Annotated in this window: 52 protein-coding genes and 1 tRNA gene (2 of these 53 running past the window's edge); 31 read left to right on the forward strand and 22 right to left on the reverse strand. The window is 40.6% G+C overall.

The genetic code is table 11. The features are described from left to right. Both rlmB and H8B06_RS00415 read left to right on the forward strand, forming a co-directional pair. On the forward strand, positions 1-595 hold the 3' portion of the coding sequence (gene rlmB, locus H8B06_RS00410; RefSeq protein ID WP_190992311.1) for a 23S rRNA (guanosine(2251)-2'-O)-methyltransferase RlmB. 179 nt of this gene lie to the left of the window's left edge; the window shows 595 of its 774 coding nt (coding positions 180-774); the start codon falls outside the window, past its left edge; it ends in the stop codon at positions 593-595. A gap of 10 nt (positions 596-605) precedes the next feature. Further along, a complete protein-coding gene (locus tag H8B06_RS00415; RefSeq protein ID WP_190992312.1) occupies positions 606-1,214 on the forward strand; it encodes an HPP family protein in 609 nt (202 codons plus the stop codon). Between the two features lie 76 nt (positions 1,215-1,290). Here H8B06_RS00415 and H8B06_RS00420 read toward each other — a convergent pair whose 3' ends face one another. The 4 genes from H8B06_RS00420 to H8B06_RS00435 all read right to left on the reverse strand — a co-directional run bounded on the left by H8B06_RS00420 (position 1,291) and on the right by H8B06_RS00435 (position 6,507). Further along, the gene (locus H8B06_RS00420) at positions 1,291-3,105 is read right to left on the reverse strand and encodes a DEAD/DEAH box helicase (protein WP_190992313.1); all 1,815 of its coding nucleotides are present in this window, start codon (positions 3,103-3,105) and stop codon (positions 1,291-1,293) included. Between the two features lie 165 nt (positions 3,106-3,270). Next, on the reverse strand, positions 3,271-4,617 hold the full coding sequence (locus H8B06_RS00425; protein WP_190992314.1) for an OmpA family protein: 1,347 nt from the start codon (positions 4,615-4,617) through the stop codon (positions 3,271-3,273). A gap of 163 nt (positions 4,618-4,780) precedes the next feature. Next, positions 4,781-5,641 (reverse strand): universal stress protein, encoded by an 861-nt coding sequence (locus tag H8B06_RS00430; protein ID WP_190992315.1) that lies wholly within the window; start codon positions 5,639-5,641, stop codon positions 4,781-4,783. Positions 5,642-5,652: 11 nt separating this feature from the next. Next, positions 5,653-6,507, reverse strand: coding sequence for a universal stress protein (locus H8B06_RS00435; RefSeq protein WP_190992316.1), 855 nt, complete (start codon positions 6,505-6,507; stop codon positions 5,653-5,655). A 151-nt stretch (positions 6,508-6,658) separates the two neighbouring features. On the opposite strand from H8B06_RS00435, the gene alaS reads away from it, so the two are divergent. From alaS to H8B06_RS00450, 3 genes are all read left to right on the forward strand, one after another. Further along, a complete protein-coding gene (gene alaS / locus H8B06_RS00440) occupies positions 6,659-9,271 on the forward strand; it encodes an alanine--tRNA ligase (protein ID WP_190992317.1) in 2,613 nt (870 codons plus the stop codon). Between the two features lie 5 nt (positions 9,272-9,276). Next, positions 9,277-10,371: a TlpA disulfide reductase family protein gene (locus tag H8B06_RS00445; protein ID WP_190992318.1), complete on the forward strand. Its 1,095-nt coding sequence runs from the start codon at positions 9,277-9,279 to the stop codon at positions 10,369-10,371. Positions 10,372-10,466: 95 nt separating this feature from the next. After that, positions 10,467-11,156, forward strand: coding sequence for a response regulator transcription factor (locus tag H8B06_RS00450; RefSeq protein ID WP_190992319.1), 690 nt, complete (start codon positions 10,467-10,469; stop codon positions 11,154-11,156). A gap of 8 nt (positions 11,157-11,164) precedes the next feature. Here the strand turns inward: H8B06_RS00450 and H8B06_RS00455 are convergent, their stop codons facing one another. The 3 genes from H8B06_RS00455 to H8B06_RS00465 form a co-directional block, all read right to left on the reverse strand. After that, positions 11,165-12,973, reverse strand: coding sequence for a glycoside hydrolase family 15 protein (locus tag H8B06_RS00455; RefSeq protein WP_190992320.1), 1,809 nt, complete (start codon positions 12,971-12,973; stop codon positions 11,165-11,167). Between the two features lie 11 nt (positions 12,974-12,984). Continuing rightward, positions 12,985-15,207 carry a bifunctional alpha,alpha-trehalose-phosphate synthase (UDP-forming)/trehalose-phosphatase gene (locus tag H8B06_RS00460; protein WP_190992321.1) on the reverse strand — a complete coding sequence of 741 codons (2,223 nt, stop codon included), beginning with the start codon at positions 15,205-15,207 and terminating at the stop codon, positions 12,985-12,987. 372 nt (positions 15,208-15,579) lie between these two features. Then, positions 15,580-15,661, reverse strand: a tRNA-Leu gene (locus H8B06_RS00465). 217 nt (positions 15,662-15,878) lie between these two features. On the opposite strand from H8B06_RS00465, the gene H8B06_RS00470 reads away from it, so the two are divergent. Together H8B06_RS00470 and H8B06_RS00475 are read left to right on the forward strand one after the other, a co-directional pair. Then, positions 15,879-16,355 (forward strand): hypothetical protein, encoded by a 477-nt coding sequence (locus H8B06_RS00470; protein ID WP_190992322.1) that lies wholly within the window; start codon positions 15,879-15,881, stop codon positions 16,353-16,355. 136 nt (positions 16,356-16,491) lie between these two features. Continuing rightward, a complete protein-coding gene (locus H8B06_RS00475; protein ID WP_223857391.1) occupies positions 16,492-18,918 on the forward strand; it encodes a glycoside hydrolase family 95 protein in 2,427 nt (808 codons plus the stop codon). Here H8B06_RS00475 and H8B06_RS00480 read toward each other — a convergent pair. Then, entirely contained in the window at positions 18,902-19,486 is a 585-nt protein-coding gene (locus H8B06_RS00480) for an NUDIX hydrolase (RefSeq protein ID WP_223857392.1), read from the reverse strand. The two genes, H8B06_RS00475 and H8B06_RS00480, sit on opposite strands and share 17 nt — an antisense overlap. Positions 19,487-19,508: 22 nt before the next feature. Between H8B06_RS00480 and pyrE the strand changes: the two genes are divergently transcribed. The 4 genes from pyrE (at position 19,509) to trxB (ending at position 22,652) form a co-directional block, all read left to right on the forward strand. Continuing rightward, positions 19,509-20,153 carry an orotate phosphoribosyltransferase gene (gene pyrE / locus H8B06_RS00485; protein ID WP_190992324.1) on the forward strand — a complete coding sequence of 215 codons (645 nt, stop codon included), beginning with the start codon at positions 19,509-19,511 and terminating at the stop codon, positions 20,151-20,153. A gap of 19 nt (positions 20,154-20,172) precedes the next feature. Further along, positions 20,173-20,571 carry an SRPBCC family protein gene (locus H8B06_RS00490; RefSeq protein WP_190992325.1) on the forward strand — a complete coding sequence of 133 codons (399 nt, stop codon included), beginning with the start codon at positions 20,173-20,175 and terminating at the stop codon, positions 20,569-20,571. 153 nt (positions 20,572-20,724) lie between these two features. After that, positions 20,725-21,654: an exonuclease domain-containing protein gene (locus H8B06_RS00495; protein WP_190992326.1), complete on the forward strand. Its 930-nt coding sequence runs from the start codon at positions 20,725-20,727 to the stop codon at positions 21,652-21,654. A 29-nt stretch (positions 21,655-21,683) separates the two neighbouring features. Then, positions 21,684-22,652, forward strand: a complete 969-nt coding sequence (gene trxB / locus H8B06_RS00500) for a thioredoxin-disulfide reductase (RefSeq protein ID WP_190992327.1) — start codon at positions 21,684-21,686, stop codon at positions 22,650-22,652. A 38-nt stretch (positions 22,653-22,690) separates the two neighbouring features. Here trxB and H8B06_RS00505 read toward each other — a convergent pair whose 3' ends face one another. Then, the gene (locus H8B06_RS00505) at positions 22,691-23,479 is read right to left on the reverse strand and encodes a Cof-type HAD-IIB family hydrolase (RefSeq protein WP_190992328.1); all 789 of its coding nucleotides are present in this window, start codon (positions 23,477-23,479) and stop codon (positions 22,691-22,693) included. A gap of 42 nt (positions 23,480-23,521) precedes the next feature. Here H8B06_RS00505 and H8B06_RS00510 point away from each other — a divergent pair, with 42 nt between their 5' ends. Further along, positions 23,522-24,718: a class I SAM-dependent methyltransferase gene (locus tag H8B06_RS00510; protein ID WP_190992329.1), complete on the forward strand. Its 1,197-nt coding sequence runs from the start codon at positions 23,522-23,524 to the stop codon at positions 24,716-24,718. On the opposite strand, the gene H8B06_RS00515 is transcribed toward H8B06_RS00510, so the two are convergent. From H8B06_RS00515 to H8B06_RS00525, 3 genes are read right to left on the reverse strand one after another with little or no spacing between them, the layout of a single operon-like run. Beyond that, entirely contained in the window at positions 24,713-26,800 is a 2,088-nt protein-coding gene (locus H8B06_RS00515) for a TonB-dependent receptor (protein WP_190992330.1), read from the reverse strand. The two genes, H8B06_RS00510 and H8B06_RS00515, sit on opposite strands and share 6 nt — an antisense overlap. 11 nt (positions 26,801-26,811) lie before the next feature. Continuing rightward, positions 26,812-28,125: a BamA/TamA family outer membrane protein gene (locus H8B06_RS00520; protein ID WP_190992331.1), complete on the reverse strand. Its 1,314-nt coding sequence runs from the start codon at positions 28,123-28,125 to the stop codon at positions 26,812-26,814. Position 28,126: 1 nt separating this feature from the next. After that, entirely contained in the window at positions 28,127-29,902 is a 1,776-nt protein-coding gene (locus H8B06_RS00525; protein WP_190992332.1) for an ABC transporter ATP-binding protein, read from the reverse strand. A 185-nt stretch (positions 29,903-30,087) separates the two neighbouring features. On the opposite strand from H8B06_RS00525, the gene H8B06_RS00530 reads away from it, so the two are divergent. The 7 genes from H8B06_RS00530 (at position 30,088) to H8B06_RS00560 (ending at position 35,544) form a co-directional block, all read left to right on the forward strand. Then, positions 30,088-31,158, forward strand: a complete 1,071-nt coding sequence (locus tag H8B06_RS00530; protein ID WP_190992333.1) for a Leu/Phe/Val dehydrogenase — start codon at positions 30,088-30,090, stop codon at positions 31,156-31,158. A 59-nt stretch (positions 31,159-31,217) separates the two neighbouring features. Next, positions 31,218-32,165 carry a transcription antitermination factor NusB gene (gene nusB, locus H8B06_RS00535; RefSeq protein ID WP_190992334.1) on the forward strand — a complete coding sequence of 316 codons (948 nt, stop codon included), beginning with the start codon at positions 31,218-31,220 and terminating at the stop codon, positions 32,163-32,165. Between the two features lie 4 nt (positions 32,166-32,169). Beyond that, positions 32,170-32,601, forward strand: coding sequence for a DUF1573 domain-containing protein (locus H8B06_RS00540; protein WP_190992335.1), 432 nt, complete (start codon positions 32,170-32,172; stop codon positions 32,599-32,601). A gap of 54 nt (positions 32,602-32,655) precedes the next feature. Beyond that, on the forward strand, positions 32,656-32,976 hold the full coding sequence (gene yajC / locus H8B06_RS00545; protein ID WP_190992336.1) for a preprotein translocase subunit YajC: 321 nt from the start codon (positions 32,656-32,658) through the stop codon (positions 32,974-32,976). A 121-nt stretch (positions 32,977-33,097) separates the two neighbouring features. Then, the gene (locus tag H8B06_RS00550) at positions 33,098-33,994 is read left to right on the forward strand and encodes a CdaR family protein (RefSeq protein WP_223857393.1); all 897 of its coding nucleotides are present in this window, start codon (positions 33,098-33,100) and stop codon (positions 33,992-33,994) included. Between the two features lie 3 nt (positions 33,995-33,997). Further along, complete coding sequence (coaE, locus tag H8B06_RS00555; protein WP_190992338.1) at positions 33,998-34,594, forward strand: dephospho-CoA kinase; 597 nt, start codon at positions 33,998-34,000, stop codon at positions 34,592-34,594. Further along, the gene (locus tag H8B06_RS00560; RefSeq protein ID WP_190992339.1) at positions 34,591-35,544 is read left to right on the forward strand and encodes an MBL fold metallo-hydrolase; all 954 of its coding nucleotides are present in this window, start codon (positions 34,591-34,593) and stop codon (positions 35,542-35,544) included. Before coaE ends, H8B06_RS00560 begins: the two co-directional genes overlap by 4 nt. Positions 35,545-35,753: 209 nt before the next feature. Here H8B06_RS00560 and purH read toward each other — a convergent pair whose 3' ends face one another. Next, positions 35,754-37,280: a bifunctional phosphoribosylaminoimidazolecarboxamide formyltransferase/IMP cyclohydrolase gene (purH, locus tag H8B06_RS00565; RefSeq protein ID WP_190992340.1), complete on the reverse strand. Its 1,527-nt coding sequence runs from the start codon at positions 37,278-37,280 to the stop codon at positions 35,754-35,756. 337 nt (positions 37,281-37,617) lie between these two features. On the opposite strand from purH, the gene H8B06_RS00570 reads away from it, so the two are divergent. Together H8B06_RS00570 and H8B06_RS00575 are read left to right on the forward strand one after the other, a co-directional pair. Continuing rightward, positions 37,618-38,271 carry a 3-keto-disaccharide hydrolase gene (locus H8B06_RS00570; protein WP_190992341.1) on the forward strand — a complete coding sequence of 218 codons (654 nt, stop codon included), beginning with the start codon at positions 37,618-37,620 and terminating at the stop codon, positions 38,269-38,271. 7 nt (positions 38,272-38,278) lie between these two features. Then, positions 38,279-38,950 (forward strand): class I SAM-dependent methyltransferase, encoded by a 672-nt coding sequence (locus tag H8B06_RS00575; protein WP_223857394.1) that lies wholly within the window; start codon positions 38,279-38,281, stop codon positions 38,948-38,950. Positions 38,951-38,976: 26 nt separating this feature from the next. Here H8B06_RS00575 and purN read toward each other — a convergent pair whose 3' ends face one another. The 5 genes from purN to H8B06_RS00600 are packed head-to-tail and all read right to left on the reverse strand — an operon-like array spanning position 38,977 to position 43,744. Further along, complete coding sequence (purN, locus tag H8B06_RS00580) at positions 38,977-39,552, reverse strand: phosphoribosylglycinamide formyltransferase (protein WP_130141033.1); 576 nt, start codon at positions 39,550-39,552, stop codon at positions 38,977-38,979. A gap of 56 nt (positions 39,553-39,608) precedes the next feature. Further along, positions 39,609-41,051: a serine hydrolase domain-containing protein gene (locus H8B06_RS00585; RefSeq protein ID WP_190992342.1), complete on the reverse strand. Its 1,443-nt coding sequence runs from the start codon at positions 41,049-41,051 to the stop codon at positions 39,609-39,611. Positions 41,052-41,076: 25 nt separating this feature from the next. Continuing rightward, positions 41,077-41,814, reverse strand: a complete 738-nt coding sequence (locus H8B06_RS00590) for a LytR/AlgR family response regulator transcription factor (protein ID WP_190992343.1) — start codon at positions 41,812-41,814, stop codon at positions 41,077-41,079. After that, a complete protein-coding gene (locus H8B06_RS00595; protein WP_190992344.1) occupies positions 41,807-42,844 on the reverse strand; it encodes a sensor histidine kinase in 1,038 nt (345 codons plus the stop codon). Before H8B06_RS00595 ends, H8B06_RS00590 begins: the two co-directional genes overlap by 8 nt. Positions 42,845-42,850: 6 nt before the next feature. Beyond that, on the reverse strand, positions 42,851-43,744 hold the full coding sequence (locus H8B06_RS00600; RefSeq protein ID WP_190992345.1) for a LiaF transmembrane domain-containing protein: 894 nt from the start codon (positions 43,742-43,744) through the stop codon (positions 42,851-42,853). 242 nt (positions 43,745-43,986) lie between these two features. On the opposite strand from H8B06_RS00600, the gene H8B06_RS00605 reads away from it, so the two are divergent. The 9 genes from H8B06_RS00605 (at position 43,987) to H8B06_RS00645 (ending at position 53,596) form a co-directional block, all read left to right on the forward strand. After that, positions 43,987-44,310: a DUF3276 family protein gene (locus tag H8B06_RS00605; protein ID WP_130141028.1), complete on the forward strand. Its 324-nt coding sequence runs from the start codon at positions 43,987-43,989 to the stop codon at positions 44,308-44,310. Between the two features lie 90 nt (positions 44,311-44,400). Further along, the gene (locus H8B06_RS00610) at positions 44,401-46,527 is read left to right on the forward strand and encodes a S9 family peptidase (protein WP_190992346.1); all 2,127 of its coding nucleotides are present in this window, start codon (positions 44,401-44,403) and stop codon (positions 46,525-46,527) included. A gap of 132 nt (positions 46,528-46,659) precedes the next feature. Further along, positions 46,660-47,451 carry a beta-carotene 15,15'-monooxygenase gene (locus H8B06_RS00615; protein WP_190992347.1) on the forward strand — a complete coding sequence of 264 codons (792 nt, stop codon included), beginning with the start codon at positions 46,660-46,662 and terminating at the stop codon, positions 47,449-47,451. 9 nt (positions 47,452-47,460) lie between these two features. Then, entirely contained in the window at positions 47,461-48,615 is a 1,155-nt protein-coding gene (gene dxr, locus H8B06_RS00620; protein ID WP_190992348.1) for a 1-deoxy-D-xylulose-5-phosphate reductoisomerase, read from the forward strand. Between the two features lie 24 nt (positions 48,616-48,639). Then, entirely contained in the window at positions 48,640-49,959 is a 1,320-nt protein-coding gene (gene rseP, locus H8B06_RS00625) for an RIP metalloprotease RseP (protein WP_190992349.1), read from the forward strand. 107 nt (positions 49,960-50,066) lie between these two features. After that, on the forward strand, positions 50,067-50,267 hold the full coding sequence (locus H8B06_RS00630; RefSeq protein WP_190992350.1) for a YwbE family protein: 201 nt from the start codon (positions 50,067-50,069) through the stop codon (positions 50,265-50,267). A 213-nt stretch (positions 50,268-50,480) separates the two neighbouring features. After that, positions 50,481-51,581, forward strand: coding sequence for a glutamine-hydrolyzing carbamoyl-phosphate synthase small subunit (carA, locus tag H8B06_RS00635; RefSeq protein ID WP_130141022.1), 1,101 nt, complete (start codon positions 50,481-50,483; stop codon positions 51,579-51,581). Positions 51,582-51,743: 162 nt separating this feature from the next. After that, the gene (gene eno, locus H8B06_RS00640) at positions 51,744-53,039 is read left to right on the forward strand and encodes a phosphopyruvate hydratase (protein ID WP_190992351.1); all 1,296 of its coding nucleotides are present in this window, start codon (positions 51,744-51,746) and stop codon (positions 53,037-53,039) included. Positions 53,040-53,269: 230 nt separating this feature from the next. Beyond that, positions 53,270-53,596, forward strand: coding sequence for an FtsB family cell division protein (locus H8B06_RS00645; RefSeq protein ID WP_223857395.1), 327 nt, complete (start codon positions 53,270-53,272; stop codon positions 53,594-53,596). Positions 53,597-53,604: 8 nt separating this feature from the next. Here H8B06_RS00645 and H8B06_RS00650 read toward each other — a convergent pair whose 3' ends face one another. The 4 genes from H8B06_RS00650 to H8B06_RS00665 form a co-directional block, all read right to left on the reverse strand. Beyond that, positions 53,605-54,423 carry an AMP nucleosidase gene (locus H8B06_RS00650; protein WP_190992352.1) on the reverse strand — a complete coding sequence of 273 codons (819 nt, stop codon included), beginning with the start codon at positions 54,421-54,423 and terminating at the stop codon, positions 53,605-53,607. Positions 54,424-54,534: 111 nt separating this feature from the next. Further along, complete coding sequence (gene clpX / locus H8B06_RS00655) at positions 54,535-55,785, reverse strand: ATP-dependent Clp protease ATP-binding subunit ClpX (RefSeq protein ID WP_190992353.1); 1,251 nt, start codon at positions 55,783-55,785, stop codon at positions 54,535-54,537. 10 nt (positions 55,786-55,795) lie between these two features. Beyond that, positions 55,796-56,494 (reverse strand): ATP-dependent Clp endopeptidase proteolytic subunit ClpP, encoded by a 699-nt coding sequence (clpP, locus tag H8B06_RS00660; RefSeq protein ID WP_190992354.1) that lies wholly within the window; start codon positions 56,492-56,494, stop codon positions 55,796-55,798. A gap of 58 nt (positions 56,495-56,552) precedes the next feature. After that, positions 56,553-57,020 carry a type I restriction enzyme HsdR N-terminal domain-containing protein gene (locus tag H8B06_RS00665; protein WP_130141016.1) on the reverse strand — a complete coding sequence of 156 codons (468 nt, stop codon included), beginning with the start codon at positions 57,018-57,020 and terminating at the stop codon, positions 56,553-56,555. A 39-nt stretch (positions 57,021-57,059) separates the two neighbouring features. Between H8B06_RS00665 and holA the strand changes: the two genes are divergently transcribed. After that, positions 57,060-57,671, forward strand: the 5' portion of a protein-coding gene (gene holA / locus H8B06_RS00670; protein ID WP_190992355.1) for a DNA polymerase III subunit delta. It continues 399 nt past the right edge of the window; only the first 612 of its 1,011 coding nucleotides appear in the window; it begins with the start codon at positions 57,060-57,062; its stop codon lies beyond the right edge, outside the window.

The following is a 57,671-nucleotide window of genomic DNA, read 5'->3' on the forward strand; positions in this document are numbered from 1 at the left end:
TATAGGCTATCAGCAGGTACCTATTGAGAAGCTAAACCGTATTACTCGTAAAAATCATCAAGGCGTTATAGCGGTCATCTCACCTATTACTTATCAGCATATCGAAGACTTATTGCCGGCGATATATGAGAAAGGCGAAACACCGCTTTTATTGATGTTAGATGGTGTGACCGATGTACGCAATATGGGGGCTATTGCACGGACGGCGGAATGTGCCGGAGTCCATGCGATTATTGTACCCAAAAAAGGGTCGGCAGAAATCAATCCTGATGCGATTAAAACTTCCGCAGGTGCATTATATAAGATTCCAGTATGTCGTGAGGATGCTTTGGGACGTACCGCACGTTTTCTTATCGAATCGGGCGTACAACTGGTCGTGGGTACGGAGAAAACACAAGATTCCGTGTATGATGTGGATTACACGGTTCCTACTTGTATTGTTTTAGGTGCCGAAGATGTCGGTGTATCAGACGACCTGATTCGTGTTTCAGATAAACTGGCGAAGATACCGATGTTTGGAGAAATAAAATCACTCAATGTATCCGTTTCCGCGGGTATTGTTATCTATGAAGCTATACGTCAACGTCATAAATAGTTCGCAATAGTTGAAAAAGCAAATTTACAGACAGCTTCGAGTATATCGATATGTCTTCTATCGAGAAACACTTGTTGACCCTCGTGAACATTTTTGGTCTTTTGTCGGCGCTTTCGTCGGCATTTTTATTATCGCGTTTATTCAATCGCTACATTTGCCCATATTGGAGAATGTGTTTTTAATTGGCTCGTTTGGTGCTTCTTCCGTATTAGTATATGGTGCAATACAAAGCCCGTTGGCACAGCCCCGAAATCTAGTTGGGGGACATGTGGTATCGGCATTTGTCGGGGTGACTGTTGCATACTTATTGCCACCTGTTATCTGGCTTACAGCTCCGCTAGCGGTTGCGCTCTCCATTGTGTTTATGCAGATTACCCGTACACTCCATCCTCCGGGTGGTGCGACGGCATTGATCGCTGTGGCCAGCAGCACGAAAGTAGCTTCGATGGGATATTGGTATGTATTAAGTCCAGTTTTATCGGGGGCATTGATTTTACTCTTTACCGCACTTATATTTAATAATATTACGGATAAACGTCATTATCCGGTTAAATATTCGCGATTGCGTCGTTCTCGAAGAAGGCATTTAAAAGCCAGACGACTTGGAGTAAGACGTTAAGATTTTCTGAAGAACAGAAAAAAGCCGGATTTTCATGCAGAAAACCCGGCTTTTAAATAATGATAAATCGTAATGATTAATATCTAGAGCGAGAAGAAGAAGACTGACGTCTTCCGGAGCGCTCTCCACCACCGAAGCCACCAGAACTACGTCTGTCGCCTCTGAAAGAACCTCCTTTTCTGTCTCTATCTCCACCTCCACTTCTGCGTCTTCCGCCGCCGTCGCCGCCTCTAGAGCGACCACCGCTGTGACTTTCGTCGCCAGATACTTCAACGCGAACTGCGCGGCCATTGTACTCTGTACCTTGGAAGCCTTCGAATACTTTGTTTACCTCTGCATCTTGTACCTCGAAGAAAGTGAATACACCTTTCATATCGATTTTTCCGACTGATTTTCCAGATATATTTGCGGCATCGCAAATAAGACCAAGCATATCACCACGTGAAAACTCATCTACAGAACCAAGGTTGATGAACAAGCGTGTGTATCCGTTTGAAGCAGCTCTGCTTCTGCGTTCACCACGTTCTCCGCGATCACCACGTTCTCCACGATCACTTTCACGAGCATCAACGTTCAAGTCTGGTGCATTTTGATAATAATCTAAGAAACGGTTAAACTCTAGCGAAGCGAAACGTGTAATGATGTCTTCTTTTGACAAATCTTGCATGCTTTCCATAATACTTGGAAGGTATGGAGCGATTCTTTCTTCGTTGATCTCCGCGTTACGTATTTTATCCGTCATAGCAAGAAGTTGTTTTTCAACGACTTCGCCAGCTTGAGGTACTTGTTTCTTTTCAAACTGTTTGCCTATGATTTTTTCGATGCGACGGATCTTTCCTAATTCTTTAACGTTAATTAAGGAAAGGGAGACACCGGTCTTTCCGGCGCGGGCCGTACGACCGGAACGGTGTGTGTAATTTTCAACCTCATCCGGTAGGGAGAAGTTAATAACGTGTGTCACATCGTTCACATCAATACCACGAGCCGCTACGTCTGTTGCAATTAATAGTTGCAAACTGCGATCACGGTAGCGTTTCATTACCTTATCACGTTGTTGTTGAGACAAGTCTCCATGCAACGAGTCGGCATTGTAGCCATCTTTTACCAAAGCTTCCGCTATTTCTTGTGTTTCAATCTTTGTACGACAGAACACAATACCGAAAATCTCTGGGTAATAGTCTACAATACGTTTGAACGCCGCATATTTGTCCCTAGCCTTAATGACATAATAATGGTGTTCAATGTTTGCATTACCGGTGTTTTTTGTGCCAACGGTAAGCTCTTGAGGGTTGGTCATGTAGTTTTGTGCTATACGACGTACCTCTTTTGGCATAGTTGCTGAAAACAACCATGTTTTCTTTGTGTCGGGCGTTTCCGAAAGAATGTTGTTGATATCCTCTTGGAATCCCATGTTCAACATTTCATCTGCTTCATCCAATACAACATACTTCACATTGGAGAAGTCGATTGCTTTTCTGCCGATGATGTCTAGCATACGTCCAGGGGTAGCTACGACAATCTGTACACCGCGACGAATCTGGCGTAATTGGTCAGAAATATTTGCGCCACCGTAAACGGCAACAACGTGTACATCGTCAATGTACTTAGCAAATTTCTCTAAATCTTTTGCGATTTGTAAGCATAGCTCACGCGTAGGACATAATACTAAAGCCTGCGGATGCTTTTGAGTAAAGTCGATTAACTCTAAAAGTGGAAGACCAAATGCCGCTGTCTTTCCTGTGCCGGTTTGGGCTAATCCGACAAAATCGTCGTTACCAGTCAATAAAACAGGAATGGCTTTTTCCTGAATAGGAGATGGTTTCTCGAAACCCATCTCAGTGATGGCATTAACAACTTCATGACGGATCCCCAAGTCTAAAAATGGGTTCATGAAATAAATTATACAATAGGCTCTATTGCCTAAGGCGGTGCAAAGATAGGGATAATATTTGAAAACAAAAAATAATATTCTTTTTTTGAGCAAGATTATAATAAAAAATGGCTGCCTATACTATAGCGCAGCCATTTTTATTTTACTGTTTAATGTTTACTAGTTTTAGTATAGCGTAAATTCTACGCGACGGTTTTGTTGACGACCTTCTGCTGTCGCATTGGTAGCAATAGGTTGTGTCGGGCCATAGCCTGTAGCTTCAATGCGGGAAGCGTTCGCTCCTTTGGAAACGAGATAGGATTTGACAGCCTCCGCACGTTCTTTCGATAAACGCATGTTCGTTTGCATAGAACCGGTATTATCAGTGTGGCCAGCAAGTTTTAAGCTGAAGTTTTTCTCGATAAGAAGTGCAGCTACACTATTCAATGAAGGGTAAGAGGTGGAACGGATAGTTGATTTCCCTAAATCAAACTCTAGGTTTTTAATAGCCTCATCCACCACTTTTCTATCTTCTTCTGTCACGACGATCTTTTCGATTACTTTTGTTTCGTGTTTTAATTCCGGAAGAGGACAACCGGATCCATCTACTTTGACGCCTGCAGGTGTTTCCGGACATTTATCAAATTTATTGGCTACACCATCACCATCATCGTCTTGCAAATCGCTGTTTAAACTGGACAGGCGAGAAGACAATGCCTGGTTCTCCTGTTTTAACGCGTCGTTTTGTGCTTTTAGGTCGTCATACTTCATGCTGTAGTCGTTTACCAGTGTCGCAACAGGATTGGAGTTGTTGAGTGCTGGTTTAGAACTATTGCCCAAGGTAATCTCCAGTCCAGCATGTGCATAGGAGAACAAATCATTTTTAAATGTACCGCCTGGTTGTCCATCAAAATGTTGGTTTGCCCAATTTAGCTGATAGCCTAGGTCAATGTTGATGCCCCTAGCAACTGCAAACTTGAACCCGAAATCTGCAGGTACATATAATTTGGTAGTTGCATCATGTGTCGTTGCTGCACCATCTGCATCGGTTACGGTTGTTTCAAAATTCAGTGCGCCAAGACCTACTGCGAAATAAGGTTTGACAAAGCTGTTGAAGAAACGCCAGTTGGTGTTGGCCATTGTCCATTCACCTGACAAGGCGGCCGACCAAGGTGCTTTTGTTTCAAATGCTGCAATAGCTGTTCCGGTCGCATCTTCATTTTTACCAGCAACTTTCCCGCCCATATATTGTGCTTTTAGGCCGAAAGATGGAGAAATTTGTTTTTTAATGTAGGCACTATACCCGAGGTTGTGTTCGAGTTTGTCAAAACCGTCGCGGTTGAAACCAAAGATGTTAGACTGGTTCAATACGCCGGCATTCAGCCCTATTGACCAGGTTCTGTATTGTGTTTCCGCACCTAGGGGAGTCGTACCTTCAATACTTGCTTGTTTTTGTGCTTGCGCAACAGAGACGCTACCCAATAAACTGGCCATCCCTGCAATCGCTACATTTTTTAAGTTAAAATTCCACATATAAGAGCTATTAATAATTATTTGATTATATGAACACGTATGGCTAAGCAATTGTTTTGCCAAAAGTAATGTGAAACGAGTGGGCAGTCCTGAAATCGAATAGAAAAAAATCTCTTGTAGCAACTATGCTACAAGAGGAAGAATGTTTTTACAGAAAAATCGTTTATTTGCTTCGTACAGGAGCGAACAAGGTCGGTATGGTCATATTGTAGGCCATTTTACGCACAATATTTTCCTCTACCAATCGTCGGAAAATACTTTTACGGCTACGGGTAATGAGTAAGAAATCTATCTGTTCGTCAATTAAAACGTTAGAAATCGCATGCGATACATTTTCTGCCGCCCGATTATAAAGTACTTGGGGTTTTATCGTATACGAAATATTCTGAATGCCAGTCCGGTTAATGATTTCTTCGATCCAGCCTTTGAACTGTACATCTATATCGCTGATACGGCGGTCGTCTTTGTTTACGTAAATCAATACCAGTTCGAATTCATTGCCAATAAGCCTAATGGCATGCTGGAGTACCTCTATTTCACCCTCTTTAAAATTACAGAGCAAGCCTACTCGATCTTTCTGGAGTCCTTTCGTATTTTGCGGAACGCCAAGAACGGGAGTTTTGGTGTTGAGTATAACATCATACGTATTGCTGCCTAGAAAGATCGCTTCTAATCCGGAGGAGCCTTTCGTTCCCATGACAACAGCATCGTAGTCAAATCCGGCTGTTATCTTGCTGATTTCTTCAAAAAGGTTACCTTCTTTGAATATACTGTTGAACGTAATATCTGGATGTTCTTTTCGGATATTTGCTAAGAGTTTTTCCATATCCTTTTCCGATATTTTCACCTGCGGATCTTCAATAGGGTAGGCTTGCCGGTTTACATACGAATTAGAATGATGCGTGAAAACATGGACGAAGTCTACTTCTTGTTTTCGTTCATTTTGCGAAATAAGCTGACAAGCATATTGAATAGCAGTTAGCGAATCCTCGGAAAAGTCAACGGGTATTAATATTTTGCTCATGGGTATATTGTTTATATAGTTTTTCCAAAAAAAGCCGGCTTTTGCAGCTTCAATGTCATGGCTTTGGATACCGATGACGTAAACAATCTTTCAAAAAATGTTTTTCGGGTTTTTGAAACTAAAATAATGTCGATGTCCTGGGTATCGATCAAGGTGCTGAGAACTTCTGGTATCGTATCTTGGTTCTTATCCTCTTTTAAAGTAGGCGCTATGAGTTTATTGGTTTGCCGTACCGCTGAAAACTCGTCTACATTAAAAGCCCATGAATCTATCCGGTTGTTGACCGAAGCAACCTTTTCACTTTCTTTGTATACGTGGATAAGAGCAACGTCGATCTCCTGTTTGAAAATATGGACAAACTCTTGAAGCGTTGTCAATTCCTCTTGTTTAAAATTCGTTAATAATCCTGCCTTTTTTATTACTGTCGGAATGTATTCGATATTGGGTATGACAATAACCGGAATAGGTGATTTTGCGACAATTAATGCTGTATTACTTCCCCAGAATATATTTTTGTTTGCTGATGCTCCTGTTGTTCCCATGGCAATAGCGACATAATCTTCCTTTTTTGCTTCTTTAGGGAGTGCCTCCTCCAAAAGTCCGCGATCATTATGATAAGATATCGGTGTGTCAGGGTATTGGTCTTGAAGCCGATGTACCCATTCTTTCATCGTCAGATCGGCCTTTAATACGTCAGATTGCACACGTTCTCCTTCCAATTCGTTTTCGTCAAAACCGGATGAAACTGCTGTGTAGAAATGAATAATATGCAAACTGTATTGGTGCTTTTTAGCCATTTCCGCGGCATATCGGGCAGCCAAAAATGCGTTTTCCGAAAAGTCAGTCGGTACTAAGATCTTCTTCATTATAAGTCGATGATTACTGTATAAAAGTACAAATAATAAGTGGTTTTAAGAATTTAAAAGTAGGTTACTGTATACGCTATATGCTAAGCGTTGTGAGAGCAAGCATTTTTAGCTATTTTTGTACCTCGAAAATAAGTATATATAGGATTCCATGACCAGCAAAGAAATACGCGAAGCTTTTTTAAGTTTTTTCAAGAACAAATCACACGATATCGTGCCTTCCGCTCCAGTTGTTGTGAAAGATGATCCCACGTTGATGTTTACCAATGCAGGGATGAACCAGTTTAAGGAGATTTTTTTGGGAGAGACGCTTCCGAAGCATACACGTGTGACCGACACGCAACGATGCCTACGCGTATCGGGGAAGCACAATGATTTGGAAGAAGTCGGTATTGATACTTATCACCATACGTTGTTTGAAATGTTGGGCAATTGGTCGTTTGGTGATTACTTTAAGAAGGAGGCGATTGCTTGGGCTTGGGAGTTGCTCACAGAAGTATATCAACTGGATCAAGATCGGTTGTATGTGACCATTTTTGAAGGAGATGAAAAAGAAGGGCTGGAACGGGACAGTGAAGCATACGATCTCTGGAAGAGCCACGTAGCGGAGGATAGGATTTTATTGGGTAACAAAAAAGATAACTTTTGGGAAATGGGCGAAACCGGACCTTGCGGCCCCTGTTCAGAAATCCATTATGATATGCGTTCGGATGAGGAACGTGAAGCCATAAGAGGGCAACAACTGGTCAACGCCGATGATCCACAGGTTATCGAGATATGGAACCTGGTATTTATGCAGTTCAACCGATTGAAGAGTGGAAAATTGGAGCCCCTGCCGGCAAAACATGTGGATACGGGCATGGGATTCGAACGCTTGGTACGTGCTATCCAGGGGAAGACGTCGAATTATGATACGGATGTTTTCCAGCCTATTATCCAATTTATTGCAGAGAGGGCTGGAATAACGTATGGTGCTGACGAGAAGACCGATATCGCTATGCGTGTATTGTCCGATCATATACGCGCCGTGAGTTTTGCAATTGCTGACGGGCAGCTGCCTTCCAACAATAAAGCAGGTTATGTTATACGGCGTATATTGCGTAGAGCGGTGCGTTATGCCTACACTTTTCTTGGTTTCAAAACACCGTTTATTAATGAGCTGGTCCCGCTTTTGGCGAAGCAATTTGAAGGTGTGTTCGATGAACTTATACAACAGCAGAGTTTTGTACAGAAGGTGGTGTTGGAAGAAGAGGTTTCTTTTTTACGTACGCTAACAACAGGTATACAACGTTTTGAGAACTACATTGCTGAACATAGTGCAATCGAGGGTGATTTTGCTTTTGAATTGTTTGATACCTATGGTTTTCCGATAGACCTTACCGGGCTATTGGCACGGGAAAAAGGACTACGCGTAGATATGGAGGGGTTCCAGCGCGCCCTGCAACAACAGAAAGAACGCTCGCGTGCTGCTACAGCAATTGATACTGGCGATTGGGTTACGGTATCGAATGGTGATGAGACAGAATTTGTCGGATATGACTACCTAGAAGCAACTACACAGCTATTGAAATACAGAAAGGTCACGTCAAAAGGTAAGCAACAATATCAGCTTATCTTATCCGTTACGCCATTTTATGCGGAAGGTGGAGGACAGGTCGGAGATTCTGGGTGGTTGATCTCTGACGCCAACGAAAAGGTCTATATTACCGATACCAAAAAAGAAAATGCACTTATTGTACATTTTGTAAACGAACTTCCGCCCGTATTAGAAGGTGATTTCAAAGCGGTCGTGGATAAGCATAAACGGCTTGATACGGAAAGCAATCACTCCGCTACACATTTATTACATGCTGCCTTAAGACAGGTGCTGGGAGATCATGTCGATCAGAAAGGCTCATTGGTCTCTCCGGATATATTGCGTTTTGACGTTTCGCATTTTGCGAAGATTACGCCGGAAGAACAAAAACAGGTAGAAGATATCGTCAACGCGAAAATAAGGGAGAATATTGCACTGAAAGAAGAACGTCAAGTTCCATATCAGGAAGCGATAGCGACTGGTGTCCGCGCATTATTCGGTGAAAAATATGGCGATTATGTGCGTGTGATTACGTTTGACGACGTCTTTTCGAAGGAGCTTTGTGGCGGTACACATGTGCGGAGCACCGGCCAGATTGGTTTTTTCAAGATTATATCGGAATCTGCAGTAGCTGCCGGTGTACGACGTATCGAAGCGATAACAGGCTCGAAAGCAGCTGCGGTAATCCGCGAACAGTTTGAATTGGTGGACAAAATGCGGGAGCTGATGAACAATCCGAAAGATTTCGTTTCGACGGTGGAGAAAGTGTTGAACGAGAACCATGAACTGAAAAAAGCGATGGAGAACCATATCCGCGAAAAATCCTTGCAGATGAAAAAGGAATTGGAAGCAAAAGTGGAGCAGGTGGATGGTGTTAACTTTTTATCGCTGATAGTTGATCTCCCTAGTGCTGATGCGGTGAAAACATTGGCTTATGCTTTGAAAGGCGCTTTGGACAACGCATTTGTGGTGCTGGGAGCAGAGATTGATGGAAAACCCAACTTAACCGTAATGATTTCTGATGACTTGGCAAAAGCACGTGGATGGAATGCCGGAGCTATTGTTAAGGATTTGGCGAAAGATATTCAAGGTGGGGGAGGCGGACAGCCGTTTTTTGCGACGGCTGGCGGAAAGTTGGTCGAAGGACTTCCGAAAGCAATTGCTCGGGCAAAAGATTTTGTAAAATAATAGAAATGAGGAAAATAGCTGGTTTATTGGGGGCATTGATGGTGTTGTGTTCTGCGTGTTCGAACAAGGATGTAATTCATATATCGGGGTACATAGACAACCCGGGGAATGTGAAGGTCATTGCTTTTCACGAAGGTGATAGAAAGTTAGATTCTGTCTACCTTGCCGATGGAAATAAATTTAAATTTGAGCGGCAGGCTACACAGCCTCGCTTGCTTTCTGTCGTGCTAGGGAACAATAAGTATCCTGTCATTTTGACCCCCGGTGAGCCCTTGAAATTTGTTGCCGATATGCATCATCCAGAGGATTATCAGGTAGAAGGCTCCGCGTTGACGACAGCGTTAAAAGAGTTTGCCCCTTACCAACGTCGTAAAGAACTGGTTCAGGACTCATTACAAGGTGCGTTTGCGAAAGCAACCTTAAATAAGTCAGCCGAAGAGATCGAAAGTTTACGCTTTGATTACTTAACGGAGTTTAAATCGAAATTAGCGGCGTATACGCAGCAAGTGGTAACATTTGCGGAACAACATAAAAATCTTGCGGGGTTTTATGCTATGAGTACATTAGACCCCGAGATTGCTGAAGCAGAGATTATCACTTATGCAGATGAAATTGAAGATGCATTCACGGATAATCGTTATGTGTCTCAATTTAAAGAGGAAGCAAAGAAACTAAAGCGGTTGGCTGTAGGGCAGCCGGCGCCGGAAATCGAATCATTTACACCGAATAACAAAGCTGTAAAACTTTCTGATTTTAAAGGACAATATGTACTGGTTGATTTTTGGGCTTCGTGGTGTGCGCCGTGTAGAGAGGAAAATCCTAATATCGTGAAGCTGTACCATACCTATAAGAATAAAGGATTTACGGTGTTGGGTGTATCGTTGGATAATAATCCAGGTAGTTGGATACGAGCGATCGAAGCGGATAATTTAGATTGGACGCAAGTTTCCGATTTGCAGGCTTGGAGTTCTGATTTGGTTGTAAACTATCGTATTAAAGCGATTCCGTCATCGTATTTACTAGATCCTGAGGGGAAGATACTAGCTAAAAATTTAAGAGGTAAGGCGCTAGCTGAATTTTTGCAGCAAACTTTAAATTAAGAAGATATTTAACAACTGTTAAGCAGTTAACAATTTGATAACACATCCTTAACGTTGTTTTACCATTTAGTACATAATTTAGCAAAAAAACAACAATGAATGCCAATCAAAAAATACTAGTGGTAGATGATGAACGAGATATCGTTGATTTAATATCATACAGTCTGACGAAAGAAGGTTATCAAGTTTATCAAGCATACAACGGGAAGGAAGGAATAGAAGTTGCTAAGCAGGTTAATCCAGATTTAATTATTTTAGACGTCATGATGCCGGAAATGGATGGTATAGAAGCATGTCGGCTAATGCGCTCTATGCCCGAATTTAAGCAAACATTTATGGTGTTTCTTACAGCCCGAAGTGAAGAGTACTCTGAAATAGCCGGTTTTAATGTAGGTGCTGACGATTACATTGCGAAACCTATTAAACCACGTGCTTTAATGAGCCGCATCAATGCGATATTACGGCGTAATAATACAGAATCGGGCGTTGATCAAACAGATAAACTAGAAATTTTGGATTTGGTTATTGATCGGGATTCTTTTCTAGTATATCGTGACGGTGAGAAGATTGTCCTGGCCAAGAAAGAATTTGAATTGCTCTATCTTTTGGCTTCCAAACCGAATAAGGTGTTTACCAGAGAGCAGATCCTAAAAGCCATTTGGGAAGACTCCGTGGTGGTTACGAACCGAACTATCGACGTGCATATTCGTAAACTTCGGGAAAAAATCGGCGATCATTACGTCTCTACGGTGAAGGGAGTAGGATATAAGTTTGAGGTGGCTTAAGCCACCTCTTATTCATATAAACTATCAAAGAAAGTAGGCTTATCCAATTTTACAGCAATACGATAGGCAGCATTTATTAATCCCACGTGGCTATAGGCCTGTGGAAAATTACCCCATTGTGAACCATCGTCTTCATGGACGTCCTCACTAAAAAGCATAAGATGATTCGCAAAAGACAAAAGCTGTTTAAACACATCTTGGGCCTCTTCTAGTCGACCAACACAAGCCAAGGCTTCTACGTACCAAAACGCACACACTAGAAATGTCGATTTTGGCTTCCCAAAATCGTCCTTGTGCAAATAGCGGTAAAATAAGCCATGTTTGCCTTTGAGTTCCTTTTCCAGCTGTTGAAGATGTTTCTTCGCTTTTTCTGATGAGGGATCTAGATAACCCATCATAATGAGCTGTAGCGTAGATGCATCAAGACTTTGGCTTTCACTAGCATTGGTGTATACCTGTTTTTCCGAATCATAACAGCTCTCTATATGCTTTTCGGCCTGTGTACGAATCGTATTGGCTTGTTCCTCAATGTCTTCGAAACCGTATTGTTTAGCGATTTTAAGCGCTGCTGTAGCTCCTGCCCATTGGAACAAGTTCGAATAGCAATGACGGTTCTGAAAATTTCTGAACTCCCATATTCCCGCATCTTTCTCATCGATGGTCTGCGTCATTTTCTGAAGAATAAGGTGTGTCCATGATTTTGCGGCGTGTAGGTTCTGGTGGCGAAAACGGTGGTCAGAAAACAGGGGAAGCAACGCAATCAGCGCTTGTCCATATACGTCATTCTGGATGTGTTCCGAAGCTTGATTGCCTACGCGGATAGGTTTATTTCCTAAATAGCCATCCAGATACGGGATGGTATACTCTTCCAAATCTGATTGTCCCATGATACCATAGAGTGGTTGTAACCTGCCTGTATCATTTTGTGTAATATTGGCGATATAGGAGGCGTACTTTTCCATTTCTTCAAATTGCCCTAAGTGGCTGAGCGCCGTTAGTACATAATAGCTATCGCGTAACCAACAAAACCTATAGTCCCAATTCCTTCCAGACCCTGGGTATTCGGGTAAACTTGTCGTACTGGCTGCGATAATCGCTCCGGTATCTTCGTATTGGTGCATTTTGAGCGTTAACGCAGATCGGATGACTTCTTTTTGATAAAACGCGGGTACCGATGCATTCTTCACCCACTTATACCAATATTCTTTTGTTCGAAGGAGAAAATCCTCTGCTGTGCGAGCGATAGGAGCTTCAAATGGACTTCCGTAAGTTAGTATCAAATAAATGGGTTGACTAAGGACGTGGGTATTGTCATCAAAAAAATGACTGATCGGCATATTGGTCGCAAGACGAATCTTGATGTGTTCCATTTCAAATTGAACGTGGTTACTGCCTCGGTATTTATGGAAGGATTTCCCACCGTATTCATAGGTAGGTTCACATATTACCCGGATTTTAGGGTTTCCGCGCATGGGCTCAATTTTACGGATAAGCGTGAGGGGCTTGTAGTAACGTTCATATTGTTCAAAACGAGGCGCAAAATCCGTAACTTGATAAACACCATCTTTCGTTTCTATTTCGGTGCATAAAATATTGGTGTTCTCCAGATAGAACTGTTTGCTATTTATCGTTTCTTCATGGGGTAAAATACGGAATGTTCCGCCAAGTTGTTTATCTAATAAGCCACCAAACACAAAGGAGTCTTGAAAGGATGGCCAACATAACCAATTTACATTGGTGTCGTTTTCAATATGTGCGATATAAGCGCAATTACCTATAATACCAGAATTGTATTTGTGTCTTACTGTTTCGTTCATATGTTTATAGTTTAATGACTTGTATTGCTGCTTTGCGGCTGCGATTCAATCTGTTCTACAAAATAATTAATGAGTTTCACGGCGTCCGCCTGACTTTCAACATAAAATTGTGCTTCGGATTTCTTATTTCCGACTTTCACCGTAAAGGCGCCGGCGGGAAGCTCGATGAACATATCCTCATCGGTCACGTCGTCACCAATGGCGAAGATAAAATCAGGTTCGTAGTCGTTAACGATCTCCAGGGCCGCCATACCTTTATTCACTTCGCCATTTTTTACTTCAATTACTTTGTCGCCTTGAAGCAATTGAAGTCCATGATGCGGAATGAGATAGCGTAACGCATCGACAAGTTCTTGCGAACGTAATTGACCTAGTCCTTGTTGTGCTTTTCGGTAATGCCACGCCAGAGAATATGTTTTTTCCTCAATAAAAGCCCCAGCCGTAAGGTTCGCAAATTTCGACATAATGTGTTTTACGGGGATTTTCCATCGTGTGGAAAGCTGGGATCGTGGTATCCACTCATAAGCTGGATAATTTGTCCATGCGCCGTGTTCGGCTATTAAATAATAATCTTTATCGCCAAACCAGCGTTCTAACGTTTCCCGAGGACGCCCACTAATAATGACAATTTGATTCGCGCTATCGGATTGTAATTTCTCCAAAATGCTATACAATCCAGTTGTCGGAACAGCTGCATCGGCATCTTTATGAAAACCAATTAATGTACCGTCGTAATCTAGAAAGAATAATCGCTTTTGGCTATTGTGGTATGTATTGAAAATCGTTTCTCTGACTTCGTCACGGACCTTACGTGACATTTCATTCCGCTGGATAATTTTAATTTCCCGTAAGCGGTTAAAGAATAATTTGACCCAATGGTTGATGTTAAATTTCTCTACAATTTCAATGCTGTCGTCCATCCGCTTTCGTTGTTCTTCTTTAGGCATCTGCAAGGCTTGTGCAATGGCATTACTAATTTCGTTGATGGCGTTGGGATTAACTTGAATTGCGTCTAACAGTTCTTTGGAAGCGCCTGCTAATTCGCTTAAGATTAATACCCCCAAACTATTTTCTTTACTGGCGATATATTCTTTGCATACCAAATTCATACCATCCCGGAGAGAAGTGACCAAACATATATCAGCAGCGGTATAAAGAGCAGAAAGCTCTTCTACTGGATAGGTATTATAATAATAGGCGATGGGTGTCCATGCGTTTGTGCCGTATACGGCATTGATATGTCCGGCCATCCGGTCTATTTCGTCACGAAGCCGTTTATATTGGGGTACGGTGTCTCTGGATGGTACGACTAACATATATAGCACGACCTGACTGTGATATTCTGGCCAGTTGATCAGGAAGTCTTCAAAGGCATGCAATCGCTCTAATATACCCTTACTATAATCCAATCGGTCGATAGAAAGAATGATTTTACGATTTTGGTATTGTTCTTTTATCGCTCGTGCGCGGTTTTGAACTTCGGGGCTCTCCGCTAGAGAACGAAACTTATTATAGTCAATACCCATGGGAAAAACTTCTGCATAAACGCTGCGATCACCCACTTGCAATGAATTGTTCTTTATAGTAAGTCCTATAATATGAGTACACGCATTTAAGAAATGTTGTGTGTCATTATAGGTGTGGAAGGCGATAAGGTCAGCACCTAGTAAACCTTCCAGCAATTCATTCCGCCAGGGAATACATCGAAATATTTCGTCCGGGGGAAAGGGGATATGCTGAAAATAGCCGATGGATATTTTTTCGTCGTCTTGGCGGATCAGTTTGGGGAGTAACATCAACTGGTAATCATGAATCCATATTTCATCTTTCGCATCCAGCTGCTGTGCCCAGATCGTATCACAAAATGCCTGATTTACTTCCTTGTAATACTGCCAATTTTCTTGTTTGTATACGGCGTATGACAATCGATGGTGGAAGATAGGCCACAACACTTCGTTTGAAAATCCTTCATAGTATCCTTCTATCTGTTCTATTGTGAGAAAAACGGGAATAAGGTTTAATTCCTTTAATTTTTCTTTGATGATTTCCTTTTCTTCTTCGGAATCAGGTATGTATCCTGGCCATCCAATCCATATATTGTTATCTTTTTTATAAATAGAGCCTAGTCCCGTCGCTAGGCCTCCTTCGCTTGGAATAAATTTAAGTGTACCTTCGTGTTTTTCAATGCGTACGGGTAATCGATTTGATATAATTATTGTTCTTTTTTTATACATGTAGATGTTTTTCATGATAATGTAGGAGAAAAGCTTCCAAAGCTAATTAGAAGCCATAAGAATAACCCTCGAAACAGAAAATTGTTTTATGAAATTGTCAAAGATATACAGCCTTTTCAGATATTACCGTTATATTACTTTATCAATACATTAGTTTAAAGAGAGCTGACGTTAACCTTATTTTAAGATGGACGTATTAGATTTTCATAAAGGCGGATGAAACAATTTTCTAACGCGAACTATGTCTGCAAAATGTCTACAAAACTTTCGGCTTGAATTACCAAAACATTCGTGTCAAGAGTGTGTCTATGTCGTTCAAACAGGGTTTTTAAGCAAAAAATGCGAACCGTCAACGGCTCGCATCCTTAAAAGTACCCAGCGCCGGAGTCGAACCGGCACATCCGAAGATATTGGTGTTTGAGACCAACGCGTCTACCAATTCCGCCAGCTGGGCGTGCTGTGTCCTTGTTTGACGTTGCAAATATAGGAGATGTTTTAGGTTTTGCAAAAAATATTTTTGTTGTTTTTACAAACTGGCTGATTTTAACTTATTTATTTTTTCAATAGAACTTTTCCTGTTAACATTATTTAACGGCTTCGTATTAAACGTTTCTACCGTTTCGGAATCTACTACTATATAAGAAACGGAAAATAATTAAATAACTAAAAAGATGAAAAAGGCACTATCATTATCAGTATTGTTTGCAGGAATTAGTTTCGCAACGTTTGCGCAGGAACAAAAAGAGACAGACCATACCTTTAAGAGAGAGCGTAAGCATCCCCGCATGGAGAAAAAGATAACAAATCGTACACCTGAAGAGATGGCAAAAGTAAAAACAGACCATTTAGATAAGCGTTTGAAATTTACGGATGCACAGCGTGCTGAAGTATATGCTGTTCAATTGGAACAAGCGAAACGGGTAGTAGTTCATCGGGATGAAATGAAAAATATGCAAAGCAAATGGCGCGAAGAGATGAAAGGTTCGCAGGAAAAGATGGAGAAAATACTGACACCGGAGCAAAATGAGCAACTTAAAGAGAGCTATGCGCAGCGTCGCAAAGGTAAATCTAAAGCACCAAGAGGGGAGTTTAGAAAAAAAGGAACGATAGAAAGGCAAACGCCAGTGACCGAAAGTACGGAAGGTTAAGATTGTAGATGTTTATATGTAGTTTAGTTTGTGATAGCGAACAAAGGGGGCAATTGCCCCCTTTGTTTTATTCTTATTTTTGAGGATAAGTTAAGGGATATTTGTTAATTTGCTGCAAACAACTGCTTAGGCAACCATGTATTTAAAACCAAACATAAAAATAGCGCTATTATTTGTAAATATGGGTATTTTGGTGCTTTCATGTACCGCGCAGAAGTCTAACGAATGGATACTGCTTTATAATTCTCCGGCCAATATGTGGGAGGAGACGCTGCCTTTAGGGAACGGCCGTATAGGCATGATGCCTGATGGGGCCATTGATACGGAACTCGTGGTATTGAATGATATCAGCATGTGGTCTGGAAGTGAAGACCCCGACGCACTTAGCCCAACAGCATTTGACCATCTTGAAGAAATTCGTAAGCTATTACTTTCGGGAAAGAATATGGCGGCACAAAACTTGATGTATGCGCATTTCCGCAGTGGCGGACTGGGATCAGCTTTTGGTAAGGGAAAAGATGCCCCTTATGGTTGTTTTCAAATGCTGGGTAATATGCATATTCGTTATAAGTATCCACAAAACGAGGAAACCGTTAACTATCAGCGTATACTCTCTTTAAACGATGCCGTCGCCTCCACCCAATTTACAAAAGGTAATACGACTTATTCCCGTGAATATTTTGCTTCTCAAGCGCATGATATATTAGGTGTCCGTATCGTAGCGGATAGGAAAAAGTCAATTTCGTTTGAAGTACATCTAAGTCGACCGGAACGAGCAACAGTTTGGGTAAGCGACAACATTATTTTTATGGAAGGGCAATTAAATGACGGATACAACACCGACAAAGGCATACGCTATCTGACCAAGTTGCAGATTGTGAATAAAGGTGGCGAGTTGATCGCAAGTGACAGCTCTTTACAGATCAATAATGCCGATGAAGCTGTGATTCTGCTCTCTACTTCTACCGATATGCTCGATGAAAACTATAAGGAGACGGTTGACAATCTGTTAACAACAGCAAAAAATATATCGTTCAACAAGTTGAAGCAGGAACATATCGCTACGTACAAGAATAAATTTGATCGTGTGGAGTTAGATCTAGGCGTTCAAGATAATGTTACGCCGACAAACGAACGTCTTATTAGCTTTCAATCAAACGATGATCCTGCCTTTGCCGCGCTGTACTTCCAGTTCGGGCGTTATCTAATGATCAGCGGGACAAATGAAAACTCGCTTCCGCTTAATTTGCAAGGTTTGTGGGCAAACCAAATACAGACACCGTGGAATGGTGATTACCATTTGAATATAAATGTGCAAATGAATTATTGGCCGGTGGAAGTGTGTAATCTTTCGGAACTGCACCGGCCGCTGATCGATTTTACAAAGTCATTAGTGCCATCGGGGGAAGCTACAGCTCGAAAATTTTACGATGCTAACGGATGGGTGGCACACATGATGAGCAATCCCTGGAAGTTTACCGCTCCAGGTGAACATGCTTCATGGGGTGCTACCAATACGGGTGGAGCATGGCTATGTGCACATCTTTGGGAACATTATAGCTTTACGGAAGATAAAGCATATTTACGTTCCATTTATCCGGTGTTGATGGGTGCGGCAAAATTTTTCCTCAGCAGTATGATTGCTGAGCCCGAGCATGGTTGGCTGGTAACCGCCCCCTCGTCTTCCCCCGAAAACGCTTTTTATCTCTCGGGAGACTCCGTGCCCATATTTGTGTGCATGGGACCGACAATGGATGTGCAGATTATCAATGAGTTGTTCTCGAACACGCTTTCAGCAGCTAAAATACTGGATATAGAAGATGAAAATACAACTAAGATACGAGAAGTTTTAGCGAAGCTACCGCCTATGCAAATCAGTGCGGAAGGGTATTTACAAGAGTGGCTTCAGGATTATCGGGAAGTAGAACCTAATCATCGTCATGTTTCGCATTTATATGGACTATATCCATCAAACCAGATTTCTCCAGCAACGACTCCTGAACTGGCTGCTGCGGCCCGTGAAACACTTAACCGACGAGGTGATGATGGTACTGGTTGGTCTCGTGCATGGAAAGTAAATTTTTGGTCGCGGTTACATGATGGCAACCGTGCCTATAAGTTGTTAAAAAGCCTGCTTGAGCCGACCGCAGGAAGCGAAATAAAAATGAACAGCGGGGGTGGAACGTATAATAACTTGTTTTGCAGTCACCCTCCATTTCAAATTGACGGAAATTTTGGCGGTACCGCTGGCATTGCAGAAATGCTCCTTCAAAGTCATAATGGGTATATAGAACTACTTCCGGCACTGCCTGATGTGTGGCCTGATGGAAATGTTAAGGGATTGCGGGTGCGTGGCGGAGCAGAAGTGAGCATACAATGGAAAGACAAAAAAATCACATCGTTAATGCTGAAAGCATCCGTTGCCAATGCGTTTAAATTAAAAGTTCCCGCCTATATCTCCTCCATTAAACAAAACGGCGAGAGTTTAACCATTGAAAATGGGTTTATAACATTAGAATTGGACGGGGGTGAGGAAACGAGATTAACTATATATCCTTTATAATTTGTGAAATTAATGGATAAGTGTTTTCCAAAACCATATCAAAATCGTCTTTATCAATCCAACGAGCATCGGTAATGTCTTCCGCTGTTTGTGGAATCAATTTTGGTGATTTATTAACCCCCATCTCATACCAATTCGTCTGCTTGAGAACGAACCTCCCGCGCATCATATACGTATGATAGGTAGTTTGGAGCTTGGACCCCATGTAATTTATACGGATACCACACTCTTCTTCTACTTCACGGATAGCCGCTTCTTTCATCTTTTCGTTGTTTTCTACTTTGCCTTTGGGCAAATCCCATTTTCCCAACCGGTGTATAAATAGATATTCACCCTCTCCATTTTTAACCAATCCACCAGCGGCTTTTATAATTTCGGGCTTTTGCAAGATGGATTTAAAAACTTTCGTTACATCGGGATGTATATAGAGATAGGTAATGCCCTTTGTTGTTTTCTGTTTAGATGCTTGAAAAAGTTTTTCAAGATCAATGTCTTGTAAACCAATTGTTTGAACATTAGACAGTTTCTTTGGTAGAAAATCAGCCAAAATAAGCTGAGATTCGTTCATATAAATTTTATAAATTTGTGCCATGAATAAGTTAAATGAGGTTGAACAAAAAATTGCTGAATCCTTATTGCAAATTAAAGCAATAAAATTACAACCTAAAAACCCTTTTGTGTGGGCATCGGGTTGGAAATCTCCAATTTATTGTGATAATCGTATTGCATTATCACATCCGGCAATCCGAACTTATATTCGCCAACAGCTGTCACAGTTGATTCAGGAGGAGTTCGGAACTGTTGAAATGATATCAGGTGTAGCAACAGCGGGAATACCTCAAGGCGTATTGGTTGCGCAAGATCTAGGTTTACCATTTACGTATGTTCGCAGCAGTGCGAAAGACCATGGTCGTCAAAACCTTATTGAAGGAGAAGTTGTTAGTGGGCAGCGTGTAGTCGTCGTGGAAGATTTGATATCTACCGGAAAGAGCAGCTTGCAGGCTGTAGAAGCATTGCGTGAGGCGGGGTGCAATGTGGTTGGACTAGTTTCGATCTTTACCTACGGGTTTGATCAAGCAGTCAAAAACTTTGCAGATGCTAAATGTCCATTCTTTAGCTTGTGCAACTACGAGGCACTTATCAAAGTCGCCGTAAACAACGGCTATATATTGGATGCTGATGTGGCATTGTTGGAACAATGGCGTAAAGATCCGTCGACGTGGACTGGAAAATAATGTATTAAAAATAAAGCATATGACCATTATTCAAAACAGTGTTGATATTGAGAAGCCTATAGAAGCGGTATATGCGTTTTTAGCGGATATGAATAATCACGAACAGCTTATGCCCAACAACATTGAAAACTGGTCGTCCACCGAAGACGAAGCTCGTTTTTCCATCAAGAATATGGCAAAACTGGCGTTGAAAATAAGTCAGCGAATAGTGAATAAGGAAATCGTGTGTGTGCCAATAGAAGACGCCCCGTTTGCGCTTACCTTACGATGGAAGCTGGAAGATAAAGGTATAAATACCACCAACGCGACATTTGTGATGGAAGCTGAACTTAATATGATGATGAAAATGATGGCCTCTGGTCCGCTTCAAAAACTAGCCGACTATCAGGTAAATACATTGAAAAGTATATTAGGGTAACATATCCTTTAGCATACGAAAAGCAAATCCTCGATGAAAATCGGGGATTTTTATTTTACCGTGATAATTGTGTCATTAATCCGTGATGTGTTTAACAAGACCGAAGAGTTTCGTACATTTGTTGTACGAGAGTTTATAATCAATCGCTATTAGATGGAATTACAATTAAAACGCCCCCTGGCTTTTTTTGATTTGGAAACTACGGGGGTAAATATTGCCGTAGATCGTATCGTTGAGTTATCTATATTGAAGATATCTCCTGGAGGCAAAGAAGAGGTATTGACGATGAAGGTTAATCCCGAAATCCCAATACCTGCTGAATCTTCTATGTTTCACGGGATTTATGATGAAGATGTGAAAGATCTTCCCTCCTTTAGGGAACGAGCCGAAGAAATCAAAAACTTTATAGAAGACGCTGATTTAGCTGGTTATAACTCGAATAAATTTGATGTACCCATGTTGATGGAAGAGTTTTTGCGTGCCGGAGTCGATTTTTCATTAGAGGGGAGAGCTTTCGTCGACGTACAAAATATTTTTCACCAAATGGAACAACGGACTTTGAAAGCGGCCTATAAGTTCTATTGTGACGCATCATTGGAAAATGCGCATACTGCGGAGGCTGATGTACGAGCAACTTACGAAGTATTAAAGGCGCAATTGTCAAAATATGAAGGAATAGCCTTTGAAGATAAACACGGGAATGTAACGACTCCTGTCGTAAACGACGTGGAAGCTTTGCATCGGTTTACCAATCTGAGCAATCCGGTTGATTTTGCCGGCCGTTTGGTGTACGATGAGGAAGGCGATCCATGTATCAATTTTGGTAAGCACAAAGGTAGAAAGGTCGTCGATGTATTTGAGGTGGAACCTAGCTATTATGCCTGGATGCAGCAAGGCGATTTTCCACGCTATACCAAAAAGGTGTTAGAGAAACTGTGGAATACACATCGAAATAAAAAGAAAGAACAGCAACAAAATAGCCGGGTAGAGATACATAAGCCTCGTCCAACGAAGGAACAGACTCCTGCTAAACCTATTACGGAAGATATGCTTAAACAACTTCAGGGAAAATTTGGGAAATAAGTTTTAAGTGATAAGTTACGAATTAAAAAATGACAAATACAACAGAAATAGAACACTTACAGTGCTTGATTATTGGATCAGGGCCTGCGGGGTATACAGCGGCAATTTACGCAGCTCGAGCCGATTTAAATCCCGTAGTATATACAGGGATTGTTCCAGGAGGACAATTGACGCAGACGACTGAAGTAGATAATTTTCCAGGCTACCCCCAAGGTATTACGGGGCCTGTTTTAATGGAAGATCTAAAGGCACAAGCCGAACGTTTCGGAACGGAAGTGCGTTTTGGTTACGCTACGAAAGTAGAATTTTCGAGAGATGGCGGTACACACAAAGTAGAGATCGACGGTTCGACATGGGTTTCCGCAGAAACAGTTATTATTGCGACGGGTGCTACCGCAAAATGGTTGGGATTGCCTTCGGAGGAAAAATATAATGGATTTGGTGTATCTGCTTGTGCGGTTTGCGACGGTTTCTTCTTCAAAGGCCAAGATGTGGCGATTGTAGGTGCGGGGGATACAGCAGCGGAAGAAGCAACTTATTTAGCCAAGTTGTGTCGGAAAGTGTATATGTTGGTGCGTCGTGACGAATTCCGGGCTTCTAAAGCTATGGTGCATCGCGTGATAAATACACCGAATATTGAAGTGTTGTACAACTCGGAAACAGAAGAAATAGTAGGTGATGAATCAGGGGTTACAGGTGTGCGGGTTGTGAACAACCAGACACAGGAAATAAAGCATTTAAATGTTACAGGATTCTTTGTGGCTATTGGTCATAAACCTAATACAGAGCTGTTTAAAGGAATCCTTGATATGGATGAGACAGGCTATCTGATTACGAAGCCGGATAGTACCGCCACTAATATACCTGGTGTTTTTGCAAGCGGTGATGTACAAGACCATATATATCGCCAAGCCATTACAGCAGCAGGTACCGGTTGTATGGCCGCATTAGAAGCTGAACGTTATTTGGCAGCTAAAGAAAGTTTTGTTGAAGAATAAATTTTTGTATGGGCGTAAAACTTTGCGCCCATGCTTTTCTATATGACGTTAAAGTGGTGTAGAGCATTCCAAATACCATCGTTGTCTACATCCGTTGTAATGTAATCCGCGATTTCTTTTACTTCGGGGTTAGCATTCCCCATGGCCACGCCAATAGCTACATGCTTTAACATCGTAATATCATTTCCGCCATCTCCAAATGCCATCGTTTGGGCAATATCTAATCCGAAATGCTTGCAGAAAATATCTATTCCGACTTGTTTGCTCTGTCCTTTCGGATTCACATCGGCAAAAAGAGGTGTCCATCTGGATGCAATCGAGTTCGGCATGACATTTTTCATAAAAACGTCCTCTTCTTCCGGCCCTAGGAATATATTAGTTTGTAAAATACTCGAGGGATCAACTTTGTTTATGTCCACTAAAGGAGGGACAGGAAGATTTAGGTGTGCATACATCCCTGCTATTTCCGGTGTCACATCATAAATAGTGATTTCTTTCTCGGACATAAGAGAAAAGCTTAGCGGATGTTCTTCCGTATACTTCAAAACTGCTTTTATATCATTTGGATGGATAGCTTGTTTAAACAGTACATCACTTTCTTGCGTTACACAATAGCCGCCATTAAAGGTAATAAACCCATCAAAATCCAAAAATTTAACATGATCAATGCTATTAATGGAACGGCCAGTAGACAAAATGACTTTAATCCCCTGTCTTTGCAATTGTTCGATTGCCTTTTGGGTAGAGGAAGGAACTTGATGTGTCTTGAAACTTAAAAGCGTACCGTCTATATCGAAAAAGACAGCTTTGATTTTAGGATTTTGCATAATACAAAGATACGATTTCTTTATATTCCCTATCTTTGTGCTATGGATAATTACGCCGCCTTCTTTGACAAAATTCGAACATCTATTCAACAGCAGGAATTTATTAAAATTTCTTTAGGAGATTACAATGGAACAGAGTTGTACCTAAAGAACGTATATATCAAACCGGTCATTATAAAGCGAGAAAAGAAATTATCTTTTGTTTTTCGTTATAAAACACAAGACATTACCAAGAACTTTGAATTACAGACGGGCATTATGGAGATACAGGGGCTTTTGAAAGTTGAAGGTTTTCGGGTAGCAACCTTGTTTGCGGAGACGGAAAATCTAATATGTCAATGCACGAAAAAAGGCGTGTGGTCTCTAAAGAAAGAAAATCCGACTGCGAAGAAGCCTATTGTTTTTACACATGATAAACAAAAAGAACGGAAGTTGGATAGTGCGGATAAAGTTTATTTGCAAGCGTTAAAACTGACGGATGCGACAGGAAGCGTATATAAAAATGCACAAGATAAATGGAGGCAGATTAATCATTACATAGAGATATTAAGTTCTATATTACAGCGCCTGTCCGTGAAAGACACATTAAATGTTGTCGATATGGGCGCAGGAAAAGGTTATTTAACATTTGCTTTGTATGATTATTTAGTATATACGCTCCGAAAAAGGGTTTCGTTAGTGGGCGTTGAATACCGTAAAGATTTAGTGGAGTTATGTAATCAGATTGCTGCCAAATCGGATTTTAAAGATTTGCTTTTCATACAGGGTGCGATAGAAGACTATGAACCCCACGATGATTTAGATATTTTGATTGCCTTGCATGCTTGTGATACAGCAACTGACGATGCTATTGCTAAAGGTATTAAGCATGATGCGGACCTTATTGTGGTCGCACCCTGTTGCCATAAACAAATTCGCCGGGAAATAGAAAAGCATAAAACAAAGAATGAATTGGATTTCCTACTTAAACATGGGATTTTTATGGAGCGTCAGGCCGAAATGGTGACCGATGGCATACGCGCATTAATTATGGAGTATTTCGGTTACCAAACCAAAGTCTTTCAATTTGTATCGGATGCCCATACGCCTAAAAATGTGCTGGTGGTAGGCGAAAAGAAATCGATTAATAGCCGAAGACAAGAAGAAATTTTAGCGAAAATAGCATCTACAAAAGCATATTTTGGTATCACCTATCATCATTTGGAACGGCTAATGGGATTGGATAGGACGATTTTATAAAATAACCTTCATTCCACCATAATAATTTCGGGTAGGAGCAGGGTTGAAAAAGCGATCGCCAAACGCATTGATGTCATTGCCTAAACTATACCGTTCATTTAGGAGATTGTCTACACCGGCAAAGAACTGTAATTGTTGCCGCTTTTTTAGTCGCCATGTCCATGTTCCTTTTGCTTGTACCAAATGGAATTTTTCAGAGAATACCGTGTTGGCATCGTTCAACGGCATAACCGATGTGAAGTTATGCGAAAGGTTCAATCCGAATTGCTTTGGTAAACTGATCAAGAGTGTGTTGCTCCATACCCAATCTGGTACTGCTGTGACCTTATTGCGAGAAAAATCATTATTATTCACGTTATAATTTCCGAAGCGATAATGATTGTAGGAAACACTGGAATGTAGGTTGAAGGTTTGGATGAACCTTTTCGTTTGAGGAGTTAGTATATACGCCCAAATGGAGGCTTCGATACCCCTTTGATTTATTTCCCCTGCATTGAGATAATACGCTTCTCCATCATCATTACGTTGTTCGACGATTCCATGTTTTATTTTATAACGGTATATGCTTAAATCGGCAATAAAGCGTCTGCCATTTGTTTCTAAACGGGTACCTAGTTCGTAGTTTGTACCTGTTTCTGGCCGTAAGGAATTGTTGATGATCCTGTCGGAAGGTCGTATTTCCTCATTTGTAGGAGGAGAATAGCCCTTAGAAACAGAACCTCGAACAGCGAATCGATCTGTAATCAAATAAGAAGTTGCAATTCGGGGCATCCAGATACTGCCGAATGTGATATTTCCGCTGGGACTTTCTATCTCCGGATGATGTTGATGATAGCTGAGTTTTGAATAGTTTAATCCCAATGAACCTTCTATTGTCCAGCGTTGATATATTTTTGCCATAGTCCGGTAGAAGAAACTGTATTGGGTATTATAGAGATTATCGTGATCTTCTAGATCGGTTGCCTCACCTTTCTCATTGCCGTAGTTTTCAATTTCATTCCACCCTTTTTGTCCTTCAAAGCCCATTTGCATTTGCCATTGTACATACGGACTATCCATGTTTCTATACGAAAAGTAGGTGCGTAAACCGAGATTATTCTCTGTTCGGTATTCGTAATTGGTAATAAATGGATTTTCGAAATCGGTATTTGAGCCAAAAACGCTAATCACATGAGAAAGTCTATCCGATAGCTGAGCATGGTGCGCTATACCTCCATAAAACGTTTTGTTGTATATACCTGCTTGCTGCTCTTTAGCACTGGGGTTTGGACCAGCTGCGGGTCGGGACATGCGTGGATTTTCGTCCATCTGCGCTTGAGTCAACCCTCCAGGCGTACGATAACCCAAATCACTATACAGCGCCAAAAAACGGATTTCGTTTTTTGGCGTGTATTTCCAGCGATGTGCCGTTTGGAGCGTTTTCTTATTCAATGCCGTATTGTCACGGTACCCATCCGATCGTGTAAACGACTGATCGAAAGAAAAGCTGTAATTATCGTTTACTTTCCGTTGTATAGAAAGTTGTTCTTGAAACAAACCGAATGATCCACCACTTAATAAGACAGAACTACGATTTTTGCGCACGTCAAAACCGTTTGGAGCTATATGAATAACACCTCCGGAATTAGCGCCATACAAAGAACCATCGGGGCCTTTAATGATATGTATCGCATCTATAGCCGCTGGATCGAGAAGGTTTAAATAAGTATTCCCTCCGGCGTCGGTCAGTGGGAAATCATCTATATATATCTTGGCGTTTCGAATCCCAAAAGCCGATCGGATAAGACTTCCGCGCATCGCTAAACGGTAGCTTCCCGGCGAACGTTCTTCCATGCGCACCCCTGCTACCGTGTTAATGGCGGGAAGTAATGAGTTGGGTTGTTGTATATCTACCAAGCGCGAGCTTATCGTGTGTGCTGCCGATGTTAGTTCCAGAATGGGCTGTTGGCTGAAATAAGCGTTGATATGAATAGGGTTAATTTCTTGTTCGGTGGATATGCTATCCGTCGTTTGGCTCCAAACAACACAAGGCGTATATAATATTGTTATGATAGTAGAGCGAAAAAAAAATTTAGAGCGCATGTGTGTCTGATTTAAAAAGCTTCGTTTAATCCCAAGAATAAACCACGTTGACCGAATCGACCAAAAGCATAATCAATACATAGGTTTGTCCGTGTCGCCTTATTGAATAGCACACGTAGTCCTGTACCGCCGGCTGGTTGCCATTGTTGGAAAAGTTTGGTGCCCAAACGATCATTTGCCGTTTGCACGTTAGCGAAGATCACGCCGCTTAAGAATTGATTGCGTAAAATTGGAAACCGGTACTCTACTTCAGAATAGAAAAAGGAATTTCCCTTGAAATAGCCATTGGTATAGCCACGTCCGGTACGTGCAAATGGATCTTTTCCGGTGCCCGGAAGGTCGAGATAAGCCTGCCTGCCGCCAACGTTATACGATCCCCAATGCCAAAATGCCAATACATGATTTGGACGGCTGCTTGATAGTTGCCAGTACTTTCTGAAATCAGTTTGCAGCTGGTAAGCATTTTGGGCACTTGCCATCCATTTTTGGCTCATTCGCAAAACTACATCTGCGTAAATGCCCTTATAGGCGCTGTTCGGATTATCACGAGTCATATACTGCCAGTTGAACATTAAACCGTTATTATTGTATTTCTCTGCGTTGTACCCTGTTAAGTTGCTATATACTTCTAACGGAGTAGCTTTATGATTCCCTAACGTATATATATTACGTTTTAGTTCAAAAAACACGCCTGTACCGATAAACATGTTTGGTGACAACCTTTTATAAATCCGTTCATTAAGACCGTATACCATAAATTGGTTGACAAAGCGTGTACGATCTGGATTATTGAGCGTTTTTTCTTCTGGAATATCCGTTTGTACTACATTTCCCATGCCCATACCATAATCTAATCCTACACTTTTAGCAATAATAATTCCCCCTTTTAAATTCCATTTATTTCTAGGCGTATAAATATCATGCATCACGTAACCGTAGATAATACCTCGCGTAGTATAGCTTAACGCCGTGGCAAACGTAGACATGGTGGTGTGCTGCGGGTCACCGGTATAGACACCACCGACAACTTTTGCGCCAATTTGAAATCCAATGCTAGGGTTATAATTGATATTCGGAAGAATGGAAATTCCAGAACGTTTTTTCGAAACTCGGGTTGTTGTATCGTGGCGGACGAACCTTACCATATCTTTTATACCATCACTAATATCATAAAGGTGATCAAAATTTTGTGTAACGGTATCCTTTGTTTCTGCTGTAGTAATGGTGTCTTTCAGGAGAACTTGTTGTGCAAATAGCCCTGAGTTGCAAATGATAAGGTAGAATGAAAATAAAAATATTAGATATACTTTTTTGATATATAGCATTTTATTCGGTCTCTAATAGTTGCTTTTCATGTAGTTCAAAATAGGCACCTTCCTGTGCTAACAACGCATCGTGTGTGCCTTGTTCGATGATTCGACCTTCATCCAGTACGATAATATGATCGGCATTTTTGATGGTGGAGATACGATGAGCGATGAAAATAGTCGTTTTGTTTCGCATAATACGGCTCAGATTGTGGAGTATGTCTTCTTCCGTTTTGGTGTCGACAGCCGAAAGACAATCGTCAAAAATAAGTATTTGAGGGTCTTTAACCAACGCCCGTGCGATAGAGACCCGTTGCTTCTGACCACCAGATAGCGTAAGCCCACGTTCGCCAATAGAGGTTTGGAAACCATTTTCGAAATGCATAATGTTATCATAAACGGCAGCATCTTTTGCGGCTTGTTCCACTTTATCGATTTCGAGGGTATCTAAGCCAAAAGCAATATTATTAGCTATCGTATCTGAAAAGAGGAATACCTGTTGAGGTACAAATCCAATCTGGGAACGTAAAGCATTTGTCTTGATATCTTGTAACGACAATCCGTCATAATAAATATGCCCCTGATCTGGATCATATGTACGCAACAGAAGATTTGCCAATGTCGATTTTCCAGATCCCGTTTTCCCGATAATGGCGAGCGTTTGCCCACGTTTTATGGTGAATGATAAATTTTCAATGGCTTTGATTCCTGTTTCGGGATAGGTGAAGGAAAGATTCTCGACTGTTATATTTCCTTGAAGTATGGGTTCTGTATCACCGTCTTTTATGTCTGATCTTGTTTTTAGAAATTCATTGATTCGTTTTTGCGATGCCGCGGCACGTTGGAATAGGGAAGTTACCCATGCCAATGACATGGCAGGGAAGGTAAGCTGGTTGACATACAAGATAAACTCAGCAATGTTTCCCGCAGTAATAGTTCCGTTTTTTACCTCGATACCACCGACATATACCGTGATGATGGTACTGAAACCAATGAGGAAAATAATGAGCGGAAAGAAAATAGCCTGCACACGAACAAGGTCGAGCGAGACCTTATTGTATAGATTACTTTCGTTCTTAAATACCTCCATTTTCTGCTTTTCGCGCGTATAAGTTTTGATAACGCGTATCCCTGAAAACGTTTCTTGTACGAAGGAAGAAAGCGTAGATAGTTGCCGTTGTATCCTTTCACTTCGCTGATTGATGACTTTATTGATAAACAGGATAAGTACAGATAGGATCGGGATGGGCAGTAAGGAATAGGTGGCAAGCTTTGGATTGACATTGTACATGGCGTAAATGATCATGATCGAAAGTACCACCGTGTTAATGGCATACATAATCGCAGGTCCCAGATAGTTTCTTACCTGATTGACATCTTCCGTGGCGCGGTTCATCATGTCGCCCGTATTATTTTTTCTGAAAAAAGAAAAATCCAGCTCTTGGTAATGATTGTAAATCTCATTTTTGAGGTCATATTCAATATGGCGTGATGTGAGAATAATCGTTTGTCGCATAAAGAATAAAAAGATACCTCGTAATAGCGAAAGTGCTAAGACTACAAAGCCGAAAAAAAGCAAACTGCTACCGAATACTTGATACACCAACTCTTGTCGATCAAAGCCATCATAAAGTCTATAGAGATCAATATTTTCCTTAACAAGGTCAAATGCTTCTCGGATAACGACGGCCGGTAGGATACCAAAGTAGTTGGATATAATGACAAATATAACACCCGGTATGAGTTTCCAACGGTATTTGTAAAAATATTTATTGAGATAAGCCAACTCCTTCATCGAGAACAAACCTAAACAAAATCAGTTTTATATGCAATATAATTGAATCTGCATATAAAATGAATTTGTTTCGCTCTCCTCGGCCATTGAAAACATGCTATAGAGGAAATGTAAGGCTAAAATTTGAAAAAATATTCCCTACTTTTGCAGAAGCAAAAAGAATATACAGGCATTTAAGGAATGTTATGGAAGTAAATAATTCTTCTGTTTTCGACAAGATGGCAATTTCTGGTCATCAAAATTTATTTTTCTGTCAAGATAAGGCGGTAGGGTTGCAAGCTATTGTGGCTATTCATGATACCACATTGGGACCGGCGATTGGAGGTGTCCGTATGTTGCCCTACGAATCGTTATCGGACGCGATCGATGACGCCTTACGTCTATCAGAAGCAATTACACATAAAGCTTCGTTGGCAGGTCTTAATTTGGGAGGGGGAAGTGCTATTATTATGGGTAATCACCGAACAGCTAAAACAGAAGTTTTAATGCGCCGGTTTGGGAAATTCATAGAAGGGCTCAATGGAAATTTTATCGCGTCTACGGATGTTGGTACGACGCAGAAGGATTTAGAATATATGCTGGCAGAGACGGGCTACGTAGCCGGTTTACCGGCATCCTTAAATGGAGGAGGAGATCCGACAATTTTTGCAGCACGAGGCGTATTTTATGGTATTAAAGCGGCTATCAAAGAATTATATGGCGATGATGGATTGGCTGGGCGTAAAATTGCTGTACAAGGTGTTGGCAGTGTCGGCGAGCAATTGGTAGGTATGTTGCGCGCGGAAAATGCACGGGTGTATGTATCCGACATGACCGAGGAGCGTAAGATGAAAATTGCGGCTAAATATAAAGCAGAGCCGATTACCTACTCGACAAGCTTTGAACTGGATGCGGATGTATATGCACCATGTGCATTGGGTGGAACGGTCAACCCGGAAACGGTACCGCGTATGCGTTGCCGGATTATTGCTGGATCAGCAAATAACCAACTGAAAGAAGAAGAGGAAACGAACAAACTGCTGAAAGAGCGGAATATTTTATATACACCGGATTTTTTAATCAATGCAGGGGCATTAATTAGTTGTTATTCCGAGCTAGAGGGCTACGGTAATGATCGTACAGAAGCATTAATTAAAAATATCTATAACGCAACTCGTCATGTCATTCAAAAATCCGTCGAAGATGACATTACTACGCATGAAGCTGCTAAACAATTGGCAGAAAAGCGTATATTTGACATCAAGAAAATTAAATAGGTGGGTTTGGAAAGTATAATACGTTCTTATTTATATACAATCGTTCTTTAAATTAAATTATGCTTAATAGAAGGCACCTTAGGGTGAAAGTTATGCAGACGCTGTATGCGTTTAGTTTGTCACAGGATAAACAGGTAAAAGATTTTGAAAAAGCACTATTAACAAGTGTTGACGAAGTTAACCAAATGTATATTTGGACACTGAATCTACTAGATGAAGTTGCCGAATATGTACTGATTGATGCAGAGGGGAGAGCCAATAAATTTTTGCCGACCGAAGCAGATAAAATCTATACAACGAAATTGAACAGCAATAGTTTTATCGAGTCATTACGGCAGAATCGAACCTATTTGGAAAATGTAAAGAAATATAAAGTTTCTTGGACGTTTGACCCCGAAATAGTACGTTCTATCTTTGCACAGTTGAAGGGATCGCCCGAATATATGGCTTATTTGCAGCAAGATGATAGATCCATTGGCGCAGAAAAAGATATTATCAAGTTTATCTTTAAAAAGATCATATTGAAAACGCCGGAGATTGAGCAAGCTTTCGATGCAAAATTTATCAATTGGACGGTAGATAAAGAGGTCTTACAGGCTATGGTAGCTAAGACGTTCAAAAACTTCAGTAGTGAAAATCCGGCACAAAACCAATTGGCGGATTTAACCCCCAATTGGGAAGAAGATCGGGAGTTTATTGTGGAACTCTTAAAACAGACAATTCGCTATGGCAACGAATATCAGCAGTTGATTTCGGTGAAGACGAAGAACTGGGAAGCGGATCGTATAGCATTGGTCGATACGCTGCTGATGCGTATGGCAATTTGTGAGCTCGTTAACTTTCCGACGATTCCGGTGAAAGTTACGATTAATGAATATATTGAGCTTTCAAAAGCATTCAGTACGTCAAAAAGTAATACATTTATTAACGGTATCTTAGATAAGATACTGGCAGAATTGACACAACAAGGACGTATTCAAAAAACAGGTAGAGGACTTAAAGATTAATACCATGAATATATTGAAATCATTTTTTGTTTGCATTGCATTGGCTACATTAGTTTCTTGTGGAAATGCAGGAAATAACGAAGAACAAGCGACAGATACCATAGGGAATGAACATGCGCAAGGAGGTAAGATCGAATTCGGAGAATCGGTTTATGATTTTGGTGAAGTGAAAGAAGGCGAAGTGGTAGAGCATGTATATGCTTACACCAACACGGGTACGGCACCTGTAATCTTGTCGCAGGTTTCTGCGTCATGTGGGTGTACTACACCATCTTATACACAGACCCCTGTTCTGCCGGGTAAATCTGGTGAGGTGAAAGTAAGTTTTGATAGCAACGGACAAGTAGGAAAACAGCAAAAAATTGTGACGATTGTCTCCAACGCTGAAAATGGCGTGACGACGGTACAATTAAAAGGAGAAGTCTTACCGAAATAAATATTTCCTTTCCTCATAAAAATAAATTTTGTAACTTTTAATTTTATATATAATATGATAACTACGTTATTACAAGCTGCGCCAGGAGGTGGTGGATTGATGAGCTTCCTACCTATGATTCTGATTGTTGTGGTATTCTATTTCTTCATGATCAGACCGCAAATGAAGAAACAAAAAGAACATAAAAAATATATTGAGGAATTAGGTGTAAACTCAAAAATTGTGACAACAGCCGGAATCCACGGACGTATTGTAGAAGTTAGTGAAACGACTTTCCTAGTGGATGTAGGTTCAGGCGTGAAAATGCGTTTCGACAAATCTGCCGTGGCATTAGATGCTTCGAAAGCAGCTAACGGCGAGGCCGTAAAGAAGTGATTTTTACATTTAACCGGATAAAAAGCAACCTAAGCACAGGTTGCTTTTTTATTTTACTATTTTTGTAATTATGGCGCAACCCCGCATCACAAAGACGAGACGACGAAAAATTGCAATATTTTTGCGATGTCTGGGACTTTCTTTTATTGCCTGGTTATTATTTGCGGTGTCTACAGAACAAATATATCGTATCGACGCCGGCATCTCCTATGTGAATATTCCAGAAAGCAAAGCATTTCATCCGTTACAGTCGGATACGGTCAGCATTCGGATGAGAATGAGCGGATGGAAGATGTTCATGAAGAGATTGCGACCTGATACGCCGCACATTCAAGTGGATTTAAATGGGTTGAGGACGAGAAATTATATTGTTTTTACGAATCAATTAGGATATATCAATCGACAATTTCCAGCCGATAATCAAGTGATTGGCGTGTCACCAGATACCTTGTATTTTGACTTTTCTAAACAGACACAACGGAAAGTACCTGTTCGCGCCTTATATGATATTCAATTTAAAAAACAATATGGCATTATAGGTGATACGCGGGCAAATCCCGAATATGTTACGGTGACAGGACCGTTGGAAGATGTCGCCAATATAGATTATTTGGAAACGGATACGATTCGAGGTACAGACGTGGCAACGGATATTCGTACGATCGCCTATCTAAATAAACATCAAAAAAACAACATTACCATTTATCCGACATTCTCTGAAATTACTATTCCGGTAGGGGAAATTACCGAAAAGGTGGTTGAACTACCTTTGAAAATGGAAAATGCTGCGCGGTATACTTCGGTTCGAACGTTGCCAAGCAAGATTAAACTCACGTTTCTTGTCTCGTTAAAGGATTATAATAAGTGGTCGTCACGGGATTTTGAGGCGGTTGTAGATATGGAAAATTGGGAGAAGAATAAAGTACAAAATCTACCGGTTATCTTAACGAAAGTTCCGGAACATTGCCATGTAATCAGTATGGAACCGCAAAATGTTGATTTTTTTGTAAGAAGATAATTTATGGGATTGAAAATTGGTATTACGGGAGGTATAGGTTCCGGAAAGAGCTATGTTGCAAAAGTTTTCAAAGCACTAGGTGTACCGTTTTATGATGCAGATAGAGAAGCGAAAGAATTGATGAATACGAATCCAGCTATCAAGAATGCATTAATACTGGAATTTGGAAAAGAGGTTTATGATATTGAAGGGCGTCTGAATCGTGCTTATCTAGCTTCACAAGTATTTCGAGATCAGAAAAAACTGGATAAACTGAATGCCGTTGTACATCCTATCGTGATTCAACATGGAGAGGATTGGTCCGCTTCGCAGACTTTTCCCTACACGCTAAAAGAGGCAGCATTGCTTTTTGAAAGTGGTTCGTATAAAAAACTAGATTATACCATTTTGGTGACCGCACCGCTAGATGTTCGCGTTGCACGTGTTATGCAACGGGATAAAGTCACAAAACAAGAAGTCTTAGATCGTGTAAACAAGCAACTGTCAGACGAAGAAAAGCAAAAACTTGCTGATTTTACTATTGTAAATGACGAATTAACACCTTTACTTCCTCAAATATTACCCTTACACAAACAATTTTTAGAAGGGCGAAAACCATGAATGAGATTCTGGAAGATTTTTTGGTAAAAGATGATATAGGCTATTATTGTCGATATGGCAATTTTTATATTGACGCGATGTGCCCCGTCGAAAAAAATATCATATCGCATGCCCATGGCGATCATGCTACCAATGGACATCAAAAGATGTATGCCACGGCAGTGACATTTGCCTTTATGAAAAATAGGTTTCCGAAAATGGTAGAAAATACGGTCGAGGTGATCACATTCGAACGGCCGTTTACTTTACGTAATGTGCATATCACTTTTTTTCCGGCAGGACATATATTAGGATCTGCGCAGGTGTTGATGGAATATCAAGGTGTGAAGTATTTGTATACAGGCGACTATAAATTGCAGGAAGACGCCACCTGTGAACCGATTATATTGACGCGCGCTGATGTTCTTATCACCGAATCTACCTTTGCTAATCCAGCGGTATCACATCCAGCTGTCGAAAAAGAGATTTTAAAGCTGAAGGACACCGCAAGTAATATTATGCTAGGGTGTTATACCTTAGGTAAAGCACAGCGACTAACTGCCTTGATAAATGACTTGCTGCCCGAAAAAGAAGTGTTAGTACATCATAAGATGTACGCTGTTCATAAGTTATACAATGCGTTAGGAAACAAACAACTTCGTTATACTTTATACAATCGTAAAGCGATGAAAGATGGGCGCATCAATAAAATATATCTAGTTCCCCCGCTGACGTTTAATAGTTATTTTAAAGCAAAGAATGTATTGAAAGCATTTGCCTCGGGTTGGGAGCGGTTACAAAGACAAAACGATATTGAGCTATATATCTCTGATCATGTCGATTGGGCGGATATCTTACAATATATTGAGTATGTGAAACCCCAACAGATATGGACTATTCATGGAGATGGAAGATATTTAAAAAGGTATTTTGAGGGGAAGCTTATCGTTCGGGATATATTATCCGTTTAAAAATCGGCATTTTTCTTGTAGAGGTTTAACGGAAGAAAAAGCATTAACGTATGAATCGATTTTTTAAGACAATAATCGCAGGCTGGGGAGCTAAGAAATTAGGACTTGGCTGTTTTGGAACCATTATAGCCTTTATTATCATTTATTGGCTTTTGGGATATTTATAAAAGGGCAGTGCCATAACGGAAGCACCGCCCTTCTTTTATATTTTAGTGTTTAAAGTGTCTTACACCCGTGATGACCATGGCTACTCCTTTTTCGTTTGCCATATCAATAGATAACTGATCCTTAATCGATCCACCCGGTTGTAGTACAGCCGCTACGCCAGCATTACCCGCAATTTCTACACAGTCTGGGAAGGGAAAAAAGGCATCGGACGCCATTACACTTCCTTTAATATCGAAACCGAAAGATTGTGCCTTTTCGATAGCCTGTTTCAAAGCATCTACACGTGATGTTTGCCCAACACCCGAGGCAATCAAGGTATTGTTTTTCGCAAAAACAATCGTATTCGATTTGGTATGCTTTACAATTTTATTCGCAAAATAAAGATCATTTAATTGCGCTGCAGTTGGTTGATTTTCGGTGACCGTAGTCATCGCCTCAGGGCCTTCTACCGTGTGGTCTTTATCCTGTACGATAACACCGTTCAATAACGTTTTGAACAGCTCTTTAGGTAACTGAACATCCTTACGTTTTAAAATGATACGGTTTTTCTTTGTCGTCAATACATTCAACGCCTCCTCCGTATAGGAAGGGGCAATAAGTACTTCAAAGAAAAGATTATTGATTTCCTCTGCTGTTTCCTGATCAATCTCTCCGTTGGTGATCAATACACCTCCAAATGCCGATACTGGGTCACATGCCAAGGCATCAGTCCACGCTTGTTTGATGGTAGGACGCGAAGCCACACCGCAAGCGTTTGTATGCTTTAGAATGGCAAATGTCGGATCGTTAAACTCATCAATAATAGCAACGGCTGCGTCCACATCCACCAAATTGTTGTAAGAAAGTTCTTTTCCATTTAACTTGTCAAACATAGCGTCCAAATCGCCGAAGAAAGTTCCTTTTTGATGTGGATTTTCGCCGTATCGCAGTGTCTGTGCCTGTTGAACCGATTGCTTAAAAACGGAAAGAGGATTTTCTTGGTTAAAATAGTTAAAAATCGCTGTATCGTAGTGAGAAGAAGTATGGAATGCACGTTTGGCAAACTCTTTACGTTGTGTCAATGTCGTTTGCCCTTCTTGCGCCGCCAAAATAGTTTCAAGCTCTTGGTAATCACTTTTAGACGAGATAATAACGACATCGTTAAAATTTTTCGCGGCAGCACGGATCAAAGAGATGCCGCCGATATCAATCTTTTCGATAATATCTTGTTCTGAAGCGCCAGAAGATACTGTTTCTTCGAATGGGTAGAGGTCCACAATAACGAGGTCAATTTCCGGAATTTCGTATTGCGCCAATTGTTGTTGATCACCTGCTAACGGGCGACGTGCTAATATGCCGCCAAATACTTTCGGATGTAGCGTTTTGACACGGCCACCTAAAATAGAAGGGTAGCTGGTTAGATCTTCAACCGCAATAACGTCGATTCCTTGTTCACGGATGAACGCTTCCGTACCGCCTGTAGAGTAGAAAGTAACTCCGAATTTATGTAGTAGTTTAATGAGGGGGGCTAAGTTGTCTTTGTAATATACAGACACCAAAGCATTTTTAATCTTAACAGGATGATTCATATGTGTAAACATTGTTTTTTAAAGACCATATGGAATACCCAGATCATACTCATTTGCATTTGTGTTGTGACAAACATGGATATTTCATTGCTCAATTTTTGGAGTGACAAAGATAAGAATTTAAGCGTTGGAAAAAACATTGCCTTTTAAATTTCAGTGATATTTTCTACATTTATGCTGTAGGTCGATAAAGAATAGATTATAACGAAGCCGAATCGTGAAAAATCGGATCTTCCTATGAATGTACAATCTTATCTATATGCATATTAATAATATAAATGTAATTAAACTCTTCTGCCTTTCGATTTTATTATCTTTTTCAGCGTGTGGTGATTCGATGGATACAGCACCAAATACACTAAGTGACGATGAAAAAAAAGAGGGATGGGAATTGCTTTTTGATGGAGAGTCCTTGTCCAATTGGCATGTGTATAACCGCGGTAATACGTCATCTGCTTGGGTCGTACGGGGAGGTGTTCTTTATTGCGATTCCAACAGTGATCTCAAAAAAGGAGATTTGGTCACAGATAAAGAATTTGAAAATTATGAGTTGACATTTGATTGGCAATTGGAGAGAGTTGGAAATAGCGGTGTTTTTGTGAACGTTCAGGAACGACCGGATATTGATGCAACCTACCATTCAGGCCCGGAATATCAGCTTTTGGAAGATTCACATGCCGATTTTGAAAAGCCGTTGAAACGATCAGGCTGTTTATATACATTTTTCCCGCAGAAGAACTTCGTCAACACGAAAAAAGTAGGTCAATGGAACCATTCTCGGATTATACAAAAGAATGGAAAAACGGAATTCTATCTTAATGGTAATATGACGGCTCAAGTAGATTTCAACTCCACAACCTGGAAGAATTTAGTTACTAGAAGTGCATTTAAGGACTATCCAGAATTCGGAAAACATAGCAAAGGACGAATTGCTCTTCAGGACTGGTCGCGGGGAGTATCTTTCCGAAATATCAAGATAAAACAGCTTTAAGGAACAAATGGGAGAAAGTACGATGGCCGACAACAAAGAACTACAAGAATTAGCTTCGCAACTACGGCAACCACAAGGTGATAAAGGTGTTAAAGTTGCCGAAATGATGAATGAAACGAATATCAACATGACGCTTCATTCCATAAAACGACTGAACCTACAAGCAGGAGAACGCATTTTGGAGCTCGGACATGGCAATTGTGGTCATCTTGTACAACTGCTTGAACAAAAAAGTAACTTAAGTTATTACGGTTTGGAAATGTCTGCTCTTATGCAGGAAGAAGCACAACGTTTAAATCAGCAATTTTTCGATAACGGACAGGCTAGTTTCTATTTGTATGATGGCTTACACATTCCCTTCGAAAGCAATTTCTTTGATAAGGTTTTTACAGTAAACACAATTTATTTCTGGAAGGAACCGGAAGAGTTGTTAACGGAATTGTACCGTGTGATAAAGCCAGGGGGGATATTAAATATTACCTACGCTCAAGGAGATTTTATGAAACAACTGCCCTTCGTTCAATTTGGTTTTACACTTTACAACGACGAAAAAATCAAAAAACTTTTCGATAATACTGCATTCTGTCTCGTGGAGGCAGAAACACAGACGGAAACTGTTAAAAGTAAAACAGGAGAGACTGTGGACAGAACGTTCACTACAATTACGGTAGAGAAATAAATATATGAGCAGGATTAAAAATCCCGTTAATTATATTTTTTCAATAAATTCTCGATAATTTTTGGGAAATATTGATGCTCCAATTGCTGTCCTTTGAATTTAATGACGTCCAACGTATCGTTTGGTTCGATCTTGAATTTTGCTTGGTGGATAATCTCCCCTTCATCGAAGTTTTCATTCACGAAATGGATAGTGATGCCATGCTCTTCGTCTCCGGCTTCAAGAACAGTTTTATGTACTCTATCGCCATACATTCCTTTACCGCCGTACTTAGGAAGTAAAGCAGGATGGATATTGATGATTTTATTGGGGAATGCCTTTAACAGATTTTCAGGAACTAACCATAAAAAACCAGCTAAAACAACGAGGTCTATTTCTAAGCGTTTTAAAATATCAATGAGTTCATCCGTCTCATAAAATGTTTTCTTGTCAAAAACATGAGATGGAATTTCGAAGTTATCGGCACGTTGTAGAACATAGGCTTCAGGATTATTACTCAACACCAAAGCTACTTCGGCCAGATTGGAATATTTAAAATGCTCCATAATTTTCTGTGCATTTGAACCTGAGCCGGAAGCAAAAATAGCAATGCGTTTTTTCACGATAATATATCTTTTATGTTATAAAGTTGATTTCTATCCAAACTTAGGCAATTTTTTTATTCCGCTAACAATTTCTCCATAATTTCCGTACTGATGGGATGCACACTTTCAGCAGCATTAGATAAAATAACGACTACTGTTTTGGTGTCTGGAGAGAGGCCGATAAAGGAACTGCTGCCAGCTGTTTCTCCCGTGTGATGAAAATATATAATACCGTCGAGCATATTCATATGCCAAGCCAAACCAATATCCATATTATCGGGGGTGAAAAACGTAAATTGTCTTGTCAAGGCCATCGCGTTCTGTAGTTCGTTTTCCGGCATTTTAAATTGTTCGACAGCAAATAGCATAAGATCTTTTATATTGGATTTTAGACCGCCTGCACCCATCATCGCTTTCCAGCGCCACAACGGCGTTATGTTTCCTTGTTTATCTAATCCGGGAAGCACCGCCTGCTGTTTTTGATCATTTGGCGTGTCTACCGTGTTATGAAGCTGTAAAGGTGTGAGAATGGTTTCCTGTAAACACTGTATATACGGTTTCTTATTTATAATTGCGATTAGTTCACCCAGTAGGCCATAGCCGAGATTGCTGTATTCATATTCATCTCCTGGTTCCCGGGAAGCCTTGTAATGCTGGAGAAAATTGAAAAGAGCTTTTTGATCATAAGCCGCAAATGGATCTTTTTCGTCAAATCCTGCAATGCGATCCCAGTTGCCTGCCATGCGGGGAAGACCTGAAGTATGGTTAGCTAAGCTTTTAAACGTAATTCCTTTAAGCGCCGGATTGGAAGCAACGGAATCCGGTAGAAATGTTGTTATAGGATCATCTAGCTGAATAACGTCTTTTGTAACGAGATCAGCAAGCAATGTCGCTGTGAATACTTTGGTAATTGACCCAATTTCGTACAGTGTATTTTCAGCGGGAAGTGTGTTATTTCCTTTCTCCGTTTCTCCATACAGAAATGTTTTGTATTTATTTCGATGGAAAATCGCTACAGCTAAAGACTGCGTATTGCCCTTTTTAATATAGCTGTTGGCGACAGAGTCTATATAGAAATCTAGCGGTGTTTCTGTTTCTACCTGACTGATTACTTCTTCCTTTTCTGGCTTTTCAATTTCTTTGCTGTTGTTGTCGGCAGCGGTAAAAGCCAAAGTGGTATAGCGATATGTACTATCTACGGCCAGTTTCGCAAGCAATTGTCGCTCGTCGGTAAAATATACGCGATAAGTGGCGATCTGGCCTTTAAAATCTTCTACTTCCACATCTGTTATTCTACCCAACTGGTAAAGGTTTTGCAACATAAAGGAAAGCTGATCTTTAGTGACTTGCTCTTTAAAGCCCGCAGAAGCTAAATTGTATATCGAATCGGTCATCTGCGTGTTGATGAAAAATTCTATTTTATTGAAAACAGCTCGATTGACCTCTTCTGTTTTCGTTTGTCCAAATCCCGTCAGCGCAACGCACATCAACAGTAAGAAAAATAACTTGCGAATCATACCGCAAAACTACGCAAACAAATGTTTATAAGCCAATTATTTGTTTTAAACGCGCGTATCCCGATTTACTGATGTTGATTTTTTCGCCTGTCAGCAAAGTGGCGATGTAACTTTCTTTTTCCATCGGTTCAATTTTGGCAAGTTGATCTACTTTAGCGATAAACGAACGATGTACCCGGACAAATTGTTTCGGATCTAGTTGTTTCTCGAACGAACTCATCGTTTTGTTTTTCAGAAACATACCGTCTTTTGTGTGGATTTTTACATAGTCGTCATACGCTTCCAAAAAAAGAACTTGCTGCACGGGAATAATCTTAATCTGCGAGCCATTTTTAACCACAATACGTTCTAATGTTTCTTCCGCTCGAACAGCTTCCAGTTTTGCGGAAGTCTCCTTGGATGTGTTGCCCTGATGGTTGTTTCTGAATTTCGTTAATGCTTGTTCAAACCGGTCCTTGCTGATGGGTTTGAGGAGATAATCTATTGCGTTTTTCTCAAAAGCTTTGATCGCAAATTCATCAAAAGCAGTCGTAAATATGACGTTCGGCATCTCGTCGAGGATTTCTAACATCTCAAATCCAGTCAGTTTTGGCATTTGGATATCTAGAAAAATGAGGTCAGGACGCATCTGTTGAATCATTTTTGCCCCCTCGAAACCATCTCCACATTCAGCAACTAACTCAATGTCCTCTTGTGGTTGTAAATATTCAGCGATAACCATCCGTGCTAAGGGCTCGTCGTCTATAATAATAGTCTTAATCATATTGTGGGATTTTTAAGGTCGAAGTAAATGTATTTTTATGAATAGAAGTTTCCAATAAGTCTGTACGACTATATAGCAGGAACAGCCGTCGTTGAATACTGGAAAGTCCGAACCCAGTACCTTTTCGGCTTTCGAACTGATCGGCATCAAACGGATTGGTAATCGCGATATACAGCATGTAATCTTCTACACGGATATCGATGGTGATTTCAACTTCACCAATCACATTGTACAGGCCAAACTTAATGGCATTTTCCAGTAACGGTTGGATAATCATGGAAGGAACCTTAGCTTGATTTGCCTCCTCCTGCAAATGAAAAGTCGTCGTTAAGCGATGTCCGAACCGTACTTTTTCTATATCAAGATAGAGTCTTAAGTGCGCGATTTCATCCGTGAGTGGAATCAACTGTTTATCATCTTTCCGCATTGTTCCGCGTAAGAAATCGGAAAGTTGAAATGTCATATTGCGTGCTTCATCTGGCTTGATGCCGATGAGGGCAATGATAGAATTAAGACTGTTGAATAAAAAATGAGGCTGAAGCTGTTGGCGTAAATTATACAATTCTGCATCCCGTAAAATACGCTCGGATTCCTCCTTTCTCTTTTTATTTTCCTCATATTCTTCCTGAATATTCCAAAAAACATTGATAATAGTTATGCACAGCAACAACAAGAAGTTGATGATAAAGCGGTAGGGCAAGACTTCGTAGAAATGGGTAAGCGAAATGTCGTCAAAAAATTGGTTTAGAAAGAATATGGACAACCCTATGCTAACGACCGTTAACGTCAGGCATATCACGATAATTTTTACATACTGGTTTTTGCGTGGTAAATAGAATTGAAGTGTGCTATATATAAGATAACAACAGATCGTTATGGACAGTGCACCAACTAAAGGCTCATAAGGTGAGATTGGTTTCGGACTGAGGTCCCACCACAGTAAAAAATAAGAAACGGCAAAGTACAAGATGCAGATCGTCCATGCACTAACATGTATCAAACGGTTTTTTGTAGTTAGTTTGAAGGTCATCTTACATTAACTATTTTTTATCGTGATACTGCCAAATATGGATGTGCCTGTGATGTATAAGCACTTGTTCTGATCCTTTACATTCGTGAGGATAGCGCGGCGGTCGTCATTTTCACTCAAAATTGACGATGCTGTAGTTGCTACTATCCAGTGCGGCGGTACAATAATCTTTGTGCTGCCAAATAATTGAAATACATCTAGTGCAACAGGTTGTTTGATGTCAGCTTGTAGCAAGTTGATTTCGGTACTACCAAAAAGATTGGTCATGTTGCCACCGAGAAAATTTTTGGAAAAAACAATTTTCTTGGCGTAGCCAAATATCGATTCTACCTTAATATAATTCTCACCTTCGTAGACATACCCCTTTTTCTCGCGTTGACGGTCTCCGTTATCTCCTTGGTTATCGGGCTGCTGAAACGGCGGAGCATAGGTCGTGGTCTCTGGTTCTGTATAGATGTCCACACGTTTATCCCAGTCAAATTCATCGACTTCCCAGCTTCTAGACGGCTGAGGAGGAATGGGTGGAACAGGGGGAGTGGTAGATTGGTTCCGGTTCCGCACGATAAAATAGATACCTATGGTAATAGCTGCGATGGGGAAGACAACCCCCCAAAAAGGAAGATCAATTAATCTTTTGATAACAAATAGTCCCCCCATGGCAATTAATATGACGGAGGATTTGTTTTCAAACTTAGAGTTGATTCCGATCACGATCCCGATGATAATCAAAATCATCTCCCAACCAAAGACTTCTCTTACAAACGGCAAGCCTAGATCCAGGTTGCGCATCAAGAGCGCCGCGCCCAGGAATACAATCGCAAACCCAACGATATTTGCGCTTTTATTGTTACCGCGAGGGGGAATAGGAGGTGGTGTTTTATGATCTCTTTCTCTTTCCATTACTACTACTGTTATATGTTTGATTCAAAAGTAATGCAATACTTAATAATACGTTAGCCAAAATAGGCAATACGATGCACTTTTTCGGTAAACACCGTACTTTTTTCGGCGAAACCTGCATGGACTACCAGAAGACGTATATAAAAATAAACGAACATTTTTTAATTAAATTTGGAAACATGAAATTAATTATTATATATTTATAGCGAAAAAGGATTTAAACTTAAATACTTACAATACTAATGGGAGATTTTGAAAACAAAGAGCGTGAAGAGGTATTTTCAAAAAAGGTGAGAGCGGGAAAGCGTACTTATTTTTTTGATGTAAAGGCAACTCGTTCTAACGATTACTATGTAACCATCACAGAAAGCAAAAAACGTTTTGAAGATGGACAATTTATTAAGCACAAGATTTTCTTGTACAAAGAAGATTTTGAAAAATTTGCTGAAGGATTGACAGACGTGGTGGACTATATTAAGGCTAACCAGGAAGTTGTTGAAAAACGCTATGAGCCAAATCAAGAGGACTCCGCCGAATATGCGCAGAAGGACGATTATTCTTTCTAACATATTTGAACTTAGAAAACATATGGAGCCACTATGAAGTGGCTTTTTTTATGATATTATTGTTAATTTCGTGGCTTATTAATGTCAATTATGCATAAGGTTATCATTAATTCGCTCGTCGTAGTTGGGCTATTATTCACAGCTCCAGTGTGTGCCCAAAAGAAAGCATTGAATTTTGCGCAATCGTGGGGTCAGGAAATATCGGTCACCAAACCGATCAACCAATATACAGGTTGGGCAGACAACGATCATTATATCGAGCGTGATCGTAAAGATGGGCGGCTTTATCAAATACATGTGACAACGGGTAAGCGTACACCCTATACACCGCCTGTTAAATCGGACACGGAAGTGTTTGTTAAGAATAATGATGTTTACATCCGTTACGGAAATAGTCCGGATAGACGCTTGACACACTCCCCCGACGTGGAAGAAAAGAATCCCACGTTATCGCCAGATGGAGAATATGTAGCGTTTACACGCAATAACGATCTATATAGTGTCAAAATAGACGATGGAAATGAAGTTCGTTATACGTCAGATGGTACAGATGTTATCTACAACGGTTGGTCTTCCTGGGTATATTATGAAGAAATTTTAGGACGTGCGACAAATTATAAAGCATTTTGGTGGTCACCAGATAGTAAACAATTAGCTTTTATGCGCTTTGATGACACGCAAGTGCCGATGTTTCCCATTTACGTTTCTGAAGGACAGCACGGTTATTTGGAAGAGACACGTTACCCCAAAGCAGGAGATCCGAATCCAGAAGTAAAAATAGGTTTTGTAAAAGTAGAAGGATCACCAATTATTTGGGCGGACTTTAACGAGCAAGACGACCAATATTTTGGAGAGCCTTATTGGAGTTTCGACAGCCAATCCATCATGGTACAGTGGATGAACCGGGACCAGACGAATCTGAAATTCTATTCGGTCAATCCTATCAATGGTACTAAAAACGAAATATATGACGAACAGCAGCCGACTTGGATTAACCTAGATCATAGTGAGCGCATAACCTACATGGCGGACAATAAACACTATATTTTGAAATCAGATCGTACGGGATGGGCACATTATTATCTTTATACATTGGATGGTAAGTTAGTTAACCCACTAACGTCGGGCGACTGGCAGGTGACATCATTAGCGCTCATAGACGAGAGACACAAAGTGGTGTACTTTACCGCTCGTAAGGAAAATTCCGCCACAGTAGACCTTTATCGCGTAGACTATTCCGGAAGGGGATTGAAACGCTTAACGTTTGGTAACTATACACATCAGGTAAAAGTTTCTCCAGATGGGAGGTATTTTATAACGGACTATTCCAATGTATCTACTCCCAATAAAATTGCGTTGTTAGATAACAAAGGTAAGCTGGTAAAAGAATTGGCGGACAGTAAGTCCATTGACTTTGATCAGTACAATGTGGGTAAAACCGAATATTTTACGATCCCTTCGGATGACGGGAAGTTTGATTTACCCGTTATTATAACCTATCCTGTAGATTTTGACGAAACGAAGACGTATCCGGTAGTTATGAGTATCTATGGTGGACCAGATGCCGGAACGGTGAAAAATACATGGAAAGGCACTTCGAGCCAATATTGGGCAAAAGAAGGCATTATTCAGATTACCTGTGATCACCGTGCTTCCGGACATTTTGGTAAGCAAGGTGTTGCGTGGATGCATAGAAACTTGGGTAAATGGGAAATGATAGACTATATTACCATAGCAAAATGGTTAAAAGCAAAGCCATGGGTAGCAGACGATAAGCTACTGATTACAGGACATAGTTATGGCGGTTATATGACCTGCTTAGCATTGACAAAAGGAGCAGCTTATTTTGATTATGGTATTGCAGGTGCTCCTGTTACCAGTTGGGAGTTATACGATACCCACTACACCGAGCGATGGATGGATACACCGCAAGATAATCCGCAGGGATATCATGACGGCTCGGTATTGACCTATGTTAATCAATATAAAGGGAGACTTCGGATTATGCATGGGGATATCGATGATAATGTACATATGCAGAATACCATGCAATTGGTGGATGCATTGACAGATGGCGAAGTTCCATTTGAGTTCATGATTTATCCCGGTAGCCGTCATGGGTTTGCACGCTCAAAAACAGCGTATGATTTTAAAGAGCGGGTTCGCTTTTATTATCAGTACCTGTTGGAGAAAGCGGTGCCGGAAGATTTTAAATAAATTACGCATCCTAGTTTTTTCTTTTAGGTATTATGCATTTATGTTTATTTCAAGAAGTATGCACGAACTCATTTAAAATTCGGTTAGTGAATGCAGGGCATTTTATTTAGGTTTGCATAATTATTTGTCAGCATGTTACAATATTTAAAGCAAAGCACATTTAAGGCAAACGAGGTTTTTATAAAAGCTATAGGTCTCTTGAAAAGCCATTACTTTTCAATTGCAGGACTTTGCTTTTTATTATTTATTACATCCAGCCTATCATCCTATTTGGCCTTTACATTGGCAGAGGCCAGTGGAGGTGTCGTGAAAGGATTGTTATGTTTTGTTTTTGTAACGTTGTTTTTCGGAACGCAATTGGTACTGATAAAAAGAGCTTTATTGCTTGCCAGAGGTGTTGAGCACGCAGATTTCAAAGATTATATTCCATCGGCAAAACAGTTTGTGAATTTTCTGATGGGCTTTATACTCTATTCTTTTTTATTAGGGATCGTCTATCTGCTTTCCTCCTTGTTGAGTTTTCCGTTACTGTATTTGGGAGCGGATATGGAAACATTGAGTATGGAAGTTAATCCGTTTCTAACGGGTTTGATTATGATGTTTGTATTGCTTCGCATTACTTTTTTTCCCTATTTTATCGTGGATAAAAAATATAATCTTTTTCGGGCCTGCCGTTTAAGTATAGCGCTGACTAAGGGTAATGTTCTGAACTTGTTGTTACTCCTGTTTGTGGTCGGAACAGCTTATATGCTTCAGGTCTCATTTGAGTATTTAGGTTACTTTATTATCGCGAAAATCTTCAGTGCGATCAATACATTTGTGATTATACCATCGGTCAGTCTGGTGATGGCAACGGCTTATCATAATATGATGAAAGATTACAAAGGAGGGGATGATCCACAATTATTAAGGAATATAATTTAAACAGGTATTTTGAAGAAGAAAAATATTGCCATATTAGGTTCTACGGGGAGCGTAGGTACGCAAGCTTTGGACGTAATAAGGGCATTGCCGGAGTTGTTGGAGGTTTCGGTGTTGACTGCGAGTGCAAATGCTGATCTGTTGATTGCTCAAGCACAGGAGTTTAGACCAAAAGCGGTCGTGATTGTCTGCGAAGAAAAATATACACAGGTAAAAAGTGCACTAGAAGGTTTGGGAATAACCGTGCTCGCTGGTGAAAAGGGTTTGGAAGAAGTCGTGCAGTTTGAGGAAATTGATATGGTTCTAAACGCCATTGTGGGGTCGGCGGGCCTACGCCCGACGGTTAAAGCGATAGAGCGGAGAAAAGATATTGCGCTGGCAAATAAAGAAACTTTAGTAGTGGCAGGTGCTTTGATGATGGATTTGGTTCATCAATACGGTGTCGCTATGTTACCGGTGGATTCCGAACATTCCGCTATATTTCAATGTTTGGTAGGTGAGCAGCATAATCCGATAGAAAAAATATACCTGACTGCTTCCGGGGGGCCGTTTAGAGGAAAAGATCGTGATTTTTTGGCGACTGTTACGAAACAGCAAGCATTGAAACATCCTAACTGGGTGATGGGTGCTAAAATAACCATAGATTCTGCGTCTCTCATGAATAAAGGATTAGAAGTGATTGAAGCAAAATGGCTTTTTAATCTGGCTGTAGAGCAGATTGATGTGATTGTTCATCCCCAATCGATTATCCATTCGGCGGTGCAGTTTCAGGACGGCTCCATGAAAGCGCAAATGGGGGTGCCAGACATGAAACTGCCGATTCAGCATGCATTGACCTATCCGTATCGTCAATCAAATTCATTCGAACGGTTTGACTTTATGAAGTATACTTCTTTGACTTTCGAGGAGGCGGATAAAGATACTTTTCGTAATTTGGAACTCGCATATCAATCCCTGAGAGATGGTGGAGACCGGCCTTGTGTATTGAATGCCGCGAATGAAGTTGCGGTGGCTGCGTTCTTGGCAGATGAAATTTCCTTTTTAGGGATGAGTGATTTGATTGAAGCGACAATGTGTCAGCAAAAAATGGTCAAAAACCCTTCTTTGGAGGATTTGTTAGCCATAGATAAGGAGACAAGGATTGTGGCACGAAGTTTAGCAAAATAAGAAATAAGAAGATTAATTTAATAAATGGGAACATTGATAATGATTGGACAGGTGATTTTAGGCCTGTCGATTTTGATAATATTGCACGAGCTGGGACACTTTCTGGCTGCGAGAGCATTCGGTATTAAAGTAGAAAAATTCTACCTTTTCTTTGATGCATGGGGAGTCAAACTTTTTAAGTTTAACTATAAAGGCTGTGAGTACGGGATTGGTTGGCTGCCGTTGGGTGGATACGTGAAGATTGCGGGTATGATTGACGAATCTATGGATACCGAGCAGCTGAAACAAGAACCCCAGCCATGGGAGTTTCGTTCTAAACCTGCGTGGCAACGTCTTATTGTGATGCTGGGCGGGATCATTGTCAACGTCATCGTGGGAATCGTTGTTTTTTGGATGTTAGCGTTTAGTTATGGAGAAAGTGATATTGATAACAGCAAATTAGCTTATGGTGTGGCTCCCGGTATTATCGGTAAGGAGGTTGGTATCCAACCCGGAGATAAGATCTTGATGGTCAATGGCAAACCCGCAATAGCCTTCCATACGGATATATTGGGTGCAGAAGTCATGATGGGCGGTGCGATTCTTACGATAGAAAGAGATGGGAATCAGCGAGAAATCAGCATACCTTCTGATATTCTAAATAAGGTGGCCGATCATAAAGCATTTGAATTTGCGCAGCCTCGCCGTAAAATGAGAAGCGTGAGCGAAATCCAGAAAGGTTCCGAGGCGGAGCGTATGCAATTTCAAACTGGAGATAGTATTCTTGCCGTAAATGGTACCCCAACGATATTTTTTGATCAATTTTCGGACGAGATTAAAAAGAATGTCAATAAATCGATAAATATTAATATTATAAGAGACGGCCGGGAACTGAGCCTGGCAGGCGGGGTAGATTCTACCGCTACGATTGGTGTCATCTTGATGACGGAAGAATTGCCGATAACCGCACATACATATGGCTTCTTAGAATCCCTGCCTATTGGCGCGAAACGAGCTTTCGAAGTGATTACTGTTAATATAAAAGGTTTTGGTAAGATCTTTAAAGGTGATGTGCGTGCGGATAAAGCCTTGTCCGGACCGGTAGGAATAGCCAAGATGTTTGGTACGGAAGTGAATTGGGGTAAGTTTTGGAGTTTAGTTGGGATGCTTTCCATGGCATTGGCATTTATGAACCTACTCCCGATACCTGCGTTGGATGGTGGTCACGTGTTGTTTTTGTTGGTCGAGATGATTCAGGGGAAACCATTAAGTGATAACTTCCTCGAGAAAGCCCAAATGGTTGGTTTCTTCATCTTAATAGCATTGATGTTATTTACACTTGGTAATGATATTATTAAGTGGTAATGCGTTAAGAGTGATGAGGGATTAGAAAGTGAGGGGGTTAAAAAGTTAAAATACTAAAACTGTTACTGATCACTGATTACTGCACTGATCACGAATTACGAGAAAAAATGGACGGAAAAACGAGAGCACATATAAAGCCGGGCATGGTGGTGAATATTGTGTTAAAAAAAGATCAACGTACCGGTAAATTGACAGAAGGTATTGTAAAGGATTTGCTTACTTCGGCACCTTTTCATCATCGCGGGATTAAGGTGCGGTTGGATGACGGGCAGATTGGCCGGGTACAAGAGATATTAGAAGAGTTATAATTTATATCTCATCATTTGTGAAAGAACGTTTTATTTGTTACCTTTGTCTCCCGTGAAAAATCAGGTAACATGTCTCGTCGCAATATCGCAAAGTTTCAATGTTTACATTGATTCACTACATATTTGATTTATTTTTAGCCCGTTTGGGCTTTTTTTATGTCTATAGCTACAAGAAAAAGATTACAGGAAATATTTAAATAGAGGAATAAGCGAATGACCAACTACAGTAAACTACCAGCCATTTTGGTGCTTGAAGATGGAACGGTTTATCACGGTAAGGCAGCCGGAAAAATCGGTACAACGACAGGCGAGATCTGTTTTAATACAGGTACGACCGGTTACCAGGAAATCTTTACAGATCCATCCTACTACGGGCAGATCATGGTAACGACCAATGCGCATATTGGTAATTACGGAATCGACGAGGACGATACAGAATCTGAAAAAATTCAAATTGCCGGTTTGGTCTGCAAAAACTATAATATCAATTATAGCCGTCAGATGGCAGACAGATCTATTCAAACCTATTTTGAAGAAGAAAATTTAGTTGGCATATCGGATATTGATACCCGTTCATTAGTGCGTCACATACGAAACAAAGGTGCGATGAATGCCATTATATCATCGGAAACGTTGGATGTCGCCGAATTGAAGGCCAAACTCGCACAAGTGCCGTCTATGGAGGGTTTAGAGTTATCTTCTGTCGTATCGACTAAAGAACCTTATTTTTACGGAGAAGAAGGTGCTCCTACCCGTATAGCCGTATTAGATTTAGGAATCAAAAAGAATATTTTACGCAACTTTGATGCACGCCAAGTCTATGCTAAAGTATTTCCAGCCAAGACTACCTTTAAAGAAATGGAGGAATGGAATCCCGACGGATATTTTATATCCAACGGTCCTGGTGATCCGGCAGCAATAGATTATGCGATAGAGACGATCAAAGAGATCGTAGCCGCAGACAAGCCGATGTTTGGTATATGCCTGGGGCATCAGATGCTAGCCTTGGCACACGGAATCCGTACAGAAAAAATGCATAATGGACATCGCGGTATAAATCACCCGGTAAAAAATATAATTGCAAATCGGTGTGAGATTACCTCACAAAACCACGGATTTAGTGTCGTAGCGGAAGATCTGGAGAAGTCAGACAAAGTAGAGGTGACGCACATCAACCTAAATGATAATTCGATTGAGGGAATCCGGTTAAAAGGAAAGAAAGCCTTCTCCGTACAGTATCACCCGGAATCATCGCCAGGTCCTCACGACTCACGCTACCTGTTTGATGATTTCATTGCTATGGTGAAAGCGTAATAATAAAGAGAAAATGCATACATTTCCGCTATAAAATAGTTCTGGATGGCTGAGGAGAACGAAATGAATTTATTTAGGTTTGACTATGCTAATTATAAATGCTATCTTAGTGTTTATTATACACTAAGATTGGGAAAGAAACTAATATAAGACAATAAAAAAATGAGTTTAATAATTGATGTTCATGCGCGCCAGATTCTGGATTCGCGCGGAAACCCGACAGTTGAAGTAGATGTAACCACACAAAATGGTTTTGTTGGTCGTGCAGCGGTACCATCTGGTGCTTCTACAGGTGTGCACGAAGCAGTTGAATTACGTGATGGCGATAAAACTAGATATCTGGGTAAAGGTGTCTTAAAGGCAGTAGAAAACGTAAATACAAAAATTGCCGAGGCATTGAAGGGTGTTGATGTGTTCGAACAGAATACAATTGACAAGATCATGATCGACTTAGATGGGTTAGAGAATAAAGGCAATTTGGGTGCTAACGCTATACTCGGTGTGTCGTTGGCGGTTGCTAAAGCAGCTGCACAAGAATCTCACCAACCATTATATCGTTATATTGGAGGTGTAAACGCGAATACATTGCCTATTCCGATGATGAATATCGTTAACGGCGGCTCTCATTCTGATGCACCTATCGCTTTTCAAGAATTTATGGTGATGCCTGTTGGTGCACCTTCCTTCTCCGAAGCGCTACGTTGGGGAACAGAGGTTTTTCATAGCTTAAAGAAAATTTTACATGATCGTAATCTTTCTACAGCGGTGGGAGATGAAGGCGGATTCGCACCGACATTTGATGGTACGGAAGATGCTATTGAAACGATCTTAAAAGCAATCGAAACAGCGGGTTATAAACCAGGTACTGATATTTGCTTAGCGTTAGACTGTGCTTCTTCAGAGTTTTATGTAGATGGAAAATACGACTACACGAAATTTGAAGGTGCAAACGGTGCCGTTCGGACTTCAGAAGAACAAGCCGCTTATTTAGAAGAATTAACACAAAAATACCCAATCATCTCTATCGAAGATGGTATGCAGGAAGACGACTGGGCAGGCTGGAAATTGTTAACCGATAAAATTGGTAGCCGCGTACAACTAGTTGGTGACGATTTATTTGTAACGAATACAAAACGTCTGCAACAAGGTATTGATAACCATACCGCAAACTCCATTTTGGTGAAAGTTAATCAAATTGGTTCGTTAACGGAAACCATCAATGCTGTTTCGTTAGCACAAAACTCTGATTATACTTCGGTAATGTCTCACCGTTCAGGAGAAACAGAAGATTCTACTATTGCCGATCTAGCTGTCGCATTGAATTGTGGACAGATCAAAACGGGTTCAGCATCGCGTTCTGATCGTATGGCGAAATACAATCAGTTGTTGCGCATTGAAGAAGAATTAGGCGATAACGCACGGTTTATCGGTAAAGACTTCAAATTTGCAATTAAGTAACATTTGAAATTTTTTAATAACAATAAAAAGGGAAGCTTAATGCTTTCCTTTTTATTTATAAGGATACGGGTTAAAAACTTGTAGGATCCCTCCTTAACACGAATTGTCGCATCCGTATGTTTGACAATTGTAGAAGTCTATCCTTAGTACTATTCCTTATGTCAAATATCCGCAGCGACGATTTTTTCTGTCCTTTTTTCTAAAAAAAGGATAAAATAAAAGTTATCTTTATGGCAGGATTTTTAAACTTTGCCTTTATGGAACGGTTCCTTGCTTTGATTCAGAATAAATACCTTATCGCAGGTGTAGCGTTTTTTATTTGGATGTGTTTTTTTGATCGATACGATTTCAGCACACAATTTGCCTATCAACAGGAAAAAAATAAATTAGAACGCGAAAGGGAATTCTACGAATCTGAAATTACCCGGATAGAGCAAGCCATAAAAGATGTACAGTACAGTCCTCGTGAAATTCAACGTATCGCCAGAGAACGTTACAAAATGAAAAAGGATAACGAAGATATTTACGTCATCCAGCAAGTTGAACCGAAACAATAAAATTAAACCTAAAACTTCAAATGTTTAACGGTTAACCCATTATTGATAAGTTGCTTTAGGGCGTCTATTCCGATTTTGAGATGGGTTTCCACATATTTCTCCGTTACCGATAGATCACTTTCCGCCGTTTTTACACCATCCGGTACCATAGGCTGATCGGAGACTAGTAGGAGAGCCCCGGTTGGAATTTTATTGGCGAACCCCACACTAAATATGGTCGCTGTTTCCATGTCAACGGCCATTGTCCGTATGCTCTTCAAGTATTTTTTAAACGCTTTATCGTGTTCCCACACGCGCCTATTGGTCGTATAAACCGTACCCGTCCAATAGTCCAATGAATAATCCCGGATTGTTGTAGAGATTGCTTTTTGCAAAGCAAAGGCGGGGAGCGACGGAACTTCAGGTGGAAAGTAGTCATTGGATGTACCTTCACCTCTCACCGCGGCAATAGGTAAAATAAGTTCTCCAACAGGAATTTTCTTTTTTAATCCACCCGTTTTGCCCAAGAACAAAACGGCTTGCGGGGCAATGGCAGATAGAAGATCCATCACGGTCGCTGCCATCGGGCTTCCCATGCCGAAATTGATCATGGTTATGCCACCGGCGGTACAGGCTTGCATGGCTTTATCTTCGCCGTAGATAGGCGCATTGTCATGCATCTCGGAAAACATTTTGACATATTTCGAAAAATTCGTCAACAATACGTACGGCTCAAATTCTTCCAGTGGGCATCCCGTGTAGCGGGGCAACCAGTTCGTAACAATATCCTCTTTCGTACTTAATCCGGGTGTAACCGGCGTCTCTACTGTTTTCTTCTTCTTCGTCATAGCGCTTTTCGATTAATAAAACAATGGTTTCAAAATACAAAAATCCCCCAACATTGTTGAGGGATTTTTCATTAAAATAAATGCTGCACACGCCTGCATGCAGATTGTGTTTTAAGCGACATGCAATTTTTTTATGTCTGATTTTGCAAACTTCTGCTTCGCATAATCGAGCGTTATATGCAGAACTTTTTCATTATCCACCTCTTTACTTGTCGGTAGTTCAAACATGGCATCAAGCATGATGGCCTCACAAATACTACGTAAGCCCCGGGCACCTAGTTTGAATTCCCATGCTTTATCTACAATAAAATCATAAACATCTTTATCAAACACCAATTCAATATCCTCGTACTGGAATAACTTTACATATTGCTTGATTAAGGAGTTTTTGGGCTCTGTTAGGATACTTAATAAGGTCTCTTTATCCAACGGATTCAAATACGTTAATACGGGCAAACGACCAATTAGTTCCGGAATAAGTCCGAAGTTCTTTAAGTCTAGTGGCGTAATATACTTATACAGGTTGTTAAGATCGACATCCTGTTCTTCCTCCTTCATTTTATAGCCGACTGTTTGTGTGCGCAAGCGATTGGCTATCTTCTTTTGAATGCCGTCGAATGCTCCTCCACAAAGGAAGAGAATATTGCTGGTATTCACGGAAATCATTTTCTGGTCGGGGTGTTTACGACCACCTTGTGGAGGTACATTTACGTTTGTACCCTCTAGAATTTTCAATAACGCTTGTTGTACACCCTCGCCTGATACATCTCGTGTAATGGAAGGATTGTCACTCTTCCGGGCGATTTTATCGATCTCATCAATATAGATGATACCTCTTTCTGCCGCTGCAACATCGTAATCCGCTGCTTGCAATAAGCGGGTTAAAATACTTTCCACATCCTCTCCAACGTAGCCCGCTTCGGTTAGTACCGTAGCGTCAACAATGCAGAAAGGAACATTTAATATCTTCGCAACGGTTTTTGCTAACAATGTTTTTCCGGTTCCAGTTTCTCCTACGATAATGAGATTGGACTTTTCGATCTCAATCTCATCTTTATCCACCTTTTGGTTTAGCCGTTTGTAATGGTTATATACCGCTACGGAAATCACTTTTTTGGCGTCGTCCTGACCGATTACATATTGGTCAAGATGTTGCTTTATCTCTGTCGGACGGACTAACTTTAAGGTTGTTTGCAACGATTTGCTTTTTCGTTGTTTCAGCTCTTCGGCCAAAATCTCACCGGCCTGTGTCACGCAGCGATCACAAATATGAGCCCCGTCACCCGCAATAAGCATCTGGGCATCATTTTTACTGATGCCGCAAAAGGAGCAACGGACGTCTCTATTATTAATCTTACTCATTGATTAATTGTTATTTAACTTCTTTTTTGGGTAATAATACCTCATCAATCATACCAAACTCTTTCGCTTCCAATGCTTTCATCCAATAATCACGATCGGATGACTTTTCTACCCATTCGTAGGACTGACCCGAATGTTCGGAAATGATGGTGTACAATTCTTCTTTTAATTTCAACATTTCGCGCAGATTGATCTCCATATCGGACGCCACACCCTGTGCGCCACCAGATGGTTGGTGAATCATTACACGGGCATGTCTTAAGGCAGCGCGTTTACCTTTCGCGCCGGCAACTAGCAATACAGCGCCCATGGAAGCCGCCATGCCGGTACAGATGGTAGCTACATCCGGTGCAATATATTGCATGGTGTCGTAAATACCTAATCCAGCGTATACGCTTCCGCCTGGCGAGTTAATATAGATTTGAATATCGCGCTGAGCATCGGTAGACTGTAAAAATAACAACTGTGCCTGTACGATATTCGCCACTTGGTCATTGATTGCATCCCCTAGAAAAATAATACGGTCCATCATCAAGCGTGAAAATACATCCATCTGTGCAACATTTAACTGGCGCTCCTCAATAATGTAAGGGGTGAGGTTTGTTGGCATGTTTTGTTGTACACGAGAAATAAAACCGTCTACATGTTGACTTCCGATACGATGATGCTTGATAGCATATTTTCTAAATTCGTTTTTATCTATATTCATGCTGTTCTGTTTTTTCTATTTTCCAAAGACTAATATAAAATTATAATTTCAATATGTGTTACAAATTTAGAACCGAATTGTAATTTGGCAGTTCGGATAAAAACTCGAACCGATTTTCTTCGAAATGTATACGGCAATAATAGTGGTTTAAGCCATTGCTAACCACGAGTAACGGTATTTTATGGACGCTGTTGTAGTTAGCAATTTGCTGAAACACTTTTTCGGTAATTTTGACAGTAGGCGATTTAAACTCTGCCAAAAGTATTTTTTTTCCGCTGTTGTTAAAAACCAACAAATCACTTCGTTTTCGCAACGTATTCAATTTCAGTCCTCCTTCGATATGCATCAACGATTTTGGGTAGCCTTTGTGTTTATGGAGATAATGTACCCAATGCTGCCTTACCCATTCCTCCGGTGTGAGTACCAAATCCTTTTTTCGCAGCTCGTCAAAAATAAACAGCTTGTCTAGCTTTTGTGTTATTTTAGAAGAATATGGGGGTAAATTCAACGGAATCGGCTCAAACATACACAAAAGTAAAAATTTAAAACCGTATTTTCGCAAGGTATGAATGCAAATACAATCCTCTCCGATATAAAAAAAAGAAAATTCGGTCCCGTCTACCTCCTTCATGGAGACGAATCTTATTATATTGATTTGGTAAGCGATGCGTTGGAAGAACAGGTACTGAATGATGCCCAAAAAGGGTTCGATCAAACCATCTTGTATGGAAAAGATACCAGCATGGTGAATATCGTCAATGCGGCAAAGCGCTATCCGATGATGAGTGATCATCAGTTGATTATTATCAAAGAGGCGCAGGACCTAAAATGGAAAACAGAAGAAGAATTATTGCTCAAATACCTTGAAAATCTAACACCTACTACCATCTTGGTATTTGCGTACAAGTATAGTAAATTCGATAAACGGAAGAAAATTTACAAGGCTTTTGAAAAAAACGGCATTGTCCTCGAATCCGCTAAGCTTTATGAGAACAAGATAGGGGAGTGGGTTACAGCGCAATTTCACAGCGTTCAACGGCAAATTCATCCGCAAGCAGCTGCTATGATGACCGAATATCTGGGGACAGATCTGTCCAAAATAGTAAATGAAATCAATAAGTTGATTTTAAACGTTCCGCAGGAGCAAGAGATCCAACCCTTACATATCGAACAGAAT

The organism is Sphingobacterium micropteri (assembly GCF_014692515.1).
GTDB classification, from domain to species: domain Bacteria; phylum Bacteroidota; class Bacteroidia; order Sphingobacteriales; family Sphingobacteriaceae; genus Sphingobacterium; species Sphingobacterium micropteri.

What these genes read in the sequence shown, in the direction of transcription:
- H8B06_RS00420 (WP_190992313.1), bottom strand. Translation starts at nt 3,105, where the DNA reads ATGAACCCATTTTTAGACTTGGGGATCCGTCATGAAGTTGTTAATGCC.
- H8B06_RS00425 (WP_190992314.1), bottom strand. Translation starts at nt 4,617, where the DNA reads ATGTGGAATTTTAACTTAAAAAATGTAGCGATTGCAGGGATGGCCAGT.
- H8B06_RS00430 (WP_190992315.1), bottom strand. Translation starts at nt 5,641, where the DNA reads ATGAGCAAAATATTAATACCCGTTGACTTTTCCGAGGATTCGCTAACT.
- H8B06_RS00435 (WP_190992316.1), bottom strand. Translation starts at nt 6,507, where the DNA reads ATGAAGAAGATCTTAGTACCGACTGACTTTTCGGAAAACGCATTTTTG.
- alaS (WP_190992317.1), top strand. Translation starts at nt 6,659, where the DNA reads ATGACCAGCAAAGAAATACGCGAAGCTTTTTTAAGTTTTTTCAAGAAC.
- H8B06_RS00445 (WP_190992318.1), top strand. Translation starts at nt 9,277, where the DNA reads ATGAGGAAAATAGCTGGTTTATTGGGGGCATTGATGGTGTTGTGTTCT.
- H8B06_RS00450 (WP_190992319.1), top strand. Translation starts at nt 10,467, where the DNA reads ATGAATGCCAATCAAAAAATACTAGTGGTAGATGATGAACGAGATATC.
- H8B06_RS00455 (WP_190992320.1), bottom strand. Translation starts at nt 12,973, where the DNA reads ATGAACGAAACAGTAAGACACAAATACAATTCTGGTATTATAGGTAAT.
- H8B06_RS00460 (WP_190992321.1), bottom strand. Translation starts at nt 15,207, where the DNA reads ATGTATAAAAAAAGAACAATAATTATATCAAATCGATTACCCGTACGC.
- H8B06_RS00470 (WP_190992322.1), top strand. Translation starts at nt 15,879, where the DNA reads ATGAAAAAGGCACTATCATTATCAGTATTGTTTGCAGGAATTAGTTTC.
- H8B06_RS00475 (WP_223857391.1), top strand. Translation starts at nt 16,492, where the DNA reads ATGTATTTAAAACCAAACATAAAAATAGCGCTATTATTTGTAAATATG.
- H8B06_RS00480 (WP_223857392.1), bottom strand. Translation starts at nt 19,486, where the DNA reads ATGAACGAATCTCAGCTTATTTTGGCTGATTTTCTACCAAAGAAACTG.
- pyrE (WP_190992324.1), top strand. Translation starts at nt 19,509, where the DNA reads ATGAATAAGTTAAATGAGGTTGAACAAAAAATTGCTGAATCCTTATTG.
- H8B06_RS00490 (WP_190992325.1), top strand. Translation starts at nt 20,173, where the DNA reads ATGACCATTATTCAAAACAGTGTTGATATTGAGAAGCCTATAGAAGCG.
- H8B06_RS00495 (WP_190992326.1), top strand. Translation starts at nt 20,725, where the DNA reads ATGGAATTACAATTAAAACGCCCCCTGGCTTTTTTTGATTTGGAAACT.
- trxB (WP_190992327.1), top strand. Translation starts at nt 21,684, where the DNA reads ATGACAAATACAACAGAAATAGAACACTTACAGTGCTTGATTATTGGA.
- H8B06_RS00505 (WP_190992328.1), bottom strand. Translation starts at nt 23,479, where the DNA reads ATGCAAAATCCTAAAATCAAAGCTGTCTTTTTCGATATAGACGGTACG.
- H8B06_RS00510 (WP_190992329.1), top strand. Translation starts at nt 23,522, where the DNA reads ATGGATAATTACGCCGCCTTCTTTGACAAAATTCGAACATCTATTCAA.
- H8B06_RS00515 (WP_190992330.1), bottom strand. Translation starts at nt 26,800, where the DNA reads ATGCGCTCTAAATTTTTTTTTCGCTCTACTATCATAACAATATTATAT.
- H8B06_RS00520 (WP_190992331.1), bottom strand. Translation starts at nt 28,125, where the DNA reads ATGCTATATATCAAAAAAGTATATCTAATATTTTTATTTTCATTCTAC.
- H8B06_RS00525 (WP_190992332.1), bottom strand. Translation starts at nt 29,902, where the DNA reads ATGAAGGAGTTGGCTTATCTCAATAAATATTTTTACAAATACCGTTGG.
- H8B06_RS00530 (WP_190992333.1), top strand. Translation starts at nt 30,088, where the DNA reads ATGGAAGTAAATAATTCTTCTGTTTTCGACAAGATGGCAATTTCTGGT.
- nusB (WP_190992334.1), top strand. Translation starts at nt 31,218, where the DNA reads ATGCTTAATAGAAGGCACCTTAGGGTGAAAGTTATGCAGACGCTGTAT.
- H8B06_RS00540 (WP_190992335.1), top strand. Translation starts at nt 32,170, where the DNA reads ATGAATATATTGAAATCATTTTTTGTTTGCATTGCATTGGCTACATTA.
- yajC (WP_190992336.1), top strand. Translation starts at nt 32,656, where the DNA reads ATGATAACTACGTTATTACAAGCTGCGCCAGGAGGTGGTGGATTGATG.
- coaE (WP_190992338.1), top strand. Translation starts at nt 33,998, where the DNA reads ATGGGATTGAAAATTGGTATTACGGGAGGTATAGGTTCCGGAAAGAGC.
- H8B06_RS00560 (WP_190992339.1), top strand. Translation starts at nt 34,591, where the DNA reads ATGAATGAGATTCTGGAAGATTTTTTGGTAAAAGATGATATAGGCTAT.
- purH (WP_190992340.1), bottom strand. Translation starts at nt 37,280, where the DNA reads ATGAATCATCCTGTTAAGATTAAAAATGCTTTGGTGTCTGTATATTAC.
- H8B06_RS00570 (WP_190992341.1), top strand. Translation starts at nt 37,618, where the DNA reads ATGGATACAGCACCAAATACACTAAGTGACGATGAAAAAAAAGAGGGA.
- H8B06_RS00575 (WP_223857394.1), top strand. Translation starts at nt 38,279, where the DNA reads ATGGGAGAAAGTACGATGGCCGACAACAAAGAACTACAAGAATTAGCT.
- H8B06_RS00585 (WP_190992342.1), bottom strand. Translation starts at nt 41,051, where the DNA reads ATGATTCGCAAGTTATTTTTCTTACTGTTGATGTGCGTTGCGCTGACG.
- H8B06_RS00590 (WP_190992343.1), bottom strand. Translation starts at nt 41,814, where the DNA reads ATGATTAAGACTATTATTATAGACGACGAGCCCTTAGCACGGATGGTT.
- H8B06_RS00595 (WP_190992344.1), bottom strand. Translation starts at nt 42,844, where the DNA reads ATGACCTTCAAACTAACTACAAAAAACCGTTTGATACATGTTAGTGCA.
- H8B06_RS00600 (WP_190992345.1), bottom strand. Translation starts at nt 43,744, where the DNA reads ATGGAAAGAGAAAGAGATCATAAAACACCACCTCCTATTCCCCCTCGC.
- H8B06_RS00605 (WP_130141028.1), top strand. Translation starts at nt 43,987, where the DNA reads ATGGGAGATTTTGAAAACAAAGAGCGTGAAGAGGTATTTTCAAAAAAG.
- H8B06_RS00610 (WP_190992346.1), top strand. Translation starts at nt 44,401, where the DNA reads ATGCATAAGGTTATCATTAATTCGCTCGTCGTAGTTGGGCTATTATTC.
- H8B06_RS00615 (WP_190992347.1), top strand. Translation starts at nt 46,660, where the DNA reads ATGTTACAATATTTAAAGCAAAGCACATTTAAGGCAAACGAGGTTTTT.
- rseP (WP_190992349.1), top strand. Translation starts at nt 48,640, where the DNA reads ATGGGAACATTGATAATGATTGGACAGGTGATTTTAGGCCTGTCGATT.
- H8B06_RS00630 (WP_190992350.1), top strand. Translation starts at nt 50,067, where the DNA reads ATGGACGGAAAAACGAGAGCACATATAAAGCCGGGCATGGTGGTGAAT.
- carA (WP_130141022.1), top strand. Translation starts at nt 50,481, where the DNA reads ATGACCAACTACAGTAAACTACCAGCCATTTTGGTGCTTGAAGATGGA.
- eno (WP_190992351.1), top strand. Translation starts at nt 51,744, where the DNA reads ATGAGTTTAATAATTGATGTTCATGCGCGCCAGATTCTGGATTCGCGC.
- H8B06_RS00645 (WP_223857395.1), top strand. Translation starts at nt 53,270, where the DNA reads ATGGCAGGATTTTTAAACTTTGCCTTTATGGAACGGTTCCTTGCTTTG.
- H8B06_RS00650 (WP_190992352.1), bottom strand. Translation starts at nt 54,423, where the DNA reads ATGACGAAGAAGAAGAAAACAGTAGAGACGCCGGTTACACCCGGATTA.
- clpX (WP_190992353.1), bottom strand. Translation starts at nt 55,785, where the DNA reads ATGAGTAAGATTAATAATAGAGACGTCCGTTGCTCCTTTTGCGGCATC.
- clpP (WP_190992354.1), bottom strand. Translation starts at nt 56,494, where the DNA reads ATGAATATAGATAAAAACGAATTTAGAAAATATGCTATCAAGCATCAT.
- H8B06_RS00665 (WP_130141016.1), bottom strand. Translation starts at nt 57,020, where the DNA reads ATGTTTGAGCCGATTCCGTTGAATTTACCCCCATATTCTTCTAAAATA.